We start from the raw sequence: 57,671 nt of genomic DNA, 5'->3' as shown, positions 1-57,671 counted from the left end.
GCGACGACGCCGATGCCGGTCACCGCCACCCGGCGGGTCATGACATCGCCCCCGCCGCTTCCGGCGGCCGGGCCGAGCCGACCCCGAAGTCCTTGCCGGCCTGCGCCGGCTCCTCGGTGTCCACGTGCCCGAGCTCCGGACGCGGCGCGAGCGGGCCGAGGTGGAAGACCATGCGGGCCTCGGTGCCGCCGACGTTGCGGAACCGGTGCCGCATGTCCTTGGGGATCATCAGGCCGTGGTCGGGGCGCAGCGGATACGCCGTGCCGTCCAGGTCGACCTCGAGCTCGCCGCACACCACGAAGACGAACTCCTCGGAGTACGGGTGGTAGTGCTCGGAGATCTTCTCGCCGGGCTGGATCAGCGCCAGGCCCATGAAGCCGCTGGTGGAGCCGACCACGCTGGGGGTGAGCATGGCCCGCAGATCACCACCGCGGCGCCGGTTGGGCGCGATGTCGTCCACGTGCACGATCCTGGGGGGCTGAGCGGTCATGACGGTGCCTCCTGGGGAACTCCTGGATAAGCCGCACCGGCCGGTGGGGACGACCGGCCGGCCCGCGCGGGCGGGATGCGGGAACGCGAGAACTCTGGGACGCGGGATTACGGGACGGACGATCAGGGCTGCTGCGCGTGGCGGTCGGTGATCTCCCGCATCGAGCAGCGGGCGAACAGCTCCTTGCGCCCCGGCCCGCGGGTCGGGTCGACGCCGGGCAGCTCCAGCACCCGGCCCAGCTCGGCGGCCAGGTCGCGGTCGGTGGTGCCCGTGGTCAGGGCCAGGTCCTGCTCCGGCGAGGCGGTCAGGTCCAGTACCCGCACCACCACGTCGTCGCGCTGGAAGACGGTGGAGCGCAGCAGCGAACCGGCCGGGTCGGCCACCGCCAGCTCGTCGGCGCGGGCCAGCACCCGGGCCGCCGCCGCGCCGCAGCCGGGCCGTACCGGGTAGCGCAGCGCGCAGCGCCGTACCGGACCGGACGGCTCGCGCTCGCTGACCGCCTCGTGGACCGCCGGCAGGCTCGCCCGGCTGAAGAACGCGCGGGCCGCCTCCGGGTCGTTCAGGTCGCGCTCCTCCTCCAGATACGGGTTGATGGCCTCCTCCACGGCCCGTACCTCCGGCTGCTGGGCCACGTGGCGCAGCGCCGCGGCCAGGTTGCCGGTGACCTCCACCGCCCGCACCACCCGGTTGCCGTCCATGTAGAGCGTGGTGCGGCACAGCCGGGTGGTGGCGTCCACCCGCGCCTGCGGCGGGTCGTAGTCCGCCAGGATCGCCGCGACCTTCTCCTCGCTGCCCGGCTGGACCGTGAAGGTGATCGCGTGCCGGATCCGGCCGTCACCGGCCCGCTCCGGGGCCGGCGGCATGTGCCCGAAGTGCCCGGCGGCCGACGTCTCGCGCAGGATGCTGTACCGCAGCGAGCGGGTGTCGTTGATGCAGTCGTGCATCGGCTTGACCATTTCGCGGTGCTCCGGGCTGTCCACCCACTTCAGGAACGGCTCCGCGCTCTCCCACTCGCTGGTGATCAGCCACTGCGAGGGGTCCTCGATGGACTGGCAGAGCTGGTCGCTGACGTGGCCGGGCACTTCGTGGACCTGGGTGCGCAGCAGCTCGTACGCCTCCAGGAACCGTTCCTGCGCGCCCTTCTTCATGTCCAGCATCAGCACCACCCGCAGGCGCGCCGGCTCCGAGCGCTGCCCACCGGCGGACCGCTGGGCCACTTCCGGCTGTTCCGACAGGGTCGTCATGGTCCCACTGCTCCTTCGATCCGAATGACCGGGCGATGGCCCTGAGCCCGATCGTGCGTCGATCCCACGGACGGCGCGAGATCTGCGGTCCATGCGGGCGAATGCGCGTCCCGCCGCCCTCCCGGCGCGCGCGACCGGGCAAAAGACCCGGCATGAAACCCGCGACGACACCGAACCCCGACGACCGGGTGCCGGTCCTCATCACCGGCGGCTCCCTGGTGGGGCTGTCCACATCCCTGTTCCTGGGCCGGCTCGGCATCCGCCACATGCTGGTCGAGAAGCACCCGGCCACCTCGCACCACCCGCGCGGGCGCGGCAACAACGTGCGGACCATGGAGCTGTACCGCATCGCCGGCGTGGAGCGGGCGATCCGCGAGGCCGCCTCCGTGCTGGCCGTCAACCACGGCATCCTGCAGGCCGAATCGCTCACCGGCGACAACCAGCGGTGGCTGTTCCGGGAGATCGACCCGGGCGGCGGGCTGGCCGCCTTCAGCCCCTCCGGCTGGTGCCTGTGCAGCCAGAACGACCTGGAACCGGTGCTGCTCAAGGAGGCCCGGCGGCTCGGCGGCGACATCCGGTTCTCGGTCGAGCTGGAGTCCTTCGAGCAGGACGCCGACGGGGTGACGGCGGTGGTCCGCAGCCGTGAGACCGGGCAGACCCGCACCGTGCGGGCGGACTACCTGGTCGCCGCGGACGGGCCGCGCAGCCCGGTCCGCGAGCGCCTGGGCATCGGCCTGACCGGCAAGGGCGAGCTGTTCCACAACGTCAGCGTCACCTTCACCGCCAAGCGGCTGGCCGAGGCGGTGGGCGACCGGCACTTCATCGCCTGCTACCTGACCAACCCCGAGGCCGACGGCGCCCTGCTGCCGGTGGACAACCAGGAGAAGTGGGTCTTCCACGTGCCCTGGCACCCCGAGCACGGCGAGCCGCTGGAGGCGTTCACCGACGAACGCTGCGCCGCGCACATCCGCACCGCGGTCGGCGTGCCCGACCTGGACGTGGAGATCACCGGAAAGGCCCCCTGGCACGCGGCCGAACGGGTAGCCGAGCGCTACCGCGAGGGCCGGGTGTTCCTGGCCGGCGACTCCGCCCACGAGATGTCGCCCACCGGCGCGTTCGGCTCCAACACCGGCATCCAGGACGGCCACAACCTGGCCTGGAAGCTCGCCGCGGTGCTCGGCGGCTGGGCCGGCCCGGGACTCTTCGACAGCTACGGCGCCGAACGCCGCCCGGTCGCGGTGGCCACCAGCGAACGCGCCTCGAGCCGCTCCGCCGAGCACAGCCACCCCGGCTACGCCACCGCCCCGGTGACCGGCCGGCAGAGCGGCGTCCTCACCGTCGCCCTCGGCTACCGCTACCCGGACGGCGCCCTGGTCGGTGTGCCACCCGGCCGCCCGGTGGTCCCGGACGGCCCGCCCCCGGGCAAGGGCCCGGGCGCCGCGGGCACGCAGGGACGGCCGGCGAGCGGCGCGGGCGGCCAGCAGGGACGGCCGGCGAGCGGCGGGGGCGCGCCCGGCGGCGCCGGACCCGACGGCCCGCGCCGGCCCGGCGGCCCGCCGCTGTGGACCGGAGCCCCCGGCACCCGGGCGCCGCACCTGTGGGTGGAGCGGGACGGGGACCGGATGTCCACTCTCGACCTCTACGAGAGGTCGATGGTCCTGCTCACCGGTGAACGCGGCGACGGCTGGCACACGGCGGCCGGCCGGGCCGCGGAACGGCTGGGAGTGCCGCTGGAGAGGTACCGGGTGGGCACCGGCCGGGAGGCCGACCTGGTGCTGCAGGACGGCGCGGACTGGGCGGCGGCCCACGGCAGCGGCCCGGACGGCGCCGTGCTGGTCCGCCCCGACGGCTTCGTCGCCTGGCGCGCCGAGGACTCCTCGGCCGAGCCGGAGGAGGAGATCACGCGGGTGCTGCGGAAGGTGCTGAGCCTGGCGTGAGCCCGGGCGGGCGCGGCCGGCCGGTCAGCGGGCCGCGCCCCGCCGGGGCAGTGTCGGCGTGGCGGCGTCCGCCGGCCGGGCCGCGCGCGGCCGCAGTTCCACCGGACGGGCCGGCTCCGGCACCGGCGCGGACCGTGGCCGTACCGGGGGATCACCGTCCCCGTCACCGGCGGCGGCACCCGGACCGTGCCCGGCGCCCTCGTCGCCGGGCAGCTCACCGGGCAGCTCACCGGGCAGCTCACCGGGCAGCTCACCGGACAGGCCGCCGGGCAGCCCGCCGGACAGGAAGAGCAGCCGGGTCCCGGTCAGCGTCAGCAGCCGGTCCACGGTCCGGCTGACCGCACTCACCGTCAGCACCCGGCCGGACTCGTGGGCCAGGCGGTGCAGGCGCAGCAGCGAGTTCAGGGCCGCGCAGTCGCAGAACGACACCGCCCCGAGGTCCAGCCGCAGCCCGCCGGGACTGCCGGCCAGGGCGTCGCGCAGCGCCCCCTCCATCAGATGGGCGCAGCCGTGGTCCACCTCGCCGGCCACCACCGCGCAGGCCCACCGCCCGCTGTCGGTGATCCGGACGGACAAGGTGCCGTGCAGGTCGCGGACCACCCGGGAGGGCGGCCCGCCGCCGGGCCCGTCGGATGTGCGGTTCTCGCCGGCGCCTGAGTGTTCCTGAGCGACCATGGCGCACTTCCCCTCGTACCCGTACCCGGGAACGCACTGGTCGTCCCAGGGTGGTACGTGGCCGCGCTCGCCGCAACCCCGGAGCGCGACCCCGTACCGGGCGGCCTGATGGCGGGGCCCCGACCGGGCGGGTCGGGCGGGGCCGGGCGATCAGGCCGGCAGCCCGGCCTCGATCGCGTCCCACAGGGCGACCCGGGCGCGCAGCGCCTCGCTCACCGTGCCGGCGCACTCGGCCCACTTGTCCTGGTCGTCGCCGCACAGGTCGATCAGCATCTGCATGGCCATCGGGGTGTGCTGCTCGCCGTCCACCTCGATGTGCCGGGCCAGGTAGTCCTTGAAGACACTCAGCCGGCCCTCGGCGTCGGGGATCCGCACCACCTGCTCGAACATCTCCGGGATCAGGTCCTCGCGGCCGAAGGCGAAGGCCGCCGCCTGGCAGTGCAGCGGCGCCGACTCGATGATCGACCAGGTCACCGCCATGAAGTCGGCCGCCGCACGGGGAATGCGGGCCCGGTCGGCCGCCTCGGCCACCGCGACGCCCTCGCCGAGCAGCGCGAGGAAGGCACGTACCGGACCGGTGTCCGCGCCGGTGCGCTCCATGCCGTCCAGGTACAGCTCGAAGTGGCTGATCCAGCCCTCGCCGAGCTCGTCGCTCTCCTCCACCAGCACGATCTCGTTGATCAGGCGCCGGCTGGCGGTCGGCCCGGACGGCACCCACGGCAGGCTCACCCGGGTCAGCCGGATCTGCAGCGACTTCAGCAGGGACATGAAGTCCCACACGGCGAACACATGGCTCTCCTGGAAGGCGCGCACCTGCGCCAGCGAGTCCAGGCGGTGGTAGACGCCGTGGCCGAGCACGTCCTTGCGGACCGGCTCCACCGCGGTGCGCAGGGACGTCAGGCCGGGATGCGTACGGTCCCAGTGGTAGCGGTCGACGGCAGGACTCATCGGAACTCCTCGTGGTGCGGCGGCCGGGGGCCGGGCGGAAGGGGGAGCGGGACCGTCACTTGACGACGGCCCGTACCGCGTCGCGCAGTTGATGGGGCTGCGGCTGGCTGGCGCGGTCGAGGTCGGGCGCGAACGGCAGCACCGCCCCGTCGGGGCGGGTGACCCTGCGCGGCGGGGCGAGCAGCGCGACCTCCTCGGCGGCCACGGCCACCACCTCGGCCGCCACCCCGCAGCCGCGGTTCGCGTCGTCGTACACCACCAGCCGCCGGGTGCGGCCCACCGACGCGCGCAGCGCGGCCCAGTCGAAGGGGTGCAGGGTGCGCGGGTCGAGCACCTCCACGGACACCTCGCCGTCGAGGTCGTCGGCCACCTGAAGGGCCTCCGCGACCAGGTGGCCGACCGCCACCACCGTCACGTCCTCGCCCGCCCGGCGCACCCGCGCCGAGCCCAGCGGCACCGGCGGCAGCTGCCCGGTGACGTCCTCGCGCGCGCCCATCGCCCCGGCCGGGGCGAACACCACCACCGGGTCGTCGTCCTCGACCGCCGCGCGCAGCAGCCCGTACGCGTCCGCGGGCGACGCCGGGACCACCGTCTTCACCCCGGCGTGCACGAACAGGGCGTACGGATGGTCGGAGTGCTGGCCGGCCCAGCCGAGCCGGGAGCCCGAACCGGGCACCAGGAACGTCAGCGGCACCCGCGCCTGGCCGCCGGTCATCAGCCGGAACTTGTGCGCCTGGTTGACGATCTGCTCGAACACCAGGAAGAGCAGCGAGGGGATCTGGAACTCCACCACCGGGCGCATCCCGGTCAGGGCCGCGCCCAGCGCGAAGGAGGTGAACGCCTGCTCCGACAGGGGCATGTCCAGCACCCGGTCGGTGCCGAACCTGGCCTGGAGCCCGAGCGTCGGCCCGGCCATCCCGGCGCCCACGTCCTCGCCGAGCACGCACACCGCCGGGTCCGCCGCCATGGCGTCGCCCAGCGCCCTGTTCAGCGCCTTGGTGTACGACAGCCACGTCATACCGGCACCCCCGGCCGCGGCGGGGGCCCGCCCGCGTACAGGTAGGCGCCGGCCTCCGCGGGATCGGGGCGCGGTTCGGACAGCGCCCAGGCGGCGGCCCGCTCCAGCAGCGCGGCCACCTCGGCGTCGATCTCGGCCGCGGGCACGGCCGGGCGCAGCCGCTCCAGCGGGTCGCGGGCCCGCCAGGCGGCCACTTCCTCGGGGCTGCGGTAGGTCAGCCGCATCCGCCGCTCCATGGTGTGGTGCCCCTCGTAGCGGTAGGTCAGGCACTCCACGAACCCCGGGCCGCCGCACGATCGGGCCCGGGCCACCGCCTCCTCGGCCGCCTCGCGCACCGCGTCGGCGTCCATGCCGTCCACCGTGACCGCGGGGATCCCGAAGGCGGCGGCCCGGCCGACCGCGCTGCCGCCGACGGCCGCCGCGACCGGCAGGGTGGTGGCGTAGCCGTTGTTCTCGCACACGAACACCACCGGGGCCCGGTGGATCGACGCCAGGTTCAGCGCCTCCAGCAGCACCCCCTGGTTGAGGGCGCCGTCACCGAAGAAGCTCGCCACCACCGTGTCCCGGCCGGACCGGCGGGCCGCCCAGGCGGCGCCGACCGCGATGGCCGCGCCGGCGCCGACGATGCCGTTGGCGCCGAGGATGCCCAGCGACAGGTCCGCGGCGTGCATGGAGCCGCCCCGGCCGCGGTTGAGCCCGCTCTCCCGGCCGGCCAGCTCGGCCAGCAGCCGGGCCGGGTCCGCGCCCCGGGCCAGTACGTGGCCGTGGCCGCGGTGAGTGCTGGTGATCCGGTCGCCGGGGCCGAGCGCCGCGCACACCCCGACGGCCACCGCCTCCTGCCCGATGTAGGGGTGGATGCCGCCGGGGATCTCCCCGGTGCGCACCCACTCCAGCGCGAGCGTGTCGAATTCCCGGATCAGCCGCATCATCCGGTACCTGTCGGCCGGGGTGCTCAAGTCGGCGGGCGTCGCCTCGCCGGCCGCCCGCCGCGCACCCGCCACCGGCGCCGCCGTACCCCGGTCCGTGCCGGCCGGTTCCGCGGTCACCGCTCCCGCCACAGGACCGGGCAGAAGTCCGGGTCCGCGTAGTCGGGCATGCCGTCGGCGGTGCGGCGCACCATCACGTCGTGGTTGTAGACCACTGGTTCGCCGTCCGCGCGCAGGTAACGGCGATAGCGGTTGGAGCCGTCCTGAAGGTGCAGCGACACCGCGCGGCGCGGCCGGTCCGACCGGTTGGGCCCGCTGCCGTGGTAGGTGCGGCAGTGGTGGAAGCTGACGTGGCCGCGCGGGATCTCCACCGGGACGGTGCGCATCTCGGCGCCGTTGAACTCCGCGTTCAGGCTGACCAGGTGCTCCAGCTCGGACCGGTCGCGGGCGGCGAAGTGCCGGGTGGAGTCGTCCCCGCCGGGCCGCTCCTCCCAGCGGTGGCTGCCGTCGACCATGGTGATGGTGCCCATCTCGACGGTGCAGTCGTGGAACGGGATGAACGCGGTCAGCATGTTCTGCGAGGTACTGGTCGACCAGTAGTGCTTGTCGAAGTGCCAGGGCACCAGGTTGCTGGGCTCGTCCGCGATCGGCGGCTTGTAGATCATCGTGGCCTGGAAGACCCGGATCTCCTCGGCCCGGGCCAGCCGCGCGGCCACCGCGCCCAGCAGCGGCTTGCGCAGGATCGCGCCGATCTCCTCGCTCTCGAAGTGCACGTAGTCGTTGTGCCGCTGGACCGGGCCGTCGGCCGCCGTCCAGGACGCCAGGGTGCGCGGCCGGGCGGGCAGTTCCCGGTCGCGGTGGCCGGCGTAGTAGCGGTCCGACGCCTCCTGGAGGGCGTCCAGTTCGGCGTCGGAGAAGATCCGCCCGGACAGGAACCAGCCGTGCTCGGCGTAGTGCAGCGCGTCCTCCGCGGTGGGCAGGACGCCGATCTCGGCCGCGGTCAGGGCGAAGGGCGCGGTGTCGGAAGCGGTGGTGACGGTCATCGGTCTTCCTTCCGGGGGCGGGTGTCGGCGCGGTTCGGTTGCCCGCCGGGCGGGTACGGCCGGCGGGGGCGGGTGGCCGGTCGAGGTCAGGCGCCGGCCGCGCGCTCGCGCTCCACCGCCTCGTACAGGGCCTTGATGTTCGCCGAGCCGAAGGTGCCGGCCCCCCGGCGCTCGATCAGCTCCTGGAAGTAGGTGTTCCTGGGGTGCGTGGAGCGGGTGAAGATCTGGAAGAGCTGGCCGCCGTGGTCCTGGTCCACCAGCAGGTTCAGCTCCCGCAGCACCTCCGCGGGTATCTGCGTGTCGCCCAGCCGCTCGGGCAGCGCGTCGTAGTAGGCGCCGGGCGTGGTCAGGAAGGCGACGCCCCGGGCGGCCAGGGTGCGTACGGCGGCGGCGACGTCCTCGGTACGGAAGGCCAGGTGCTGCACCCCGGCGCCGCCGTGGGCGTCGAGGAAGCGGTCGATCTGGCCGGGCTCGCGGGTGGTGTCGGGCTCGAGCAGGGTGAGCGTGACCCCGCCGCAGTCGCTCTGCACCACCTGGGAGTTCATCGCCTGCGCGCCGATCTCCAGGTACTCGCTGAAGATCATCGAGAAGCCCAGCGCCCGCTGGCTGAAGGCCACCGCCGGGCCGAGTTCGCCGGCCGGCACGCACACCGCCAGGTGGTCGATCTCCTCGAGCAGCGCCTCCGCGGCGGGTCCTTCCGCGGTCAGCAGCGGGTCCTGCGGCCAGGTCCAGCGCAGGGCGAGGTCGCCGAAGCCGGCCACCGTGGTGGCGTCCAGCGCGGTCGCCCCGCCGGCCACCGCCGCCCGGGCCTGCGCCAGCGCGTCCTGCTCGTCCTCGCACAGCATGGCCAGGACGGCGGCGCCGTCGCCGTGCCGGCGCACGAACGCGGCCACCGGGTCGTCGAGCGTGCTCGCCGAGGACAGCACCAGGACGATCCGTCCCTGCCGTGCCGTCAGCCGGGTCACCCCGGGCCGCACCGGCGCGGGCGGCTCGCCGATGACGAAGCCGTAGTCGTCACGCAGCCGGGCCGCGTACTTGTGCGCGTCCTCGCAGTGGAACTCCACGTACGCGATGCCGTGGACGGTCATGCGTGTCACTCCCTGGAAGATGGTGGCCTTGCGTTGTCGCCTCCGGCGGCCCCCCCGTCCCGCCGCTTGCCGCCCGCCGCGGAGGACCGGACCGCCGTGCGGGCGCTGTCCGCCCGCCGGGACCGGCCCCCCGCCCGGACTCAGCCCTCCGCCCGGGCCGCGTGCTGCTCGCGCAGCAGGACCTTGCGCACCTTGCCGGTCGGCCCGAACGGGATGTCGTCGTCGGAGACCACCAGCACGTCCCGCACGGTGGCCGCCACATGCGGCTGGAGCGCTCCCAGCACGCCGGCGGTCCGCTCGGCCGCGTCCGCCTCGGAGCCGGCGCCGTCGGTGAGCTGGAGCAGCACGTCGGTGACGACCTTGTCGCCGGTGCGCAGCGCGACGACCGTGCAGTCCAGGACGTCCGGGCGGGCGGCCAGCACCCGCTCCTCGGACAGCGCGGTGTGCAGCATCAGGCCGTCGCCGAGGTCGACCGAGTCCACCGCGCGGTCCACGTGGTAGTAGTAGCCCTCCTCGTCCCGGTACATCAGGTCGCCGGTGAGGAAGTAGCCGCGCACCCGGGTGCGGTAGGTGGTCGCCGAGTCGTTCCAGTAGCCGAGCGCCAGGGTGGGGGAGCGGGTGCCGAGTTCACCGACCGCCCCGGGCGGCAGCTCCTCGCCGTCCGGGCCGAGCACCGCGCAGTCCACGAAGGCGTGCGGGCGGCCCACACAGCGCCCGTAGCGCGTCGAGTCCGTCGAGTGGCTGATGAAGAAGTGGGAGTGGCCCATCTCGGTGGAGCCCAGGCCGTCCACGAACACCGAGCCGGGGGTGCGCACCCGGCCGTCGCGGGTGGCCTGCTCCCGCGAGCCCACCGCGATCAGCCGCCGGATGTGCGCCTCGTGCGCGCAGTCACCGGTGTTCCACCACAGCGCCACCGACTCCAGGTCGCGCGCGCCCAGGTCGTGCCGGGCCAGGTCGGTCCAGGTGGTGGCGAAGCCGTAGACGCTGCCGGGCCGCCAGCTCTCGATCGCGTCCAGCACCTGCGGGCCGGTCTGCCGGGACAGCAGCAGCAGTTCCGAACCGAAGCTCAGCGCCAGGTTCACCGCGATCAGGGTGGCCGCGTGCGGCGAGGGCAGCGCGCTGAGCATCCGGTGCGAGCCCTGCGGGCGGGGCAGCCCCAGCCGGTAGCGGATCGCCGCGTAGAGGCTGTCGTGCGAGTGGACCACCGCCTTGGGCAGCCCGGTGGTGCCCGAGGAGTGGGTGATCGCCACCGGGTCCCCGCCCCAGTGCCGGTACGGGGCCGGCGCGCGCTCCGGGTCGCCGCCAGCCAGCGCGTCCGCGGTGGCCAGCAACCTGTGCGGCCGCCCCTCCAGCGCTTCCAGGTGCGCGGCGTCGGTGACCAGCGGGACGTCGCCGAGCCGCTGCCGCAGATAGCTCGCGGTGCGCTCGCCGTCCAGCAGCGGGTTGATCAGCGCCGGGATCGCGCCGAGCCGGGCCAGTGCGAAGAACGTCAGGACCGTGTCGGCCGCGGTGGACGTCTGCACCGCCACCGGGTCGCGGCGGCGTACCCCCAGCTCGTGCAGCGCCGCGGCGCGGGCCCGGACCGCCAGGTCCAGCTCGCGCGGGGTCAGCGGCTGCCAGGCGGGCCGGCCGTCCACCGGAGTGTCGAAGGTCAGCGCGGGGGCGTCCGGATCGAGGTCGTGCTCGACCCGGGTGGTCAGGACATTGCCGGCGCCGACCGCCGGATCACCGGCCAGCGCGGCGCGCAGGGTGCGGATGGTCATCTCGGCCCGGTCTCCTCGATGTCGGTGCCCGGCGGGACAGCGGGCCGGCCGGTGGGTCCGGCGGCCCGGCGGTGCTGCGCCGCCCGGCGGCCCGGTGCGGATTCCGCTTGCGCGCGGTGCGCGGATTTCGGCACGGCGAGCCGTACGGGCCGCAAGGCGGCCGGCACGGGGGCGGGCGTCACGCCCTCGTCACCGGCTCGCCGCCGGCCGCCACCTTCGAGGCGACCTCGGCGGTGAACTCGTCGAGCGTCATCAGCGCGGTGTTCTCCATGTCGTCGAGCTCGAAGCGCACCCCGAACTCCTCCTCGACCTGGACGGACAGGTCCGCCAGGGCCAGCGACTCCAGGTCCAGGCCGGCCGGCCCCAGATCGGTCTCGCCGGTGACCTCCGAGACGTCGTAGTTCATCTCGGCGAGCGCCGAGAGGACGAAGGCGCGGATCTTCTCCTGCATGGCTGAACTCCTACGGGCGTACGGGATCGGAAGAGCGGTGCGGTGCGGTGGGGCGCACCCCGGTGGCCGTACGGCTGCGGGCGGCACGGGCGGTCCCGGCGGGCCGCCGGTCCGGCCGGTGTCTGGCCCGGCCGGGCACGAGCGGTGTACGGGACGCCCCGGGGTCAGCGGTGGGCGTCGGCGGCGGCGCGCAGCGTGTCGGCGCTGCGCTGCAGCTTGCCGGTGGTGGTGCGGGGCAGTGCGGGCAGGACGGACATCCGCCGGGGCAGCTTGTAGCCGGCCAGCCGTTCCGCGAGCAGCTCGCGCAGCCGCTCGGGACCGGCGGCGTGGCCGGCGACGTACGCCTCGATGGCTCCGTCGGCGAACAGGACGACCGCCTCGTCCACCCCGGGCAGGGCGGTCAGGGTCTGTTCGACCTCGGTGAGATCCACCTTGAGTCCGCCGATCGACACCTGGGAGTCGCGCCGGCCGTGGACGGCGACGCGGCCGGTGACGGGGTCGAGCGAGGCCGCGTCGCGGGTGTGCAGCAGCCCCTCGGACCAGCGAGTGGGATCGGGGTCCCCGAGATAGGGTGACTCGGGCACGCGCAGGTGCAACTCGCCCCCGGCGACGGACGGTTCCATGCCGTGGACGGGTTCGAGCCAGGGGTGCCCGGTGCCGGTCAGGTCCGTGGCGATCACCCCGGTCTCGGTCATGCCGTACATCGTGCCCAGGGGTATGCCGTACCGCTGCGTGAACAGCTCGCGCAGCCCCGGGCGGAGCATCTCGCCGGCCACGATCATCCGGCGCAGGTGGGGCAGTTTCGGCGGGTCGGTGCGGCCCGCCAGCAACTCGGCGTGGAAGGGCACGCCGATGACAGTGGTGGGCGCGTCGCGGCGGGCGACCGCGTCCAGGATTCCGAGGGGCGTCAGCCGGCTCGGCAGCACCAACTCCGCCCCCGCGTACAAGGCGTTGAGCAGGCCGCCGACCAGGCCGAGCACGTGCACCATCGAGGACAGCAGCACCACCCGCTCGCCGCGGCCCGGGAAGCCGGACACCATGGCGTAGGCGCGCAGTTCGCGTTCCAGGTCGGCCGCGGTGCGGGCGATCGCCTTGGGCCGGCCGGTCGAGCCGGAGCTGAGCTGGACCACCACGTGTCCGGTGGCCGACGGCCGGCCGCCGGGCAGCGGCACGGCGACGACCCCGCCGTCCTCGTCGGCCGGCGTCCGCGGCAGTTCCGCGAGGTCCGTGGGCACCAGGGCGGGCGTGGTGAGCAGGAACCGCGGGCGCAGCATGGTGACGGCCCGGCCGACCTCGGCGTCGGTGAGCCGGTGGTCGAGCAGCACCGCCTGTCCGCCGCAGCGCCACACCGCGAGCAGCACGGTGATCAGGCCGGGCGAGGGCGCCAGCCGCAGTGCCGCCGTGCCGCCTTCGCCAAGGCCCGCCGCGGTCAGCGCCCGCTGGGCCGCGGCGACCGACAACCGCAGCTCACCGCGGTTGACCGGGCGGCCCAGGTCCAGGCACGCCTCGTCGTCCGGACCGGACAGCAGTACCCGGTCCACCCAGGAAGGATCGCTGAACGCCAACGGGACTCCACGCGACTAAAGGCCGACGGGCGGTCGGCGGCAGGCCGGCAGAAGGCAATGACGGCAGACACAGTGGATGAAACTGCAAGAAAAGAGCAGGTGTGGTGACTTGACCACGTGTGGTGCATCCCCGAGCGCCGACAGTGGCACAGGCCCCAGCGGTCGTCAATGTCTGTACCATTTGCGCGGAAGGGCCCTAAGCTCCTGCCCCCGCAAGGCAGTTGACGGGAGCAATCAGAAGCCGGGAAGGGCCCCGACGTGCGCGCTGCCACCCCTTCCGACCTGCGTGGACGCGGATGCCGACCGAATCGCGCCCGCGCCGGTGACCGTGCCGGCCGCGGTGAGGTCTCCGCTTGCGCGCCGGTCGGCGCGAGTGTCCGGCACCGGCAGGGGCGCCGCGTCCCGGCGGACGGCCGCACAACCGCGCTGATGGCCGAAATCGCAGTTCGCCGCCCGTGCGCGCCCGTTCGGCACCGTTGTCACCGCCCCGGGTGGCAACCCTGCGCCGCACGCAGGGAGTTGCCGGTGCCTTGCTGCCCACCGGCATCTTCCCCGACCCGGCACCCTCCGGCAGCAATTCCGCGCCCGGCAGTCCGCCGACCGGCGGTCCCGTAGCCGGCGGCGCTGCGGCAAGCTCCGTACCCGGTGCCGTCCCCGCCCGCGTCCCCGGTCCGCCCGCCCGCACTTGTCCATGCACCGCTCAGGAGGAAACCGTGACGAGCACGTCCGCCGACCCGGCGTTCCCCGGCTGGGACTGGGAGGATCCCGGAGGACTGGACCGGCTGATGGCCCGGTTCACCGAGAACCTCGCCGCCTGCGACTCGCTGGAGACGGTCCGCGACAGCGTCCCCCGCACACACGACGACTTCCGCGAACTGGGCCTGACCGGGATCGAGTTCGCCGCCTTCCGGACCGCCCACCCGCAGGGGCTCGGCACGGACCTGCTGTCCCTGCACACCCCGCAGGAGTCCACCCGGCCCGGCCCGCTCTACCTGGTCGACGGCGCCCACCGGTTCACGCAACTGGACATCAGCGACCCGCTGCCGTTCGCCGACGCGGCCGTGGACTGGGTCTACGCCGAGCACTTGGTCGAGCACGTGCCGCTCGGCACGGTGATCGGCTGGCTGCGCGAGGTGCGCCGGGTGCTGCGCCCGGGCGGCGTGCTCCGGCTCACCACCCCGGACCTCGCCGCCTACGTCCACGGCTACCTCGACCAGCAGGGCGGCTTCTTCGCCCGGCACCGCCGCCGGCTGCGCACGCTTCGGGTCGGCCCGCCCATGCCGGACCGCCGTGCCTTCATGATCAACCAGATCTTCTACCACTTCGGCCACCGCTGGATCTACGACGAGGCCGAGCTCCGGTACGCGCTGGCCGCCGCCGGCTTCGACGACCGGGACGTGCGCCGCCGCGACTTCCGCGAGGGCGCCCGCGCCGACGTGGCGGCCCTGGACAGCAGCTTCCGCCGCGACGAGACGGTGTATGTGGAGGCGGTGGCGCCCGGCGCGCGGGAGTGACCGGGCGGGCCACGTACCGGCGCGCGGAGCACAGTAACGCGCAGCGAAGCGTGGCCGGCGGGCGGGGGACCGTAGCTCCCCGGCCTCCCGCCCGCCGCAAGGTCAGCGGATGCGGCGGGCGAAGAGCCGGGCGGACCAGGCGACGGCCAGCGCGGTGAGGCCGGCCATCAGGGCCAGGGCGCGCCAGACCGCGGGCGCGCCCGCGTCGCCGGCGAACAGGGCGCGCATACCCTCCACCGCCCAGTAGCAGGGGTTCCAGTCGGCGGCCGTGCGCAGCCAGTGCGGGGCCAGCGCGAGGGGCAGCAGGGTGCCGGAGAGCAGGGCCAGCGGCTGGGCGATGGTGTTGACCACCGGGCCGAGCGCCGCGTCGCCGCCCACCAGCAGCGCCAGCCCGTAGGAGACGCTGGAGGCCATCAGGGCGGTCAGGCCCAGCAGCAGGAAGGCCAGCAGCAGGTACAGCGGGCGCACGGTCAGCCCGAAGGGCAGCGCGAGCAGGGTCACCAGCAGCGCCTGGATCAGCAGGGCCACCACCTCGCGCAGCGCCCGGCCGAGCAGCAGCGCGACCCGGCTGACCGGGGTGACCCGGGAGCGCTCCACGATGCCCGCCCGCAGTTCGCCCAGCAGCGCGAAGCCGGTGAACAGGCCGCCCATCAGGGCCAGCGCGCTGAGCAGCCCGGGCACGTAGATCCGGTACGCGTCCGCGTAGGAGTGCGCGCCGGAGGTGGCGAGCGCCGACTTCAGCAGCGGTGCGAACAGCAGCAGGTAGCAAAGGGGTTGCAGGATGCCGACCGCGATCCACACCGGCGTTCTGATCATGATGAGCACCTGGCGCTGGAAGACCAGCCAGGTGTCGCGCAGCAGCTTCACGTCACGGTCCTCACGGCGGAAGGGGGGGTCGCGCGGGCCCGCGACGGGCTCCGCGGTCCTGCGGATCGGGGGGCGTACGTCAGAGGGGGTCGTACGAACCTGCGGATCAGGCGGTCAGTCCTGGTCCAGCGGGCGGCCGGTGCGGGCGAGGAAGACGTCGTCCAGGCTCGGCCGGCGCAACTGCACCAGGACCGGGTCCACACCCGCGGCCTGGAGGACCCGCAGGAGCTGCGGGAGCGCGGAGGGGGCGTCGTCCACGTAGAGCCGCAGCTCCGGCGGCTGCCCGTCGCCCTCGTTGCCATCGTCGGCGCCGTCCCCGCCGGCCGTCTCGACGCCGCTCACCCACTCCAGCGGGCGCAGCACCTCCTCGGCGCGGGGCCGGTCGCCGGGCCGCAGCACCAGACCCACCGCGTCGCCGGCGATCTCCTTCTTCAACTGCTCCGGCGTGCCCTCGGCGACCACCCGGCCGTGGTCCACGATCCCGATCCGGTCGCAGAGGCCGTCCGCCTCCTCCAGGTAGTGCGTGCTGACCAGCACGGTCATGCCGTCGGCGCGCAGCCGCCGGATCTGCTCCCACACCTGGGCGCGGCTCGGCGGGTCCAGGCCCACCGTGGGCTCGTCGAGGAACAGCAGCCGCGGCCGGTGGATGACGCCCAGCGCCAGGTCCACCCGGCGCCGCTGCCCGCCGGAGTACGTCCCGCAGGGCCGGTCGCCGAACTCGCCCAGGCCGAAGGCCTCCATCGCCTCCCCAGCGCGCGCGACCGCCTCGGCCTTGCCGATGCCGTACATCCGCGCCTGGAGCACGAGTTCCTCGCGGGCGGTGACCGCGTCGGCGGTGCCGCCGCCCTGGGCCACGTAACCGATTCGGCGGCGCACCGTGGCGGGCTCGGCCCGCAGGTCCGCGCCGGCCACCACCGCCTCGCCGCCGTCCGGCCGGACCAGCGTGGCCAGCATCCGCAACGTGGTGGTCTTGCCGGCGCCGTTGGGACCGAGGACGCCGAAGATCTCGCCCGGCCCCACGGTCAGGTCGATGCCGCGCACGGCGTCCACCGGTGTCCCGCGGCCCCCGCGGGTGGCGAAGGACTTGCGCAGCCCCTGGGTCACGATCAACCGAGTCTCCCGGTCGTGGTGAGGGTGGATCCGGGTGCGGGGAGGTGCCGCCGGGCACCGCGGCGCCCGGCGGGAAGCCGGCGCGGCGGAAGCGGATGCACGACGGGTACGGACGTACGGCGCGGTGGGTACGCGTCGACGGCCCCCCGCGCGGCGAGCGTCACCCTAGAGGAGGGCCGGCCGCCCGAACCATGGTGCTGGACCGCAATTGCCGGTAATGGGCCGTCGACTGCCGGACGGCCCGACCGTCGGTCAGCCCGCGCACTCCTCCAGCAGGTCCGCGGCCCGCCGTGCCCCGCCCAGGCCGGCCAGTCTGCGCGACATCAACTCGGCGGCCCGGCGCGGCTCGGTGCGGTCCAGCACGCTGACCAGGGCGTCACGGATCGCCGTGGCCGGCGCGGCGGTGAAGTCGACCTCGACGCCCGCGCCGAGCGCGGCCACCCGGGCCGCCGTGATCGGCTGGTCGTGCCGGATCGGCGCCACCACCAGCGGCACCCCGTGCGCCAGCGCCTCGACCACCGTGTTCATCCCGCCGTGGCACAGCACCGCGTCCACCACGCCGCGCCGCAGCAGGTCCAGCACCGGCACCTGCGGCAGCCCCACCACCCCGTCGGGCAGCTTGGAAAGCACCTGCTTGGGCGCCGCCACCACCGCCTGCACCCGGTCGGCCAGCGAGGTCAGCGCCTGCCCGGCGCGCAGCAGGAAGTCCCCGGCAACCGAGGCCGACAGGGTGCCCAGCGTCACCAGCACGTGCCGGCGGTCCGGGTCCAGCCGGTCGTACGGGAACTGCGCCGTCGACGGCCGGTCGGTCAGCAGCGGCCCGACCGCCTCGGTGTGCGGCGGCAGCGGCTCGCCGCCCGGCATTTCGAGGCCGTCCTGCGCGACCCCGAGCAGGGCCGGCGCGGTCGGCGCCAGGATCAGCCGGGCCGAGTAGCGCGGGTCGGTGTACTCGGCCGCCGGAAGTCCGGCCCGCCGCCACAGGCCCGTCAGCAACTCCTGCTGCCAGGCCGCCAGTTCCGGCGGCTGGAGCGGCGGCCGGCCCAGTTCCATCGCGGAGGGCGCGAAGCCGGCCCAGCGCACGCCCTGTTCGTGCGCGGCCAGCGCGCCCGCCGGGCTGTGCTGGTCCACCAGCACCAGGTCCGGGCTCCACTCCCGCACCGCCCGGCGTACCGCGGGCAGCGTGAACCGGGTGTAGGGCACCACGAAGTCCTGCCACAGGGTACGGATCGCCTCGGTGCCGCCCACCGCCTGCTCGCGGAACAGCCGCGAACCGGTCGGCAGGACCAGCGCCCCGGGACCCAGCACCGGCCGCAGCACCGGCTCGGGTCCGGCCCACGCCACCACGTGCCCGCGGCGGCCGAGTTCGGCCGCGAGGGCGAGCGCCGGATGCAGGTGACCGGTCAGCGGAGGCAGCACGAACATCAGCCGTAACGCACGGCGCGGACGCAACAGGACGGTCACGTGGGGCCCTTTCGGGAAATCTTGTGCGATGCGCGGGGGGTCGGAATACTAGCCCGCGTGACCGCACTCAAGGCAGTCGCAGTCCATCTGCCACCGGTCGCGGAACCGATCGAAACGGTCGGCGACCGACTGGGGCTGACGGCCCGTCAGCAAACCTTGCTGCGCCGGTTCCACGGCCTCGACCAGGTCCTCCTGGCACCGGACGGCGACCTGACGGACCTGCTCGCCGCGGCGGCGGCGGCGCTGCCGGAACTGCGCGGTCGCGAACACCTCGTCCGGTACGTGCTGCACGCGCGCGGCATGCCGGTCGGGGCGCCCTACCCGGTCAACCCGGTGCACGAACTGCTCGGCCGTCTGGGGCTGGAGCACGCTCGTGCGTTCACCGTCACCCACCACGCCTGCGCCACCTCGCTGCTGGCCGTGGACGTCGCCGGACGGCTGCTGGCGGCGGACCCGGACCCGCAGGCGCTCGCGCTGGTCCTGGCCGGTGAGAAGACGTTCACCCGGGACGCGCAACTGGTCCCGGAAACAGCGGTGTTCGCGGAGGCCGCGGCGGCCTGCCTGGTCGGCGCGCACGGCGAACGGGACCGCGTCCTGTCGTACGTGGCCGATCTGCGCGGGGAGTTCGACGGACGCCTCGCGGAGGACCGCGACCTGCTCGACCGCTACCAGCGCGCCTACCCGCAGGCCCTGATCGCCGTGATGGAGGCGGCACTCGAGCGGGCGGGCGAGAGCTGGCAGTCGCTGGCCCTGCTGCTGCCGCACAACGTCAACCAGATCTCCTGGCGGCGGGTGTGCAAGGCGGTCGGCTACCCGCTGGACAAGGTGGTCCTGGAGAACGTCCCCACCGTGGGCCACAGCTTCGCGGCGGACTTCTTCGTCAACCACCACACGGCCATCACCCGCGGCCTGCTCAACCCCCGCGACCGCTATCTGGTCGCCGCCGCCGGGCTCGGCGCGACCTTCGCCGCGATGGTGCTCCAGCACTGAGGCACTGAACCACCGACCCGGACGCGCCCGCGCCGCCCGGCGCGGGGTGCTCGCGTACCACTTCAGCTCTGTTCACCGCCCGCACCGGCCGCGTGCCGGGCGGGCCCCAGACAGGAACGGAACCATGACCGATTTCGCCACGCAGTCCCTGCCCGCCGACGCTGCCGCCGGCTCTCCCGCGGGCGCCCCTGCCGCCGACGCCGGCCTGCGGGCCCGCGCCGAGGAGGCCATCCGCCTCCTGCTGCCCCGGGTGCTCAAGCAGGAGAGCGACGAGTCCATCGCCCCCGACGCGGCCCTCGTCGACGACCTCGGCCTGACCTCCGGCGCCACCCTGGAGCTCATCCTCGAACTCGAGGACCACCTCGACGTCCAGGTCGACGTGGAGACCATCGAGCCGGACGACCTGCGGTCCGTGACGGGCCTGGCGGCGTTCATCGCGGCCCACGTGGTCGACGAGGGCTGAGCCCCGGTGCGTACCGTCACCGCCGCGGCCGGCCCCGCCACCGCGCCCGCCGGACCCCCGCCGGGCGCGCCGCGGCTCACCGGCGCCGTCAGCCTCTCCTTCGCCGCCGGCTCCGTCACCGCCCGCGACCCCGACCTGCGGGTCTACGCCCGGGACCTCGCCCTGCCGTACGGGCTGCCGCTCGCCGAGGACCGGCTCGCCGCCGGGACCGGCCAGTCGTACGCCGAAATGGGCGAGGCGGTGATCGACGCCCTGCTGCCGGCCGGGCAGCCGGCCGACCTGCTCGTGGAGGTGTTCGCGTCCCCCGACGTGCAGCCGGGCCGGGCCGCCTCGGTCCACCTGAGCAGCTACTGCCCCGGCCGGCCGTTCGCCTTCGCGCTGGCCGAGCAGGGCACGGCCGGTGCCTTCAGCGCCCTCGCGCTCACCGCCTCGTACCTCCACGGCGACGGCTTCGAGCGCGCCCTGGTGCTGGTCCTGGAGCAGGCCGCGCTGCCCTGGCAGCCCCCCGACGGCACCCCCGTGCCCGACCGTCACACCGCGGTCGGGCTGCTGTGGGAACGCTCCGGCGGCCCCGCCCTCACCCTGCTCGGCGGCGGCCCACGGCTGTCGCCGGACCGGGCCCGCGCCCGGGTCACGGCCGCACTCGCCGCCGAGACGCAGGGCGGCAGCCCCCTCCCGCTGCTGCTGCTCGGCCCGGGCCTGGCCGACTGGGAACCGCCGCCCGGCACCGAGGCGCTGCGGGCCCGCGCGGGCAGCCCGTACACCGGCCTGTGGACTCTGCTGGCCGAGCACCGGCACCGGATCGGCGGCGAAGGGCGCCCCGCGCTGCTCGCCGAGTACGACCCGCTGCTCGGCCATCTGGACCTGGCCCGGCTGGCACCGGACCGATCCTCTCGTACGTAGGCGCGGTCAGCGGCAGCCGGTGGCCAGCGCGTCCGTCACCACCGTGTCCTCGATGCCGCGCAGGAACGCCTCCATGTCCGCGCGCGGCATCAGCGAGCTGTCCGCGGTCATCAGCAGCTCCACCGCGCCGGGCGCGTCGTAGACGTCCATGGCGAAGGTGAGGTTGTGGCGCGGCGGGAACTCCACCGGCCAGGTCAGCGTGGTCTGCTCGCGGGCGCGGGACAGCGGCACCGGACTGCCGGCCGGCGCCGGGGGCCGGAACAGCGCGGGCTCACGCGTGTCGTTGAAGAAGCACGAGTGGTCGGCCAGGTCCGGCAGTTCGCCGCGCAGTTCCTCGATGTCCCGGTCCAGCAGCCGCTTGTCGTACGAGGCATGCCGGTACGTGCCCAGCGCCCCGGCGTGCACCCGCCCCACCAGTGCCCCGAAGTCCTGCTCCACCGACCGCAGGTGGAACAGCCCCTCCTGGGCCAGCGTGGTCACCGTCTGCGCCATCCCCGGCAGGAAACGGTTGTTCACCACCACCTGGAGCAGCACGTCCGGCGCTCCGGACAGCCGGCCGATCTGCTGCGTCGCCGCGGCCAGCAGCACCGACGAACCGCTCACCCCGCGGGCCGCCGCCACATGGTCCACCGAGCGCAGCAGCGCGGGCGAGCGCAGGCAGGCGTTCGGGAACAGCGCCTGCGGATCGCGCGGGACGCGCGGCGCGAACAGGGCACGCGGGCCGTCGCCGAGCCTGCTCCGCCAGTGCCGGCGCGCGGCCTCGTCCCGGCGCCGCCCCCGCTCCGAGACCTGGTACGCGGCCAGGTCCAGCGGCTGGGTCGCCGGGGGCAGGCCGGCGTTCCCGGTACCCGCCGCCAGCAGCATCACCACGTCCCGGGCCAGCCGGCGCAGGCCCCCGCCGTCGGCCGCCGTGTGGGACAGCACCATCGCGTAGTGCCTGACCAGCCCGTCCGCCTCCACCAGCCCGATCCGCAGCGGCCACTGCTCCGCGCAGTCGAACGCCTGGCTCGCCAGCTCCGCCAGCAGCGCGTCGCCCACCGTCGCGCTCTCCTCGGCGGCGCACCGGCGGATCACCACCGGAAAGTGCCCCGAGGCGTCCAGCACCTGTGTCAGCTCGCCGTCCGCCCCCGGCACCATCCGGGTGCGCAGCGCCTCGTGGTGCCCCGCCGCCCGGGCCAGCGCCGCCAGGACCGCCGCCCGCGGATACGCCGGGTCCAGCGGGAATCCCACCGACACGTTGTAGCGGGGGGCGTCCTCGCCGAGTACCGACACCGCGTCCCAGATCGCCTGCTGCCCCCAGGTCGCCGGGCCCCGCCCGGCGCGCCCGGCGGAGACCGGCAGGTCCAGCAGATCCAGCTCGTGCGACTCGCTCATCGGCAACTCCTCGCGTGGAACCGGGACTTCGCGCCCCGCCTGCCCGAGGCGGTGACCGGAAGTATGCCGTCCCCCCACCGCGCGGGTCGCCCCTGCCGAGGCCGAGTACGCCGGACGACGGTGGCCGCGCTCGCCCGCCCGTAGCACCGGCCCCCCGACCGCCGCGGCCGGGCGCGTAAGGGCGGCGCCGACCCCGTACTACGCCCGTCCCCTCCGTCGGCGAGTGGCGGCAGCCGTCAAAGGACCGTTAACCTGCAGATGGTGAGCCGGGAAGTCTGGTCGGCACGGGGGACGGATCGCTGCGACCCGCAGCGGCGCTCCCGAGACGACTGGGGACTCGATGCGTGCGGTGGGGACCGTTCTCCTCCTGGTGATACTGGCCACGGCAGTCGCGGCGTTCGCCCGCAACCGCCGCATCCCCGCACCCTCGCTGCTGGTCCTCGCCGGAGTGGCGGCCGCCGCGATCCCGGGCACCCCCGCGATCCGCATCCCCCCGCAGACCATCGCCCTGGTGGTGCTGCCCCCACTGCTGTACGCCTCCGCCGAGGAGCTCTCGCCGCGCGACCTGCGGACCGTATGGCGCCCGGTCACCGTCCTCGCCCTCGGCCTGGTCCTCGCCTCCGCCGCCGCGGTCGGCGTGCTCGCGGCGGCGGTCACCCCCCTGTCCGGCGCCATGGCGTTCGTTCTGGGCGCGGTGCTGGCCAGCACCGATCCCGTCGCGGTCTCCGCGCTCGGCCGCCGGCTGGCGCTGCCCGGCCGCGTACAGGTGCTGATCCAGGCCGAGAGCCTGTTCAACGACGCGACCTCACTCGTACTGTTCAAGGTCGCGATCGCCGCCGCGGTGGCCGGCGGCACGGTCGGCGTGGGCCACGCGGCCGGCGAGTTCGCGCTGCTGGCCGGCGGCGGCACCGCGCTGGGCGCCGCGGTCGCCGGCCTCGTCGCCCTGATCCGGCGGCGCACCACCGATCCCGTCCTGGAGACCGTGATCGCGCTGGTCACCCCCTACGCCGCCTACGTCCTCGCCGAATCGGCGCACACCTCCGGGGTGACCGCGGTGGTCGTCGCCGGCGTCGTCCTCGGCACCTCCGGCCACCGGCTCACCGACGCCCGCATCCGGCTCCAGCTCTCCGCGGTTTACGCGGTGGTCGTCTTCCTGCTGGAGAGCGTGGTCTTCGCGATCGTCGGGCTGGAACTGCCCACCCTGGTCCGCGACCTTCCCCCCGGCACCGGGAACTGGCCGCTCCAGGCCCTCGCCGTGGCCGCCGCCCTGATCGCCCTGCGCATCGCCTGGATGCTGCCCCTGTCGGCCGCCGTCCGCCCCGCCGAAGGTCCCGCCTCCTGGCGCGCGGCCGGCGTGATCACCTGGGCCGGCACCCGCGGCGTCATGCCGCTCGCCGCCGCCCTGTCCATCCCCCTGACCACCCACGGCGGCACCCCCCTGCCCGGCCGCGAGCTCGTCCTCGTCCTCACCACCGCCGTCGTCGTCCTCACCCTCGTCGTCCAGGGCCTCACTCTGTCCCCCCTGGTCAACCGGTCCGGCCTCGCCCTCGAACCCGAGCACACCGCCCGCGAGGAATCCACCGCCCGCACCGCCCTCACCCGCGCCGCCCTCGCCCACGTCGACCTCCTCACCACCCTCGAAACCCACCCCCGCCCCGCCCTCGACCGCCTCCGCCACACCCTCACCGCCCGCCTCGACAGCACCCCCGACGACCCCCTCACCCCCACCTACCGCGACCTCCGCCGCGAGGTCATCGCCATCCAGACCACCGAACTGCGCCGCCTCTACGACACCCACGCGATCAGCGACACCACCCGCCGCCGCCTCCAGCACGACCTGGACAGGGAGGAAGCGGGGCTGGGGGACGGGTGAGGGTTCGCCGTCCGGGGGGTGAGTCCTGCCGGGGCGGGGGAGGGGCGAGGGTTCGCCGTCCGGCGGGGTTCGGCGGCTCGGAAGGCGGCCGGAAAAGGGTGGGGGCGGGGGAGATCCGGGATTACGATCCGAGGGTGGAACGTGACCCGATTGCCGAGGGCCGCAGTGCCGCGGTCGTGCCGGAACCCGGGGTACCGGGGCTGCTGGCCGGGCTGTGCGACGACGCGGCGCTGTTCCCGCCCGGCAACGCGGCCGTGAAGGACGCCGTGCCGGCCCACCGGCTGCACCGGGCCGCCTGGTACGCCCCGCTGGTCGGGCCGTTCCTGGTCGGCGCGGACAAGCTGGCCGACGTGGGAGCGGCCGCCACCGACCGGCTCGACATCGTCCTGGTCGTACGGGAGGGACCGGACGCGCTCGGCCCCGCCCTGGCCGAGTTGGCCGCCTGGCCCGCCCTGCGGCTGGCCGGCGTCGAACTGGGCCCCGGCCCGGCCGCCACCCCCGCCGAAGCGGCCGAGCACAGCTGCGCCGCCCTCGACCGGGAACTGCCCGACGACGTACCCGGCGTGGTCGAAATCCGCCGGGGCCCCGGCCTCGACGCCGCCCTGGACACGGTGGCCGCCACGCCGTACCGGGCCAAGTACCGCACCGGCGGCCTCGACGCACAAGCCTTCCCCGACGTCCCCGAGCTCGCCGCCTTCCTCACCGGCTGCGCCACCCGCACCCTCCCCTTCAAGTGCACCGCCGGCCTCCACCACGCCGTCCGCCACACCGACCCCACCACCGGCTTCACCCACCACGGCTTCCTCAACATCCTCGCCGCCACGGCCGCCGCCTGCGGCTTCACCACCACCGACCCGGCCACCCTCCTCGCCACCCACTCCGGCACCCCCCTCACCACCGCCCTCCACGCCCTCACCCCCACCCGTACCACCCACCTCCGCACCCTCTTCACCGCCTACGGCACCTGCAGCATCTCCGAACCCCTGGAAGACCTCGCCACCCTCGGTCTCCTGGCAGCCCCCGAGCTCTGACAGGGGCCGTTTCTTCCCGGCGTTTCCGTCTGTTCACATGTGCTCCTGGTCGTGGGAAGGCCGCGCGGCGCAGTCGGCGCGTACAGCGTTGGCCGAGCGCGGCCGTCAGGCCCGGGGCCGACGGCGCGCGGCCGTTTCATGGGGCCGGCAGCGAAGGACCCATGTGCGTGCCCTTGCCGCCGCGGCGAGGTGGGACGGCTGCTCGCTTCGGCGGGGACGGGTTCCCCGCGAGGTAGCCGCGGACGCTGCGAGCGAGCCGCTCGGCCTGCGCATGCAGCACTTGGCCGGTCGGGTGCTGCTCGCCGACGGCCGCGTCGATGGCGTACACCAGCGGATCGGTGCGGGACCGGCGGGTCGCGGGATCGACGCGCACCGGCCCGAGGCCGTCGACCGGGCCGCCGCAGCGGGTCACGTACCCGGCCCCCTTGCTGCCGGCGCCGTCCGCCGCGGACGGCGTGCCGGTGGCGACCACCAGGACGTCGTACGGGACGGTCGTGCCGTCGCGCAGGCACACCTCGGCGCGGGCGAGGTCGACGGCGGCGACCTCGACGTGCCGGACGTCGATGCCGTCGCGCAGGTACAGGTGCTCCGGGAGTCGCAGTGCCTGCGGCCCGTACCGGTCGGCGGCGGCCAGCGGTACGGTCCCCGGGGTGCGCGTGCCGTCGACGATCAGGACGGAGACGTCCGGGCTGTCGCAGTAGCAGCGCAGGCGTTTGGCCGCCAGGGTGCCGGCGGCTCCGCCGCCGAGGACGACGATGTGCCTGTCCATGAGGTCACTCTCCAGCGGGCTGCGGCGTCACGCCGGTGGGCGGGACGGGCGCCGACGCGCCGGGTGCGGCGCCGTAGTACGCGGCGCGCATCAACTCGCGCATGTCGTCGAGCATCGGCATGCGGGGGTTGGCGGGCGCGCACTGGTCGTCGAAGGCGCTCAGGGCCTGCTCGGGGAGGGCGGCGAGGAATGCCTGCTCGTCGACGCCGGCCGCCTTGAACGACCCTTCGATGTGAACCGCGTCCCGCAGCCGTTCGACGGCGGCGGCGTAGGAGGCGACGCCTTCCGCGGGCGTGGCGGCGGGCAGCCCCAGCATGCGGGCGAGGTCCTGGAACCGCTCGGGCGCCCGGTAGGTCTCGTACTTGGGCCAGCCGGTGAGCTTGGCCGGCACGGTGCCGTTGTAGCGGATGACGTGCGGCAGCAGGATGGCGTTGGTACGCCCGTGCGCGAGGTGGAAGGTGGCGCCCAGGGTGTGGGCCATGGCGTGGACGATGCCGAGGAAGGAGTTGCCGAACGCCATGCCGGCGATCGTCGCGGCGTTGTGCACCTTCTCGCGGGCGACGGGGCTGGCCTCGCGGTCGTTGACGGCCGCTTCGAGGTTGTCGAAGATCAGCTTGACGGCGTGCCGGGCGAGTCCGTCGGTGAAGTCGTTGGCGTAGACCGACACGTACGCCTCGGTGGCGTGGGTGAGGGCGTCGAAGCCGCTGTCGGCGGCGATGGCCGGCGGCAGGTCCGCGGTCAGCAGCGGGTCCACGATGGCCACGCTGGGCGTCAGCGCGTAGTCGGCGAGCGGGTACTTCCTGCCGGTCGCCGGGTCGGAGATGACGGCGAACGGAGTGACCTCCGCGCCGGTGCCCGACGTGGTGGGGACGCACACCAGCCGGGCCCGCTCGCCCAGCGCCGGGAACCGGAAGGCGCGTTTGCGGATGTCGGAGAATTTCTGCCGCATGTCGCCGAAGTCGATGCCGGGCTGTTCGTACAGCAGCCACATCACCTTGGCGGCGTCCATCGGGGAGCCGCCGCCGACGGCGATGATCGTGTCGGGCCGGAAGTCACGCATGAGAGCCGCGCCGCGCCGTACCGCGTCGATGGCGGGCTCGGGCTGTACGTCGTCGATGATCTGGACGGTGACGGGATCGGGGCGGCGGCGCAGGACGCGGGTGATCCTGTCGATGTAGCCGAGCCGGGTCATGGTGGCGTCCGTGACGACGGTGACGCGGTGGACGTCCGGCATGCTGGCCAGGTAGCGGATGGCCTGCGGTTCGAAGTAGATCTTCGGCGGGACCTTGAACCACTGGAGGTTGTTCTGGCGGGTGGTGACCCGCTTGATGTTCAGCAACTGCGCGGTGGAGACGTTGTCGGACACCGAGGTGTGGCCCCAGGAGCCGCAGCCCAGGGTCAGTGACGGCACGAGGTGGTTGTAGATGCCGCCGATGGCGCCCTGGGAGGAGGGCGCGTTGACGATGACGCGCACGGTCTGCATGCGCTTGCCGTACGCTTCGGCCACCTGTCGGTCGCCGGTGTGGATGACGGCGGTGTGCCCCTGGCCGTGGAAGGCGACCATCTCGGTGGCGAGGTCGAAGCCCTGCTCGGTGGTGTCCGCCCGCAGTACGGCCAGGACGGGGCACAGCTTTTCGCGGGTCAGCGGCTCGGTACGGCCGACGCGGTCGGCTTCGGCGAGGATGACCGAGGTCCCGGCCGGCACGGTGAACCCGGCCTGCCGGGCGATCCACGCCGGGCTGCGGCCGACCGCGGCCGGGTTGACCCTTCCACCGGGAGTGCCGTCCGCGGCGGGCGGGAAGAGGTAGGCCTCCAGCTTTCGCTTCTCCGCCGGCGTGGCCCGGTGGGCGTGCAGGTGGCCGAACAGCGCCAGCGCCTCCTCGTACACGGCCCCGTCCAGGATGACGGCCTGCTCCGAGGCGCAGATCATGCCGTTGTCGAACGACTTGGACAGCACCAGGTCGTGGACGGCGCGACGCAGGTCGGCGCTGCGGTGCACGTACGCCGGCACATTGCCGGCACCGACTCCGACCGCGGGCTTGCCGGTCGAGTAAGCGGCCTTGACCATGGCGTTGCCGCCGGTCGCGAGAATCAGGGCGACCCCGGGGTGGTGCATCAGGGCTGACGTGGCCGCGAGTGAGGGGTGCTCGATCCACTGCACACAGTCCGCGGGGGCACCGGCCGCGACGGCCGCGTCCCGCACGATTCGGGCGGCTTCGGCGCTGCACCGCTGAGCGGCCGGATGGAAGGCGAAGATCACGGGGTTGCGGGTCTTGAGCGCCAGCAGCGCCTTGAAGACGGTGGTGGACGTCGGGTTGGTGACCGGGGTGATCGCGGCGACCACGCCCACGGGTTCGGCGATCTCCACGACGTCGTCGATGTCGTCGCGTGCGATGACGCCCACCGTCCGCACCTTGGACATGCTGTGGGCGACGTGCTCGCAGGCGAACATGTTCTTCGCGGCCTTGTCCTCGAAGACCCCGCGGCCGGTCTCCTCGACGGCGAGGCGGGCCAGCTCGCTGTGCCGGTCGAGCGCGGCGACCGACGCCTTGGCCACGATGTGGTCGACCTGCTCCTGGGTGAGGTCGGCGTACGCCGCCAGCGCCCGGGCGGCGCCTGCCACCAGCGGGTCGATGGCGTCGGCGAGATCGGAGGTGCCGGCGGCCGCGACCTGCGGCGCACCGGCCCCTGCCGCAGCGCCGGCACCGCCTGCGGCACGAGCGGATACCAACTGGGTCATGACGATCCCTTCGTCCGGGGGCACGCGAGTACGTCACCGTGCGCGGCGCACGTGCGGCAGGTCCGCCGAGCCTTGGCCCGGACCGCCTCATGGCCGCCTGCGCACAACGGTGCCCGCACCCGGCCGGGAAGCCCGAGTGCCGAACGGCCCTTCCCTGTGGGCGATACAGCCCCTTCCACCGCGCTTCGGCGCCCCGGCGGCAGGACCGCCGCCCGAGTCCGTTCGCCCTGGGACGTGGGCCGTTGGGCCGACGGCGCCGCCACAGTCCAACGGGCCCTCGCAGAGGGGCCGTTCGGCCTCCCGGCCGGGGTCATCGGCCCGCAGCGCCGATCCGCGCCCGCCCGGGACAGTGAAGCGGCAACGAAGACACGTCGTCCTGATCTCCTCTCGGACCGCCTAACAACTTACGGAGGCCGCCATGGCCGTTCACCAGGAATCCCGCCGAAGCGCCCACATGATGGAGATCTCGGCCGTGGAGGCCGCCGAGACCGCACCCCGGCACGGTGCCGTCATGACTCCGCTCGCCGCGCGGGCGGTCGCCGTCGTGCGGATCACGCTCGGCTTCGTCTTCCTCTGGGCGTTCCTCGACAAGGCCTTCGGGCTGCACTACGCCACCGGCTCGGGCAAGGGCTGGATCGACGGCGGCTCGCCCACCAAGGGCTTCCTGTCCGGCGTGCAGGCCGGCCCGCTGCGGTCCTTCTTCCACGCCATCGCGGGCACCGGCTGGGCCGACACACTGTTCATGCTCGGCCTGCTCGGCATCGGACTCGCCCTGATCAGCGGGGTCGCCCTGCGGGTCACCGCCGTCGCCGGCACCGCCCTGATGGCCATGATGTGGGCCGCCGAATGGCCGCTCGCCCAGCACCTGACCACCGGCGCCCCCACCGGCTCCAGCAACCCGCTCATCGACTACCACGTCCTCTACGCCCTGGCGATGATCCTCTTCGCCGCCTCCTACGCCGGCAACACCTGGGGCCTGGGCCGGATCTGGGCCCGCCTCCCCTTCGTCCGCGACAACCGCTGGCTGCTCCAGTAGCGCTTCGAGCCGACAGCCGACAGCCGACAGCCGACAGCCGACAGGCGCCGGACGTCTGAGGCCAGAGGCCGGACGCCGGAGTCCGGCACCGGCCGAGGACCCCGGACGCGCCCCGGCCGGGAGGGGCCGGAGGGGTGGGGTTCCGAAATGCTGACTTATATTTGTGGGCCGCCAGGCCCGTAAATATGAGATTTCGGAGCCCCACCCCGGAGGCACCGACCCCCACACGGAAGCCCCACACGGCAGCCCCGCACCGAACCGCGAGCCACCCCCACCCGTCACCCGAACGACGCACACCGCTCGGGCGTAGGATGCCGGAATGTCGTACGGGTCGACCACGCTGCTCCCCGTGACACCACCCGGCCGCCGGCCGCGACGAGCGGGGACGATCACCCAGCCATGAGCACTGCCGAGACCCCGCCGCGGCCCGGTCCGGCCTGGCAGCGCAGCGCATTGCGGCGCCTCCCCTGGCGGACGATCATCTGCCTGGTCCCCCTGGCCGGCGTCGCGATATGGGCGTTCGGCCACTGGCCGACCATCACCTCCGGCGGCCACGACCTGTGGGCGGCCAACCGCTACTGGCTGTTCGCGGCCCTGCTCGCGACAGCGTTCGGCTGGGTGGCCAACGCCGTGGCCCGCCAGGGCACGATCCTCGAACCCCTGCCGCCCTGCCGCCTGCTCGCCACCCAGTTCGCGGCCACCGCGGCGAGCCAGTTGGCCCCGGCCGGAGTGGGCGCGGGCGCGGTCAACCTCCGCTTCCTGCGCGGCTGCGGAGTCCCATTGCTGCGCACCTCGGCCGCGATAGCCCTGTACTCGATAGCCGAGTCCGTCGGCCGCGTCACCCTCCTCGCGGTGCTGCTGATCGCCTTCCCGCACGCCCTGCACCTGCACGGCATCGCCCCCGGCCGTACCACCCTCCTCTTCCTGGCCGCCGCCACGGCGATCGCCCTCGTCGCCGCTGTCCTCACCCTCGCCCTGGTACGACCCCTGCGCCGGATCATCCGCGACTTCCTGGCCGCCGCCCGCACCGACGTGCGCTCACTGCACATGCGGCCGGCCCGAGCCCTCGCCCTGTGGGGCGGCTCACTGGCGTTCCCGGCGACCCAGGCGGCCGGCCTGATCGCGGTGAGCCGCGCACTGTCGCTGCCGGTGCCGGCCGGGCACGTGGCGGTGGCGTATCTCGCCGCCACCTGTGTCGCGGCCGGCATCCCGGCCCCGGGCGGCGTCGGCTCCGTGGACGCGGCCCTCGGCCTCGCCCTGGTCGCGGCCGGCGCGCCCGCCACCACGGCCACCTCCGCGGTCCTCGGCTTCCGCATCATCAGCGCCTGGCTGCCCCTGCTCCCCGCGGCCCTGGTGCTGGCCGCGCTCGTGCGCCGCAAGGTCGTCTGACCGCCCGCCCCCGACCCGCGGCCCAGCCCTTCAACCCCCGGCTCAGCCCGCCGACCCCGCCCGAACCCTTCCCACCTCATGAGTTGTGTTTCCCAACCCGCTCTGCCTACAGTGACGGAAAGAGTTCCGGCCAAGGCGCGGAGGTTCCGGTGATGCGTGACGCGGTGATCGTCGAGGCCGTACGGACCCCGATCGGCAAGGGCAAGCCGGGCGGCGCGCTGTCCGGCGTCCACCCGGTGGACCTGCTCGCCCACACGCTGCGGGCGCTGATCGAGCGCAGTGGAGTGGACCCCGCGCAGGTGGACGACGTGATCGGCGGCTGCGTGGACCAAGTCGCGGAGCAGGCGATGAACACCACCCGTTACGCCTGGCTCGCTGCCGGCTTCCCGGACACGGTCCCGGCGGTGACCGTGGACCGGCAGTGCGGCTCCTCCCAGCAGGCCGTGCACTTCGCCGCGCAGGGCGTGATCGCGGGCGCGTACGACCTGGTGGTGGCCTGCGGTGTGGAATCGATGAGCCGGGTGCCGATGTGGTCCAACGTGCCGCCCGGCGCCGACCCGTTCGGTCCGGGGGTCGCCGCCCGCTTCCCGGACGGCCTGGTCCCGCAGGGCGTCAGTGCCGAACTCATCGCGGCCAAGTACTCGCTCGGCCGCGAGGCGATGGACCTGTTCGCGGTCGGCTCGCACGCCAAGGCCGTCGCGGCCCGCCAGGCCGGCGCCTTCGACGCCGAGACCGCGCCCGTACGGACGGAGGGCGGCACGGTACGCCTGGACGAGTCGGTGCGTCCGGCCACCACCCCCGAGGCGCTGGCCGGGCTGCGGCCCGCCTTCGAGGACCCCGGCTTCGCCGCCCGCTTCCCGCAGATCGAGTGGTCGGTCACGGCCGGCAACTCCAGCCCGGTCAACGACGGCGCCTCCGCCGTACTGATCACGAGCAGCGAGACCGCCGCCCGGCTGGGGCTGCGCCCGCTGGCCCGGCTGCACAGCTTCGCCGCCACCGGCAGCGACCCGCTCCTGATGCTCACCGGGATCGTCCCGGCCACCGAGAAGGTGCTGCGCCGGGCCGGTCTCGGCCTCGCCGACATCGACCTCTTCGAGGTCAACGAGGCGTTCGCCGCCGTCGTGCTCGCCTGGCTCCAGGAGACCGGCGCCGACCCCGAGCGGGTCAACGTCAACGGCGGCGCGATCGCCCTCGGTCACCCGCTGGGCGCCAGCGGCACCCGCCTGATGACCACCCTCGTCCACGCCATGCGGCAGCGCGGCGCCCGCTGGGCCCTGCAGACCATGTGCGAGGCGGGCGGCCTGGCCAACGCGACGATTCTGGAAGCCCTCTGATTGGTCCAGACCTATTGACGCGTCATCGGGGCCGCGCTTCCATCGACCCAACCGGGCCATGTGGTCATGAGTTGTCATGACCACCCCCACAGGCTCGGGGACCGAGAAGGGAGCACCACCTATGACCGGTCGTAGGTCAGCTCGTACGATCGCCCGCGGGTTACGGCTGCTCGGAGCCGGACTGGCCCTCGCCTTCCTCGCGCAGATCCCGTTCACCTCGGCCGCCCACGCGGACACCACCTGCGCGCTCAAATCCCGGCCTGCCGGCAAGGTCCTCCAGGGCTACTGGGAGAACTGGGACGGCGCGGCCAACGGCGTCCACCCCGGGCTCGGCTGGATCCCGATCACCGACAGCCGTATCGCCGCCCACGGCTACAACGTCATCAATGCCGCCTTCCCCGTGATCCTCTCCGACGGCACCGTCGAGTGGCAGGACGGCATGGACACCGGCGTGAAGGTCGCCACGCCCACCGAGATGTGCCAGGCCAAGGCGGCCGGCGCCACCGTCCTGATGTCCATCGGCGGCGCCGCGGCCGGCATCGACCTGAGCTCCAGCGCCGTCGCCGACCGCTTCGTCGCCACCATCGTGCCGATCCTCAAGCGGTACAACTTCGACGGCATCGACATCGACATCGAGACCGGCCTGGTCGGCAGCGGCAACATCAACACGCTGTCCACCTCGCAGGCCAACCTGGAACGCATCATCGACGGCGTCCTGTCCCAGATGCCCGCCGGCTTCGGTCTGACCATGGCCCCGGAGACCGCCTACGTCACCGGCGGCAGCATCACCTACGGCTCCATCTGGGGTGCCTACCTGCCGATCGTGAAGAAGTACGCCGACAACGGCCGCCTGTGGTGGCTCGACATGCAGTACTACAACGGCAGCATGTACGGCTGCTCCGGCGACTCCTACCAGGCCGGCACCGTGGCCGGCTTCACCGCGCAGACCGACTGCCTCAACAAGGGCCTGGTCGTGCAGGGCACCACCGTGAAGGTCCCGTACGACAAGCAGGTCCCGGGCCTGCCCGCGCAGCCCGGCGCCGGCGGCGGCTACATGTCGACCGGCCTGGTCGGCCAGGCCTGGAACACCTACCACGGCTCCCTCAAGGGCCTGATGACCTGGTCCCTCAACTGGGACGGCTCGAAGAACTGGACCTTCGGCGACAACGTCAGAGCCCTCCAGGGCCGCTGAACCGTTCCTCCGCCGTCTCCGGTCCGGCTTCCCGGTGACGCCGCGGCATGACCCGAGAGATGCTGGAAAGGGAGACCCGTGCGGGGACGAACCGTACGGAACGCCCATCCGAGAACCACACCGAGGACGGCGGCGAACCACACGACATCACACACAAGCAGGTAGGCACGGAAGCACACGGAGACCCGCACGGACGGATTGCGGGGACCAACCCTCAGGGCGCGCCCCGGGGAGCACGAGCCGGGGCGCACCCGCCGGGAGCAAGGAAACACAAGGAAGGGGGCCAGCCGTCATGACGCAGCAGAACGCCACGGCGCCCGCCCGTACCAAGACGTGGACCCTGAGACTGGACATCGTCGAGGAGGACCTGGACTCCACCGGGGTGGACGCCACCCTCGACACCGGAGCCACGACCCTCGTCTGCCACACCAGCGCGCACCGCAACCCGCACGACCCGCCGGCCCCCGACATCGGCGACGAGTACGCCGCCGGGCGCGCCCTGCTGGATCTCGGCAAGCAGCTCCTGCGCGCCGGTACGACCGACGCCGCCGCCAACGCGAAGGACGCCGAATTCTAGGCACGGCTCCGGGCCCGTCCGCGGAGTGAACAGCGGGCATCGGCCCGGCCCGTCATCGGCCGCCGCACCCCTGCCCGGGGTACGGCGGCCGCGTCGTGCCCCCGCCGTCCCCCAGTGGCTCCGGGACCCCGGCACCCCGGGAACGGCCGCCCGCGGTAGGCGAAATCGCGACAAGATACGGCCCGGCCCGCCGCTGCCCCTCCACGCACCGCCGCCCCGCATTCCGCTTGCGTCCCCGCGTCACTTCTTGCGGGCCCGGGGCCCGTGCCTCGGCCGACGCGCCCGGCCGCCCGTACCGCACCCGCGCACCGCCGCGTCCCGGGAGTCGCACCAGGCGTCCGAAACCCCACCGCCCACCCGCCGTGGCGGCCGGAATTCGCCGTAATTCCCTGTGGATACCATCGGTTGCTTCTTCCGGCTCAAACCGAGCGCTGATACAGTGCACGACTGCGACTCTGCAATTCCTGCACATCTTTCCGCACCTGCCGGATCACGATCTGTTCGGACGAGCGGTTGCTGCCGCAGGTTAATTCCGGGTGGATTTTGTGGTCCCCGCGTGACTTTCAGGAACTCATCCTCATCCGAAAGCCCGTCACGGAAGGCAGCGCAATGACCAATCGAACCCCCGACAGAATTGTCGACGCCTGGCTCTCCGGCGCGTCGGCCTCCGCCGGAATCGACAATCCGGCCGGCCCCCTCTTCACCGGCCCCACCTTCGCCGACTCGCCCGCGGTCACGGATTTCCTCGTCACCACGGAACGGCTTTCGGATTCCCTCGTCACGACCGAGGCGCTGTCCGACGCCTTTGTGACGACCGAGGCCGCACGCGACTCCCTGGTGACCACCGAGGCCGTCCGTGACGGGCTCGTGACGACCGAGGCGGTGCGCGACTCCTTCGTCACCACGGAGGCCGTGCGCGACGCGCTCGTGACGACCGAGGCGGTGCGCGACGCCTACGTCACCACCGAGGCCGTCGCCGACGCCATGGTCACCACCGAGGCCGTCCGCGACAGCCTGGTGACGACCGAGGCGCTGTCCGACGCCTTTGTGACGACCGAGGCCGTCCGCGACTCCCTGGTCACCACCGAGGCGCTCGCCGACACCTTCGTGACCACCGAAGCTCTGGCGGACTCCTTCGTGACCACCGAGGCGCTGGCCGACTCCTTTGTGACGACCGAGGCCCTGGCGGACTCCTTCGTGACCACGGAAGCCGTCGCCGACACCATGGTCACGACCGAAGCGCTGCGGGACACTTTGGTGACGACGGAGGCGCTGTCCGACGCCTTTGTCACCACGGAGGCCATGCGCGACTCCTTGGTGACGACCGAGGCGCTGGTCGACACCTTTGTGACGACCGAAGCCCTGGTGGACACCATGGTCACCACCGAGGCCGTGCGGGACCTGGTCGGGCGCTGAGACAAGGCGAGGGGAGCCGCGGGCGGTGCAGGGGGAGGAGGGGCTGTTCCGGGGGCCCGTCGAGGGGATGAGCCGGGAGTGGGAGCGCCGGCTCGAGGACCGGGTCAACGGGGTCACCGGGCTCGGGGAGCAGGACGCCGCGGTGATCGCCGAGCGCGGTTGGCGGCATCTGGTGACAGTGGTGGAGTCCCGGCTGAGCCGGATGTTCCTGCTGGAACTGCATGCCGCCTCCCGTGGGGGCGAACTGGCCGGGCTGGACCCGGCGGACCGGTGGCAGGCCTTCGTGGACCTGGCCTCCGGCGCGGAGTTCCGGCGCAGGCTGGAACTGCGCTACCCGACCCTGCGGGCCCGGCTGGAGACGGGTGCCCGCCATCACGTGGCGGCGGTCGGCGCGCTGGCCGAACGGCTGGCCGCCGACCGGCCGGCCCTCGACGCCCTGCTCGGCGGACCCGCCGGGCCGCTGCGGGACCTGGCCCTCGGCCGCGGCGATCCGCACCGCGGCGGCCACACCGTGGCCCGGCTCGACTTCGCCGGCGGCACCGTGATGTACAAGCCGCGGCCGATGGAGATCGACGCCGCGCTCGACGCGGTCCTGGCCGCGCTGCTGCCCGGGCCGGACCGCATCCGTACGCCCGCGGTGGCGATCGGCGACGGCTACGGCTGGACCTCCTTCGTCACCCACCGGTACTGCGCCGACGACGCCGAACTCGCCGCCTTCTACCGCAACCTGGGCCACTGGCTGGCCGTGATGCGCCTGGTCGGCGGCACCGACCTGCACGGCGGCAACATCGTCGCCGACGGCCCGGTGCCCGTGGTGGTGGACGCCGAGACGATGTTCTCCGGGTTCGCCGGGTTCTCCGGCACCCCCGCGGCCGCGGAACCGTATCCCGGCCGCACCGCCGCCGCGGAAGCCGAACGGATCATGCGCCGCGCGGTGCCGCGGGTCGGCATCCTGCCGATGCGGGTGGGCCTGCTGTCGGGCGTGGACCTGTCGGCCGCCGGCCGGCTGCCGGACGAACAGCCGCGGGTACGCGTGCCCGTGGTCGCGGGCCGCGGCACCGACGGCGCCCGCCTGGAGGAGCGCGAGGGCCGGCTGCCGCTGTCCGGCAACCACCCCAGCGCCGCCCCCGAACCCGAGCGGTTCTGGGAGCACATCGCCGCCGGCTTCGCCGATCTCAGCGCCCACCTGCGCGCCCTGGACGCCGAAGGGGGCCTGACGCCCCTGCTCAAGCCGTTCCTGGGCGCCGAGATCCGCCAGGTGCGCCGCTCCACCCAGGTGTACGGCGACGTCGGCCACATGCTCTGGCACCCCGCCGCGCTGCACGACGAACCGTCCGCCGTCGGCCACGCCCGCGCCGCCCTGCTGCGGCACGCCCGCGCCAATCCCATCGCCCCGGCCGACGCCGCCACCATCGACGCGGAGATCGCCGAACTCCTCACCGGCGACACCCCCGTCTACACCGGCCTGCTCACCCCCGACCGGCTGACCGCCGCCGTCGCCGACTGGCGCGCCGCCGACCTGAACCGCGAGGCCGGCTTCATCCGCTGGGCCCTCCCCGGCGTCTACGCCGACCCGCACGCCCACCGCGCGCCCGACACCGCGCCGCTCGCACCCGTACGGGCTGCCGGGACGGCCGCTGTACCGGCCCCTGCCGACCCGCACGCCCACCGCGCGCCGGGCGCCACGCGGCCTGTACCTGTACGCCCTGCCGGGACTGCAGCCGTGCCGTCCACCGCTGCCCCGCACCCCCACGGCGCGCCGGGCGCCACGCCGCCTGTGCCCCTGCGCCCTGCCGGGACTGCGGCCGTAACGTCTCCGGCTGCCCCGGACCCCCACGGCGCGCCGGGCGCCACGCCGCCTGTGCCCCTGCGCCCTGCCGGGACCGCGGCCGTAACGCCTTCCGCCGACCCGCACCCCCACGGCGCACGGGGCGCCACGCCGCCTGTGCCCCTACGCCCGGCCGGCACTGCGGCCGTGCCGCCTCCCGCCGACCCGCATGCTCACCCCGCGCCGAGTGCTGCGCCGCCTGTGCCCCTGCGCCCTGCCGGGACCGCGGCCGTAACGCCTCCCGCTGCCCCGCACCCGCACGGCGCGCCGGGCGCCACGCGGCCCGTGCCCCTACGCCCGGCCGGGAACGCGGCCGTGCCGCCCCCCGCCGGGCCGCCCGTTTCCCGCGCGCCGCACCTGGCCCTGGCACCGTCACTGCCGGGCTCCGCCGAACAGCCGGTCCTGGCGCCGCGCGACGAGGCACGGCGGCGGGCGCTCGCCGCCACTGCCGTACGGGCGCTGCTGGACGCGGCGGTCAGGGGGGCGGACGGGTCCGTCACCTGGCTCGGGCCGGTGCTGACGGAGGCCGGCTGGTCGGTCGGGCCGCTGGGCGCCGACGCCTACACCGGGCAGGCAGGAGTCGTGGTGGGCCTGGCCGGATACGCTGCCGAGGCGCGCGCCGGGCGGGCCGATCCGGTGCCCGGCCTGGACGAGACCCTGCGGGGGGCGCTGACCGCGCTGCGGCGGCTCGACGCGCGACCGGCCCGCCGACCGGGCGGCCTGCGCGGGCTCGGCGGGCGGGTCTGGGCCTGGCTCGCGCTCGCCGGGACGGCCGGGACCAGTCCGGCCGACCGCGATGCGTATCTGGAGCGGGCCGCGACGGCCGCGGCCGGGCTGCGCGGCGCCTTCGGCCAGCGGCCCGCCGATCCGGACGGCACGTCAGGGCTGGACGGCTGGGCCGGCGTCGTGGTGCCCCTGCTGGAACTGAGCGAGGCAGCCGGCGACCCCGCCTGGGCCGCGCTCGCGGCGGACATCGGCCGCACCCTGGCCGACCGGCCCGGCGCGGCCCCGGACGGCGGCCTGCCCGCGACCGCCTGGGCCCGCTACCGGTTGGCCCTGTCCGGCGCGGCGGGCGCGGACGCCGATCCCTGGCGGCAGGCCGCCCGTACCGCCTTCGCCGAGGCCGCCGACGCCCCTTCGCCCGGTGCCGGCTGGTGCCGCGGCCGGACCGGCACCGCACTGGCCGCCGCCGACCTCTACGGGCGCACCGGTGACCCCGTGCTGGCGGCCGTGGTCCGGGCGGCCCTCGACGACCTGCCCGCGACCGGCCGTACCCTGTGCCACGGCGCCCCCGGGATGTGGGAACTCGGCGCCGCCGCCCGCCGGACCGGCCTCGACGGCCCACCCGAGGACCGGGACACCCGCCTTCTCGACCTCCTGGCCGCCGCGCCGCGCCCCGGCCTCGACACAGTGGCCGCCACCGCCCCCGGCCTGATGAACGGCCTGGCCGGGACGGTGACGACCCTGCTGCGCATGCACCCGGCCCACCGCGTGCCAGCCCCCCTGCTGCTGGCACCGGCCCCCTGACGCACCCGCACCCCGACCCGCCGCCAAAACCCGTACCCATGGACGCGTCCGGATTGGCGCGCCCATGGACGCGGGTTGCGAGTGCGGCGCCCAGGAGCAGCCGCCCGCCCGCGCCGTGACCCATGGCCCGGCTCGCTCGACACGACGAGCGAGGAGGACATCGAGCAGCAGTCCGCGGTGAACTCCGGGCTACCCAAGTGCCCCCCGGCGCCCTCGATGTGACGGCCGGACCATCGGCCACCGCGGACCGCATGACCGGCCGACTCCCCTCCGACGCCGGTCACGCTCCGCAGGGGTCGGCATCGAGCACGACCGTTACCGGCCGCCATGGCGGCCGCGCGCTGGGCCGCGATGACGGCCGAGGCCGAAACCCCCACCCATGGGCGCGCCCGCATCGGCGCGCCCATGGACACGGGTCCGCACAAGCCGCAGCAGGGATCAGCCGCCCGCGCGCCGGGCGGCCAGCTCCAGAGCACTGTCCCGTAGCGCACCCGTGAACTCGGCGACGCCCTGCGGGGTCAGGGTCAGCGCGGGGGTCAGCCGCAGCCAGCTCTGGTCGTGGGCGGCGGATTCCAGCAGCACGCCCCGGCGGACCAGGAGGTCCACGCAGGCCGCGGCGCCGTCGGGGGCGTCGGGGTCGGTCAGCCCCGCGATCCGTACGGCCAGCAGCAGCCCACGGCCGCGTACCGCGCGCACCCCGATGTCCTCGGCGACCAGCTTCTCCAGCTCCGCCCGCAGCAGTGCGCCGATGTCGCGGGTGTGCTCCAGCAGCCCCTCCTCCTGGATCACGTCGAGCACGGTCAGCCCGGCGGTCATGCCCAGCAGGTGGCCCTCGAAGGTGGAGTTGTGGATGTAGGCGCGGCCCGGCGAGGAGTACACCGCGCGGTGCACCGCCTCGGTCATCAGCAGCGCGGCCACCGGCACCATCCCGCCGCTCAGCCCCTTGGAGACGGTCACCATGTCGGGGGCGACACCGGACTCCTGGAAGCCGAACCAGTCGCCGGTGCGGCCGATCCCGGTCAGGATCTCGTCGGCCACCAGCAGGGTGCCGTGCGCGGCGCAGACCCTGCCGACCGCGGCCAGCGCCTCCGGCTCCCAGGCGCGGGCGCCGCCGAGCCCCTGCACCGGCTCCACGAACACCGCCGCCACATCGTTGGCGGCCAGCGCCGCCTCCAAGGCGGCCACATCGCCGAACGGCACCTGGCGGTAGTCGCCGTGCGTCCACTCGGCACCGGCCAGCGGCAGCCGCCAGTAGTCGTGCCCGGCCATCGGCAGCGGCCCCGGAGTGAAACCGTGGAAGCCCCGCCCGAAGGAGACGAACCCCTGCCGCCCGGTGGCCGCCATGGCGAACTTCATGGCGTTCTCCACCGCCTCGCTGCCGCCGGTGCAGAAGTAGACCCGCTCCAGCGCCGCACCGGCAAGCTCGCACAGCCGCACCGCCAGCGGACCGGCAGCACCCGGCAGGCCGAGCGGCACGATGAACGGACTGCCGCCCGCGATGACCTCGCTGAGCGCCGCCACCACCCGCGGATGCCGGTGGCCCAGCAGCGCCCCGCCGTTCTGCGCGATCATGTCCAGGTAGCGCCGCCCGTCGGCGTCGGTCAGATACGTACCGGTGGCCTCGCGGAACAGCTCGGGCCACCCCCGGCCGGCGATCACGTCGGCCCGGAACGGATTCACTGCCTGCCGGTACGCCGCGACGGGATCGATCGTCTGGATATCCATACCCTGCCTTTCTGGCGGGTTGCCGGAAGCGGCCGGCAAATTGCCGGTCACCGAAGCCGGTCACAGAACCTGTGCCCGGAAAACCGGCCCGGAACGCGAGCGCGCCGGGCATCGCGGACGGCCGCGCGAGGGCGTGCGGAAATCGTTCCGCCAAGGCCGGTCACCGGAACCGGCCACCGACGCTAGCCGAGCGCACAACCGCCGTCCATCCCGTCGCGCACTGCCGGAATGCACTCTTTTCCGGTGCCGGGCCGCCGTGCCATACTCCCAATCCGGTTCGCTCGGGCACCCGGCCGTCTCCGCGGGAAGGCAGGCATGTTCCGTCATGACAGAAGGCGACCCCGAAACCGCGGTTTCCGGGAAATCCCCGCCGCCGCTCGGCCGTAACCGGGATTTCGCCCTTCTGTGGTCCGGGCAGGCGATATCCGCGCTCGGCAACGAACTGTCCGAGCTGGCCTATCCACTGCTGGTGCTGGCCGTGACCGGCTCGGCCGCCCGGGCCGGCCTGGTGGGCAGCGCCGAGCTGATCGCGATGCTGGCCGCGCTGCTGCCCGCGGGCACCGCCGCCGACCGGCTGCCGCGCCGCCGGGTGATGGTGGCCGCTTCCCTGACGCAGCTGGTCGCCCTGGGCAGTGTCGCCCTCGCGGTGGCCGCCGGGCAGATCCACCTCGTCCACCTGGTCGCGGCCGGCGCCCTCGAAGGGGCCGCCTCGGCGTTCTACATCGGCGCCTCCCGCGGCGCGGTACGGCGGGTCGTGCCGGCCCCGCAGCTGTCCCAGGCGCTGGCCCGTACCCAGGCCCGCGACCAGGCGGCGGCGGTGGTCGGACCGCCGGCCGGGGGAGCGCTCTACACGGTCGCCCGTACTCTCCCCTTCGCCCTGGACGCGCTGTCCTTCGGTGTCGCCGCCCTCGCCGCGGCCCTGGTACGCGGCCCCGTCGACCCCGAACCCGCGGCCGGCCGCCCCGCGCCGGCTCCTGGCGAGGGGCGCCGCCGGCTGACCGCGGGCCTGCGCTTCGTCAGCGGCGACCGCTACCTGCGGGTGGTGGCCGGCTGGGCGGCGGTGATCAACGCGATCGCGACCGGCATGATGCTGCTGGTCGTCGTCCTCGCCCGGCACCGGGGCGCCGGCCCGTCCGCGATCGGCACCATCACCGCCACCTTCTCCGTCGGCGGCCTGCTGGGCGCGCTCACCGCCCCCCGGATCATCGAGCGCTGGTCCGGGCGCCGGCTGGTGCTGTTCGCGTCCTGGCTGATGGTGCCCTGCCCGGTGGCGATGGTGCTGGCCCCCACCCCACTGCTGATCGGCGTGGCCGGCGCGGTGTCGGTGTGCGCCATCGTCCCGGTCAACGTCGTCCTGCTCACCCGGGCCTACGAACTGACGCCCCATCACCTCCAGGGCCAGGCCGGCAACGCCATGCTGCTGCTCGGCTCCGGCCTGAAGTGGACCGCCCCGGCCGTCTTCGGCCTGCTCGCCGACCGCCTGGGCCCGGTCACCCCGCTCGTCATCGGTTCCGTCCTGTACGGGATCACCGCCGTGTGGCTGCAGGGCCGTTCCGCGTTGCGCCGGCTCGACGCGCCCGCCGTACCGCGGCCGGCCGGCGTCCCCGTATGACCCGACCGACCCCACCCGACCGCACCCCCGTCCCCACCCCGCAACCGATCCACCCCCACCCCGCGACAGGGACCGCGCCCCGGCCGAGCCACAGGGCCCCGGCCCAGGCCCCGGTCCCGCAACAGGGAGGCGCAGTGACCGAGCACAGCGTGCCCGCCGCCGACTCCTCGGCGGCATCCGACCTGGTCAAGCAGTTGTTCACCTCCGAGGAGGCCAGGGCCGACCCCTACCCGCTCTACCGCGCGCTGCGCGAGACCGCCCCCGTACACCGGGCCGAGGGCGGCCGGGTGTTCCTCACCCGGTACGCCGACTGCGCCGCGCTGACCCGCAACCCCGCCCTGCTCGCGCAGAGCGAGTCCTGGATGGACAAGGCGTCCCCCGGCTGGCGCCAGCACCCGGCGGTGGTGCAGAACATCGAGACCATCCTGTTCAAGGACCCGCCGGAGCACTCCCGGCTGCGCCGCCTGGTCAACCGGTCCTTCACCCCGCGCCGGGTGGCCCTGATGCGCGAGGACATCGGCCGCCTGGTGGACCGGGCGCTGGACCGGCTGGCCGACGAGGCCGCGGACGGCACGGCCGTGAACGCCTACGCCCTGCTCGCCGAGACCCTGCCGATCGCGGTCGTCGGCACCCTGATCGGCATACCGGAGCAGGACTGGAAGGTGCTGCACGACCCGGTCTCCGAGGTGATGCAGGTCGTCGAGGTAGGCGTCGGGCAGGACAAGCTCGCCCGCGCCGACGACGGGGCCCGGCAGCTCAACGCCTACTTCGAGGACCTGATCGCCCAGCGCCGGCGGGAGCCGCGCGCGGACATCATCTCCGACCTGATCGCCACCGCGGACGCGGCCGGCGACCCCGGCCAGGGCGGCTCGGGCATGACCGAGACCGAACTGCTGCGGATGATCATCCTGCTGTTCGGCGCCGGCGTCGACACCACCGTCGGCCTGCTCTCCAACGGCCTGCTCGCCTTCCTCGACCACCCCGAGCAGGCGGATCTGCTGCGCGCCGACCCCTCGCTCGCCGAGGGCGCGGTCAGCGAGGTGCTGCGGTACGACTCGCCGACCCACGTCATCGTGCGGATCGCGGGTGACGGCGCCGAGGTGGGCGGCGAGCCGGTGCCGCAGTGGAGCACGGTCTTCGCGCTGACCGGCGCGGCCCACCGCGACCCCGAGCAGTTCCCCGACCCCGACGTCTTCGACATCACCCGCGAGGGCACCTCGGTCCTGTCCTTCAGCGGCGGCGCCCACTACTGCGTCGGCGCCCCCCTGGCCCGCCTGGAGGCCGAGTTGTTCTTCCCCGCGCTCCTGAGCCGCTTCCCCCGCCTCGCCCTGGCCGGCCCCCCGGTCCGCCGGGGTTTCGTGGTCCGCGGTTACGAGGACCTGCCGGTGACGGTTTCCTGATCCGCCGTCGGGCCGTACGGGCCGTGGCCGCTCCTGTGCCGCGGCCCGTACGGACGCGCGTGTGACGGTGGTTCCGGAGGTACGGGCGACGGCCTATCCGGCGGCCACCGGGACGGCCTCGATGGCGCGTTCGGCGTGGGCGCCGCGCAGCGGGGCGGTGTGCACGGCCCGGACCGCGAAGCCGGCCGCCGCGAGCAGCTTCTCGTACTGCTCCAGCGTGCGGTCGTAGCCCTCGACCATGACCAGCATCAGCAGGTCGATCAGCTTGGCGCGGGCCTCGGCGGCGCCCGGCCGCGCGGTGGGCGACCCGCCCGGCGGCCCGTCGTCCTCCAGCCGCTCCAGCACCAGCAGCCTGCCGTCCGGCCCGATCGCCTGCCGGATCACCCGCAGCAGCGCCCCCGCGCGCTCGTCGTCCCAGTTGTGCAGCACCCGGGAGAGCGTGTAGACGTCCGCGCCCGCCGGCACCGCGCCCGGCTCGAAGAAGCTGCCCGGGGCGAAGTCCACCCGGTCCGCGCACCCCGCGGCGGTCAGCCGCGCCCGGGCCGGCCCGATGCTCTGCGGCAGCTCCACCAGCGTCCCGCGCGCCTCGGGATGCCGGGCCAGCACCGCGGCCAGCAGCGCCCCGTCACCGCCTCCCACGTCCACCAGGCTGCGCACGCCCGCCAGATCGCACAGCGCGAGCGCGGCCGGCACCGCGGCCGTACCCATCGCCGCCTGGAAGGTCGCGGCGGCCTGCGGGTGGTCGCCGAGGTAGTCGTAGAAGGAGGCGCCGGCCAGCTCGGGGAAGGCGGGTCGCCCGGTGCGCAGGGTGTGCCGGATCCCGCCGAACGCCCCGTGCACCTCCTCGCCGAACATCAGCGCGGTGTCCCGGGCCGAGCGCGGCGTGTCCGAGCACAACAGCCGCGTCACCGGCGTCAGCGCGTACGCGCGCGGGCCCGTACGGCGCAGCAGCCCGGCGGCGGCCAGCGCCCCGAGCGTACGGTGCAGCGCCCGGGCGTCCGCCCCGCAGGCGGCCGCCAGCTCGTCGGCATCGCGCGGCCCCGCGGCCAACAAGTCCGGCACGCCCAGCTCGGTGATCGCGTAACACGCCTGGGCCAGCCAGCCGCCGGTCAGCACCGAGAACAGCGCGGCTCGGTCGGCGAGTCCTGGTTGGTGTTTGTCGGCGTGGTCGTCGGGGGTGTCGGGTGCCGCGGGTTCCGGGGCTGCCCCGGAGGCCGTTACGGCGGCTCGGTCGGCGAGTCCTGGTTGGCGTTTGTCGGCGTGGTCGTGGGGGGTGTCGGGTGCCGCGGGTTCCCGGGCTGCCCTGGAAGCCGTCACTGCGGTCCGGTCGGCGAGTCCTGGTTGGCGTTTGTCGGCGTGGTCGTGGGGGGTGTCGGGTGCCGCGGGTTCCGGGGCTGCCCTGGAAGCCGTTTCTGCGGCTCGGTCGGCGAGTCCGGGCTGTCGCTCGTCCGCGTGGTTGTCGGGGGTGTCGGATGCCGCGGGTTCCGCGGCCGGCCCGGAGGCCGTTTCTGCGGCTCGGTCGGCGAGTCCGGGCTGTCGCTCGTCCGCGTGATCGTCAGAGGTGTCGGATGCCGCGGGTTCCGGGGCCGGCCCGGAGGCCGTCACTGCGGTCCGGTCGGCGAGTCCCGGCTGCCGCTCGTCGGCGCGGCCTTCGGGAGCGTCGGACGCGCCGGGGTCCCCGGCCGGCCCGGAAGGCATCATTGCGGTCGCCGGGGCGCGTCGTCCCCGGGGGGCCGGCGCAGCCACGCGCCCAGGGTGCGGACCGTCTCAGCGGCGGCGATGGCGTGCGAACGGCGGGTGCCGTGTCGGCCGTCCGCCGCGTACATGTCCGCGTCGGGCGTGGCGGGATGCCCGAGGAGCTCCACGTGCACGGTGTCGAGCCGCGCCGCCACCTCGCGGGTGCGCTCGGCGAGGTCCAGCAGCCGCGGTCGCAGCAGCTCGCGGAACTCCTGGGGCAGCACCGGGTTGTGCGTGCCGTCAAACATGCTCACCGTGATCACCTGCGCGCCCGCCTCCCGCAGCGCGCCCGCGATCGCCAGCAGGTCGGCCCGCACGGCCTGCGGGTCGTAGCCGCGGTGCAGCGCGTTGAAGCCGCCGCAGGCCACCAGCGCCAGGTCCGGCCGCAGCTCGAGCGCCCGCGGGAGCTGCTCGGCGCGCACCCGCTCGCTCGGCGTGTCCCGCAGGCCCAGGTTGTGGTACGCGAAGTCCGGCCGTCCGTCGGCCAGTTCGTCCGCGACCCGCTGGGTCCATGGCTGGTCCGGATAGCCCTCGGCGGGCTCGCCCAGGCCCTCGGCGATGCTGTCGCCCAGCACCGCGAACCGCCGCCAGGGGTGCCCGGCCAGCAGCGCCGCCGCCTCGCCCTCCCGCAGGCAGTACGGGTCGGCGGCCTCGCCCGGCATCAGGGTTGTCGGCATGGCGCTATCCATGCCCCGCCCCGCCGGACCCGCACGCCCCGGCGGTCCGGCAATTCCCCGCCGCGGCCCCGGGCAAGTTGCCGCCGCCGGCGCCCGGAAGTGCCGCCTCCGGTCACCGTAGGGGCCCTTGTGCTCCCCGCCCGCGTGCCTGAGGGTGAGTCGCACCCCGGCCGCGGTGCGCCGAGGGTGCCACCGGACCGCCGAGGAAGGGACCCGTCATGCCGGACACCGCCCCGCCGTCAGCCAGCCGGTACCTCGTGGTGGGCTGCGGCCTCGGCCTGCTCGGCGAGCTGGACAAGATCCTGTCGGCCGGGTCGGTCACCGTGGTCGACGAGACCGACCTGCTCGACGCAGGTGACCTGCGGACCAAGGCCATGACGCACCCCTGCGTCGCCGAGGTGATCGACGGCCCCGCGCAGCGCCACGACGGCCTGCTGCCGCTGCCGGCCGACGCGCTGGCCGGCACGGTCGCGGTCATCCCGAGCTGGGAGTACACCGTGGTCACCGCCGCCGCCTGCGCCGAGGCCGCGGGCGTGCCCGGTGCGGGCCTCAAGGCCGCCCGTACCCTGCGCGACAAGGTGCGGCTGCGCGAGGCGGGCGCCGCGGCCGGCCTGCCCCAGCCGCGCTTCGCCGAGGTCGCGGGGGTCGCCGACATCCGCGCCTTCGCCGCCGCCCACGACGGCGACCTGGTCCTCAAGCCCGCCGACCGCCAAGCCGGGGTGGGCGTACGGCTGCTCGCGCCCGGCGACGACCCGGCGGCGGCCTGGGAACGCACCCGCGCCGCCGACGACGCCAAGCTGCGCAGCGCGGGCTTCACCCCCGGCCGTTTCCTGGTCGAGGAACGCCTGCACGGCCCCGAGATCAGCGCCGAGGTACTGGTCGCCGACGGCGAGGTGCGCTGGCTGAACGTCACCGACAAGTCGGTGTGGCCCGGCCCCTTCCCGGTCGAGGCCGGCCACACGCTGCCCTCCCCGCGGACCGCCGCGCTCTGGGACCGCGTCGCCGAGGCCAACCGGGCGCTGGTCGAGGCCGTGGGCTTCCGCACCGGCGTACTGCACAGCGAATGGATCCTGGCCGACGGCACCGACCCGCACCTCGTCGAGTGCGCCGGACGACTGCCGGGTGACGCCATCGTCCCGCTGATCGACCTCGCCTACGGGGGCAGCCTCGTCGAGGACTTCGTCCGCGTCCTGCGCGGCGAGCACCCGGACCGCCCGGCCCGCGCCGCCCGGGCCGCCGCCGTCCGCTTCGTCTCCGCCGCCCCCGGCCGGGTCCGCACGGTCCGCGGCGCCGACGAGGCCGGCGCGGCCGACGCCGTCTTCGCCGCGGCCGCCACCGTCGCCGAGGGCGCCCTGGTCGGTGAACTCACCAGCTCCTGGGACCGCGTCGGCCACGTCCTCACGGTCGCCGACGACGCCCCCTCGGCCGAAGCCGCCGCCGTCGCGGCCGCATCCCTGATCACGGTCGAGACGGAGCCGGTCACGGAGTAGGAGCGGGCGTACGGTGCCGGGTGGTTGACGGGCGAAGGCGTGCGGTTCGCCCGTCGGGGAGGGGCCGGCGGGACTCGCGCAGGCCCCGCCGGAGAGGCCCTCACGACTGACAACTGCGGGAGTCCAAGCCGTGGGGGAGTGCGTGCACGGCGCCGCGGGACGGGCGGGATCCGTCAGACAGGGCGGCGCCCAGGAGCGGGCGCTTTCCGGGCTTGGCCCGGGCGGTGTCGCCGCGCGAACCCCTGCGGGAGTCCCTGCCCGGGCGTCCCGGTGCAGACGGGTTTCAGCGACGGGCCTACCCTTGCCAGGTCGGCGGAGCGGCTTGAAATGGCGGGACGCAAGGGATTCGGCGCTTCCCGGGCTTGGCCTCGGCGGTGGCGCCGTGCGAAGCCGTGCGGGAGCGCGAGCGTGGGCGTGCCGGATCAGGCGGGATTCAGCAGACGGGCCCTACCCCCGCCAATTCGGCGAGCGGCCCGACAAAGTCAGCACCCGGTCCAGTACGGACGCCCCGTCATGCGTCGGCAGCACCGGGCCGAAGGCCGCGCCCGGGGCGGTACGGGACGCGCCCTGGGGGACCTGTTCGGCGACCGACAGGGCCGCGGCCAGGACTTGGGGGTCCAGGTCGACCGTCGTGCCGATCGAGACGGCGACGTCCCAGGCGTGGACCACGTAGTCCAGCAGGTGGAAGCCGATCGCGGTCGGGGCCGGGAAACGCAGGGCCGGGTGGATCTCCGGGAGCAGCACGGTGCGTTCCTGGGTGCCCGGGGCGGCGAAGGCGGCGAGCACGTCGTCGGCGATCGCGGCGTAACCGGCGGCCGGGTCGTCGCCCAGCGGCAGCGGGGCGAAGGCGGCGAGCCCGGCGTCCTCGCCGCGCAGGGCCGCGGCGAACCCGGCGTGCTGGCCCGCCATGTGCGCCAGCAGCTCCCCGAGGTTCCAGTCCGGGCAGGGCGTCGGCAGCTCCCACTGCCCCGGCTTCACCGCGCCCGCCACCCGTACGCTCTCGGCCACCGCACGTGCGTCGAGCTCCACCACACCGGTCATACGATCCCCTCCGCGGGCGCGGTGTGCCGGGCCCGCAGCGCCTTCTTGTCGACCTTGCCCATGCCGGTGACCGGCAGCTCCGCGGTGAACTCCACCACCGAGGGCGCCGCGTAGGCCCGCAGCTGCTCGGTGACCAGCGCCTGCAGCTCCTCCGCGGTGACCTCCGCGCCAGGCACCGGGACCACGTACGCGTACACCGCCTCGCCCTGCGCCGGGTCCGGCACGCCGATCACGGCGGCCGAACGTACGGCGGGGTGCGAGGTCAGCACGTCCTCCACGGTACGGCTGAACACATTGGCGGCGCCGCGCCCGGTGACGATCATGTCCTTGAGCCGGTCCACCAGGTACAGCCAGCCGTCGTCGGAAAGGAAGCCGAGGTCGCCGGTGCGCAGCCAGCCGTCCACCAGGGTCCGACCGGTCAGCTCCGGCTCGTCCCAGTAGCCGCTCATCACCAGCGAACCGGCCACCCACACCTCGCCGGTCTCCCCGGCCGGGAGCGGCGCACCCCGCTCGTCGCGGATCTCCACCCGCGAGTCGGCGAACGGCACGCCGCAGGAGGCCAGCCGCTCCGGATGCGCCGGGTCCACCGTCACGCCCCGGTACTCGGTGACGAAGGCGGCCTCGCTCAGCCCGTACACCAGCCGCACCACCGGCCCGAGCCGCTCGGCCGCCTCGCGCAACCGGCCGGGGAAGACCGGGCCGCCACCGATGTTGAGCAGCAGCAGACTGCTCAGGTCGGCGCTGTCCAGCGCCGGGTGGTCCAGCGCCTCGTAGAGCTGCACGGGGGTCAGCAGGGTGCTGCTCACCCGCTCCTTGGCGGTCAGCTCCAGCAGCCCCGGGACGTCGAGGCCCTCGCCCAGCACCAGGGTGCTGCCGGTGAACAGCATCAGCAGATTCGTCATCTGCCCGCTGACGTGCCCGAACCCGGTCTGCGCCAGGTGCTTCAGGGTGGGCGCGCCGCTCGCCAGCCAGGCCTGGCCGATCGCGAGCAGGGCCAGGAAGAAGCGGTGCTCGTGGTGCACCAGCTTGGCCCGGCCGGTGGTGCCGCTGGTGGCGAAGAGCGACGCGGGCGGCGGCCCGGCCACGTCCTGCGGCACCGCGAACGGCCGCTCGGCCACCGGCGGTCCCAGCAGGTCCGGGCCCCGCCCGCCCGGGCCCAGGCACAGCACGGCGCCGCGCCAGCCGCCGTCCGCCAGCACCTCGCCGGCCAGCATCTCGTGCCGGGCGGTGTCGTACACCAGCACGTCGGCGCCGGAGCGGGCCAGGAAGTCGGCCTGCTCCCGGACCGGGGTGTAGGAGGCGAGCCACACCGTGCGGCAGCCGAGCAGGTGGGCCGCCAGTTGCAGGACCATCGCCTCGGGCCGGTTGCCGGACAGCACCGCCACCGACGAGCCCGGCGCGACCCCGTGCGCCCGCAGCTCGGCCGCCAGCGCCGGCACGTCCCGGCACAGATCGGCGTACGTCAGCCGGTGCTGCCCGGTGACGACCGCCTCGCGTTCGCCGTACTCGGCGAATCGGTTCAGTGCACTGACCACGTAATGCGCGACCACGTCGCCCGGCTCGTCCACGGGCGCATTGAACCAGAGCCGCGGCGGCTTCCGACAGGACGCCGGACGGCGCCGGTTGACGGGCAGCCGGCCGCCGACCGGCAGCCTCGCAGGTGCCGCTCGGAGAACCTTGACCGGCCCTGTGGGGTGTGCGAGCCTCCTGCCGCCGGACTCCCCGCGAGGGCGCGGGACCGGCGCCGCAGCACACAGCTCGCACCGGTTCCGGGCACATGGCCGTCTCACGCATCACAGCGAGGAGAGCCGATGCACGACGAGATCCGCGCGTTCGTGGTCAACGCGGTCCGTGACATGAACTACGACGTCAGCGAGGTCACCGGGGACACCGACCTGGGCCCGGCCGGCCTGGACCTGGAATCCCTGGCGCTGGCCGAACTCGCCGTCCTGGTCGAGGACGAGTTCGGGGTGACCTTCGGCACCGACGACATGGAGTCGACCGCCCTGATGACCCTGGACCAGTTCGTGGCCGAGGTCGTCCGGCAGGTCGACGGGGCCGCCGCCCACGCCGCGTCCGCCGCCGGCGGGCCGGCCGAGTCGCCCGCGGCGGATCCCGCGTGAGCGGCGGCCCCGGACCGGGCTCCGCCCCCGGACTCGGTGAGGACGACGTGATCCGCATGCTCGCGGCCTTCGGCGACCGCGCGCCGAATCAGGTCGACGACGTCGTCGGCTCGCTCGAACTCACCTGGCTGCTCGCGGAGATCGAGCAGCGCTACGGCGTGGTCGTCGACCTCGACGCCGACGACATGGGCGCGATCCAGACCGTGGCCGACGCGACGCGGGTCCTCGGCCGGGCGGTTGCCGCCGCCGAACCCGAAGCCGGGGGTACGGTCGGCGCGGTCGCCGGAGCCGACGAAGGGCCCGCCCCGGCATGACCGCCGCCGTACCGCAGCGGCGCGTCCCCGTGGTGGTCACCGGCCTCGGTGTGCTGTCGGCGCTGGGCCGCGGCCCGGAGCCACTGCTCGCCGCGGCCGCGGCCGGCGACGCCGCGTTCGGCGCGGTCGGCCGCTTCGACGTCGCCGCCCGCCGCACCCGCCGCGCCGCCCACCTGCCCGGCCCCGCGCCGCGGCTCGCGGAGGCGCTGCTCGACGCCATCGGCGACGCGCTCGGGCAGTCCGATTCCGGCACCCCGCCCGGCGGACTGCTGCTCGCCCTGCACAGCGACACCCTGACCGGCGCGGTGGTCCAGGAAGTGACCGCCCGGGCCCGCGACCGGCACGGGATCGACGGCACGGTCCGTACGTACACCGGCGCGTGCGTGGCCTCCAGCAGCGCGCTCGCAGACGCCGCCGCGGCCATCGCCTTCGGCCGCGCCGAACGCCTCGTCGTCGCGGCCGGCTACCTCGTCGAGCCCGACACCTTCGCCGTCTTCGACGCGGGCGGCGCGCTGTCCCGCGACGGCGAGGTGCGGCCCTTCAGCCGGGACCGGCGCGGCCTGCTGCTCGGCGACGGCGTGGCCGCCGCGGTCCTGGAAAGCGCCGACAGCGCCCACCTGCGCGGCGCCACCCCGCTGGCCACGCTCGCCGGCTGGGGCCGCAGCGGCGACGGCCACCACGTCTCCCGGCCCGACCCCGAGGGCACCGGCCTGGCCCGCGCCGTGACCGCCGCCCTGACCCGCGCCGGCCTGCGCCCCGACGACATCGGCTACGTCAACGCCAACGCCCCCGGCTCCGTCCTCGGCGACGTCTCCGAAGCCCGCGCCCTGCGCACCGTCTTCGGCGACCGCCTCGCCGACCTCCCGGTCAGCTCCACCAAATCCGTCCACGGCCACGCCCTCGAAGCTTCCGCCCTGCTCGAGTTCGTCCTCACCGTCCACGCCCTGCGCTCCGGCCGTCTCCCCGTCAACGCCGGCTACCTCGCCCCCGACGCCGAATGCCCCCTCAACCTCGTCCTCACCCCCACCACCGTCCACCCCCCCTCCCACGCCCTCACCCTCAACGCCGCCTTCGGCGGCGCGAACACGGCCCTCCTGATCGGAGCGGCATGAACAGGGCACCGGAGCAGTACGACTCGAACGCGGAAGTGCCCTTCGCCCCGGCCCGGGCCGCGGATCCGGGCGCGGCCCGCCCGATGCCGCCGGGAAGTGAGCGGGCGGAGGTGATGGGTCCGAGGGACGGTTCGCGGCTGGCCGCCGCCGGTGCCGTGCCTTCGGCCGAGGGGCCGGACGCCGCGGTACCCGGCGTCCCGGGCGCTGGCGACGCGACGGCGGCCCGCCGAACCGAGGTCGCTTCAACTGCCGGCTCCCGCGCCGGCCGTACTCCAGCCGACCCCACCGGCGAAGCCCCTTCCGTACCTGCCGGCCTGCGCGTCCTCGGGCACGGAGAGTGGACCGGGGCCGCGGGGGAAACGTTGCCGCAGGTGGCTGGATTCATTGGGTCGGCGTACAACCCGTTGGTCGTGGAGGCGGCTGAGCGGTGTCTGCGGGGGGTGTACGGGGGGCCGGAGGCGGCGGATCCGGGGCGGACCGGGGGGACCGCGGTGGTGGTCGGGAGCTGGAGCGGGGATCTGGGGACCGCGCATGCGCTGCATGAGGCGGTCAGGACCGGGCGGCGGGTGCAGCCGCTGCTGTTTTTTCAGTCGAACCCGAATGCCGTGGTCGGGTACGTGGCCGGGCGGTGGGCGCTGCGCGGGCCGGTGGTGTGCCTGCGGACCGCCGGGCCCGGTCCGGCCGCGCTGGCCGAGGCGCTCGACGCGGCCGAACTGCTGCTGCTGGACGGCGACTGCGACGAGGCGCTGGTGATCGCCGCGGACACCGGCCGTACCCCCGACGACCCGGGCAGCGCGATCGCCGTCCTGGTGACCGCCGACGACCCCGCGACAGGACGAGGAGCCCCGTGACCGACATGCACCGCGCAGGACTGGCCCGACCGGGGGAGCCGCGGTGAGCGGCGTCACGATCACCGGGGTGGGCCTGGTCACCCCGCTCGGCCGCAAGCCCGACGACTTCTTCGAGGGCCTGCTGGCCGGCCGCACCGGAGTGGCCGCGCCGCCGCCCGGGCACGCGGCACACGGCTGGCTGGCGGCGGCCGGCCTCGCCCCCGCGATCGACCCGATGGAAGTGCTGCCGCCCAAGGAAGTACGCGGGGTCGACCGGTTCGTGCTGATGGCGCTGGCCGCCGCCGACGACGCGCTGGCCGACGCCGGGCTGGTGGTGGGCCGCGACGCGGACCCGTACCGGACCGCGGTGGCCGTCTCGACCGGCGGCGCCGGCCTGGAGAGCTTCGAGCAGCAGTCCCACCGGCGGCTCGAGCGCGGCCGGGCCGGCGTCAGCCCGTACCTGCTGCCCGGCATGCTCGCCAACATGGGCAGCGCCCGCATCGCCATCAAGCACGGCATCAGGGGCTACAGTTCGGCGATCGCGACCGCCTGCGCGGCCGGCGCCCAGGGCATCGTGGAGGCGATCCGGCTGATCAGCGCGGGCGACGCGGACGTCGTGGTGTGCGGGGGGTCGGAATCGCCGCTGCACCCGACGATCGCCTCGGCCTTCAGCAACGCCCGCGCCCTGGCCGAGGGGTGGGCGGACCCGGCCGAGGCCAGCCGCCCCTTCGACGCGCGCCGCAACGGCTTCGTGCTGGGCGAGGGCAGCGCCGTCCTGGTGCTGGAACGCACCGAGCACGCCGACGCCCGCGGCGCGGCCGGCTACGCCGACCTGATCGGCTGGGGCGCCACCACCGACGCGCACCACCCGACCGCCCCGCGCGCCGACGGTGAGGGCGCCGCCGCCTGCATGCGCGGCGCGCTGACCCGGGCCGGGCTCACCCCGCGCGACATCGGGTACGTCAACGCGCACGGCACCGGCACCAAGCTCGGCGACGCCGCCGAGACCCGGGCCCTGCACACCGTGTTCGGCGCCGCCGACGGCCCGGCGGTCAGCTCCGTCAAGGGCGCCACCGGCCACCTGCTCGGCGCCTCCGGCGCGGTCGAGGCGGTCGCGACCGCGCTCTCCGTGGCCCGCGGGGTGCTGCCGCCCACCGTCAACCTCGACACGCCCGGCCCCGGCTGCGAACTGGACCACGTCCACGGCGCCCCCCGTCAAGCTGCCGTCCAGGCCGCGCTGTCCAACTCCTTCGCCTTCGGCGGCCACAACATCAGCCTGCTGTTCGCGCCCACCTCGGCCGCCACGGCCCGGTTCGCCACCGCCACTACCGTGAACTGACCGCCGCCCGGCGCCGACCTTGCCGAAGAAGCCATCGGAAACCGGGGAATCCGTCCGAGACCCCACGGGAGACAGACCCGACCGGAGAAGGAGGTCCGGCCTTGCCGCTGGATCCGCAGTTCCAGGCGGTACGCGACGCCCGCGCCGCCGAGGGCACGCCCCCGCTGTACACCCTGACCCTGGAGCAGGCCCGCGCCGCCGACCTCGCCGACATCAGGGCCGGCGCGGGCGGCGGGCAGCGCGTGCACGAGGTGACGGAGGAACACGTGCCCGGGCCCGGCGGGACCCTCACCGTGCGCGTCCACCGCCCCGACGCCACCCCGGGCCGCCCGGTCCTCCTCTACTTCTACGGCGGCGGCTGGACCCTGGGCTCCCTGGACACCTGCGACGCCGTGTGCCGCTTCCTGGCCAACGCGGCCGGCTGCGTCACGGTCTCGGCCGGCTACCGGCTCGCCCCGGAACACCCCTTCCCGGCCGCGGTGGAGGACTGCTGGGCCGCCCTGTGCTGGACCGCGGCCAACGCGCAACGGTTCGGCGGCGACCCCACCCGTATCGCGGTGGCCGGCGACAGCGCCGGCGGCAACCTCGCCGCGGTGACCGCGCAGACCGCGCGCGACCGCGGCGGCCCGGCCCTGGCCCACCAGGTCCTGGTCTACCCGAACACCGACTACCGGCCGCCGCCCGAGCGCCCGCACGCGGCCGCGGCCGCGGACCCGTACCTGTTCAACGAGCGGTCCGTGGACTGGTACTGGAGCCACTACCTGGCCCGGCGCGAGGACGGCGCCGACCCGCGGGCCTCGCCGCTGCGCGCCCGCGACCTCACCGGCCTCGCCCCGGCCACCGTCGTCACCGCCGAGTACGACCCGCTGTGCGCGGAAGGCCAGGCGTACGCGGCGCGGCTGCGGGAGGCCGGCGTGCCGGTGGAACTGCGCCGCTGGGACGGCATGGCGCACGGCTTCTTCACCATGACCGGTGTCCTGCCGCAGGCCCGCGAGGCGCAGGAGTTCGTCGCCGCCCGGCTGCGCGCGGCGCTGGCCGGCCCGGCCGTCGCCCGGTCCGCACATTCCCGTACGTCCGCGGATTCCCGTACGGAGGCCCGCCCGTGACCCCGCTCCCGCTCGACTCCCTGCACGGCTCCCTGTCCGACCCGCTGCTCGACACGATGACCCTGCTCAACGAGGTGACCGCCCGCTACCCCGAGGCGATCTCCTTCGCGCCGGGCCGCCCGTACGAGGACTGGTTCGACGTCGAATCCGTGCACACCTACCTCGACGCCTACCTCGCCCACCTGGCCAAGGACCGCGGATTCGGGCCGGAGGAGGTGCGGACCACCCTCTTCCAGTACGGCAGGACCAAGGGCATCATCCACGACCTGGTGGCGCGCACCCTCGCCAACGACGAGGACCTGCACGTCGACCCCGAGGCCCTGGTGCTCACCGTCGGCGCCCAGGAGGGCATGCTGCTGGCGCTGCGCGCGCTGATCGCCGACCGCGAGGACGTACTGCTGGTCAGCGCGCCCTGCTACGTGGGCGTCACCGGCGCCGCCCGGCTGCTGGACATCGCGATCGAGCTGGTCCCCGAAGGCGCGCACGGCCCCGACCCCGCCCGGCTCGCCGAGGTCGCCGAGCGGGTACGGGCCGCCGGCCGCCGCCCGCGCGCCTTCTACGTGGTGCCCGACTTCGCCAACCCCTCCGGCGTCAGCATGACCGTGCCCGCCCGCGAGGAGATGCTGCGCGTCGCGGCCGAGCAGGACCTGCTGATCATCGAGGACAACCCCTACGGCTTCTTCGCCCACGACCAGGTCGCCCGGCCCACCCTGAAGTCCCTGGACCGCGCCGGGCGGGTGATCTACCTCGGCTCCTTCGCCAAGACCTGCTTCCCCGGCGCCAGGCTGGGCTACGTCGTCGCCGACCAGGAGGTGCACGGCCCCGGCGGCCGGCGCGGCCTGCTCGCCGACGAGCTGGCGAAGATCAAGAGCATGACCACCGTCAACACCCCGTCGCTGAGCCAGGCCGTGATCGGCGGCATGCTGGTCCACCACGACTACCGGCTGCGCCCCGCCAACGCCGGGACCACCGCCTTCTACACCCGCAGCATGTCCGCGCTGCTCGCCGCGCTGGAGGACGCCTTCCCACCGGCCGAGCGCGCCCGGCTCGCGGTCGGCTGGAACGTCCCCGAGGGCGGCTTCTTCCTGGTGGTCCGGGTGCCGTTCACCGCCGACGAGGCCGCCCTGGAGCGCTGCGCCCGCGACTACGGCGTGCTGTGGACGCCGATGCACGGCTTCCACCCCGGTGGCGGGGGCGAGCGCGAACTGCGCCTGTCGTGCAGTTACGTGCCTCCGGACGCGGTGGCCGAAGGGGTACGGCGGCTCGCCGCGTTCGTGCGCGATGCCGCCCGGTAGCGCCGGGCCGGCCCCGGCGCCCGGCACCCCCGGCGGGCCGCTGACCGTGGCCGACGTCGAGACGGCCGCCCGCGGCCGACTGCCCGCCGACGTATGGGACTTCATCGAGGGCGGCAGCCGCACCGAGTGGACCCTGGCCGCCAACCGGGCCCAGTTCGGGCACTGGGCGCTGCGCCCGCGCGTCCTCGTCGACGTCTCCGACCCCGACCCGTCCGTCGAGCTGTTCGGCGACCGGCTCGCCGCGCCGCTCGCGGTCGCGCCCATGGCGTACCACGAACTCGCCCACGAGGAGGGGGAGCTGGCCACCGCGCGGGCCGCCGCCGCGGAGGGCGTACCGCTGGTGGTCGCCGCCTTCGCCGGGCGCGGCCTGGAGGAGATCGCCACGGCGGCCGGCGGCGGGGCCCCGCTGTGGCTCCAGCTGTACTGGCTGGGTCGCAAGGTCGTCGACGAACTGGCCGACCGGGCCGCCGTGGCCGGATACCGGGCGCTGGTGGTCACCGCCGACGCCCCGCGGGTCGCCCGCCGGCTGCGGGACGTACGCAATTCCTTCGCCCCGCCGCCCCACATCCGCGCGGTGAACGTCGACGGCGCGGTCCCCCCGGTCACCGCCTACCGCGCCGCCGGCGCCTCCGCGATCGAGGCCCAGTCCCGGGACCGGTTCGACCCCTCGGTCACCTGGGCCGACCTGGCCCGGCTGCGTGAACGCACCCGACTGCCCGTGGTCCTCAAGGGCGTGCTCACCGCCGAGGACGCCCGCCTCGCCGTCGAGCACGGCTGCGCCGCGGTCATCGTCTCCAACCACGGCGGCCGCCAACTCGACGGCGCCCTCCCCAGCCTTGCCGCCCTCCCCGAGGTCGCCGAAGCGGTGGCCGGCCGTATCCCCGTCCTGCTCGACGGCGGCATCCGCCACGGCTCCGACATCGCCAAGGCCCTCGCCCTCGGCGCCCAGGCCGTCCTGGTCGGCCGCCCCGTCCTCTGGGGCCTCGCCTGCGCCGGCGCCCCCGGCGCCGCGGGCGTCCTGCGCCTGCTGCGCGAAGAATTCGAAGAGGCCATGACCCTCGCCGGCCGCCCCCGCGCAACGGACTTCACCCGCACGGCGGTGACCCCATGGCCGCCGCCGACCTGGAGCGGGGCCCCGGGGTTCGGAGAAGCGATTCCGGAAGGCAGTTGAGCTGCACCCGCCGGGCGGGTGTGGCATCCTCCCGGTGGCCCGGTGGCCCGGTGGCCCGGTGGCCCGGTGGCCCGGTGGCCCGGTGGCCCGGTGGCCCGGTGGCCCGGTGGCCCGGTGGCCCGGTGGCCCGGTGGCCCGGTGGCCCGGTGGCCCGGTG

Annotated in this window: 48 protein-coding genes (1 of these 48 running past the window's edge); 25 read left to right on the top strand and 23 right to left on the bottom strand. The window is 74.8% G+C overall.

The window, feature by feature from the left end; translation table 11 throughout:
- From ITX44_RS36065 to ITX44_RS36055, 3 genes are all read right to left on the bottom strand, one after another.
- Nucleotides 1-41: the beginning of a beta-ketoacyl-[acyl-carrier-protein] synthase family protein gene (locus tag ITX44_RS36065; protein ID WP_205363408.1), read on the bottom strand. The gene continues 1,228 nt to the left of window position 1, outside the view; only the first 41 of its 1,269 coding nucleotides appear in the window; its start codon is at nt 39-41; its stop codon lies off the left edge, out of view.
- Entirely contained in the window at nt 38-490 is a 453-nt protein-coding gene (locus ITX44_RS36060) for a cupin domain-containing protein (RefSeq protein ID WP_205363406.1), read from the bottom strand. Before ITX44_RS36060 ends, ITX44_RS36065 begins: the two co-directional genes overlap by 4 nt.
- A gap of 122 nt (nt 491-612) precedes the next feature.
- Nucleotides 613-1,734: a SchA/CurD-like domain-containing protein gene (locus ITX44_RS36055; protein WP_205363404.1), complete on the bottom strand. Its 1,122-nt coding sequence runs from the start codon at nt 1,732-1,734 to the stop codon at nt 613-615.
- 152 nt (nt 1,735-1,886) lie between these two features.
- Between ITX44_RS36055 and ITX44_RS36050 the strand changes: the two genes are divergently transcribed.
- Complete coding sequence (locus ITX44_RS36050; protein ID WP_205363402.1) at nt 1,887-3,671, top strand: FAD-dependent oxidoreductase; 1,785 nt, start codon at nt 1,887-1,889, stop codon at nt 3,669-3,671.
- Between the two features lie 24 nt (nt 3,672-3,695).
- Here ITX44_RS36050 and ITX44_RS36045 read toward each other — a convergent pair whose 3' ends face one another.
- From ITX44_RS36045 to ITX44_RS36005, 9 genes are all read right to left on the bottom strand, one after another.
- On the bottom strand, nt 3,696-4,346 hold the full coding sequence (locus tag ITX44_RS36045) for an STAS domain-containing protein (protein ID WP_205363400.1): 651 nt from the start codon (nt 4,344-4,346) through the stop codon (nt 3,696-3,698).
- Between the two features lie 150 nt (nt 4,347-4,496).
- Complete coding sequence (locus ITX44_RS36040) at nt 4,497-5,294, bottom strand: DUF3050 domain-containing protein (protein ID WP_205363397.1); 798 nt, start codon at nt 5,292-5,294, stop codon at nt 4,497-4,499.
- A gap of 55 nt (nt 5,295-5,349) precedes the next feature.
- On the bottom strand, nt 5,350-6,312 hold the full coding sequence (locus tag ITX44_RS36035; RefSeq protein WP_205363395.1) for an alpha-ketoacid dehydrogenase subunit beta: 963 nt from the start codon (nt 6,310-6,312) through the stop codon (nt 5,350-5,352).
- Complete coding sequence (locus ITX44_RS36030) at nt 6,309-7,358, bottom strand: thiamine pyrophosphate-dependent dehydrogenase E1 component subunit alpha (RefSeq protein WP_307795646.1); 1,050 nt, start codon at nt 7,356-7,358, stop codon at nt 6,309-6,311. Before ITX44_RS36030 ends, ITX44_RS36035 begins: the two co-directional genes overlap by 4 nt.
- Nucleotides 7,355-8,281, bottom strand: a complete 927-nt coding sequence (locus ITX44_RS36025; protein ID WP_205363393.1) for a phytanoyl-CoA dioxygenase family protein — start codon at nt 8,279-8,281, stop codon at nt 7,355-7,357. The genes ITX44_RS36030 and ITX44_RS36025 overlap by 4 nt, the downstream gene beginning before the upstream one ends.
- An 86-nt stretch (nt 8,282-8,367) precedes the next feature.
- Nucleotides 8,368-9,369 carry a VOC family protein gene (locus ITX44_RS36020; protein WP_205363385.1) on the bottom strand — a complete coding sequence of 334 codons (1,002 nt, stop codon included), beginning with the start codon at nt 9,367-9,369 and terminating at the stop codon, nt 8,368-8,370.
- A 140-nt stretch (nt 9,370-9,509) separates the two neighbouring features.
- A complete protein-coding gene (locus tag ITX44_RS36015; RefSeq protein WP_205363384.1) occupies nt 9,510-11,132 on the bottom strand; it encodes a class I adenylate-forming enzyme family protein in 1,623 nt (540 codons plus the stop codon).
- A 178-nt stretch (nt 11,133-11,310) separates the two neighbouring features.
- Entirely contained in the window at nt 11,311-11,583 is a 273-nt protein-coding gene (locus tag ITX44_RS36010) for an acyl carrier protein (protein WP_205363383.1), read from the bottom strand.
- 164 nt (nt 11,584-11,747) lie between these two features.
- Nucleotides 11,748-13,124, bottom strand: a complete 1,377-nt coding sequence (locus tag ITX44_RS36005) for a class I adenylate-forming enzyme family protein (RefSeq protein WP_307795645.1) — start codon at nt 13,122-13,124, stop codon at nt 11,748-11,750.
- Between the two features lie 737 nt (nt 13,125-13,861).
- Here ITX44_RS36005 and ITX44_RS36000 point away from each other — a divergent pair.
- Nucleotides 13,862-14,662 (top strand): class I SAM-dependent methyltransferase, encoded by an 801-nt coding sequence (locus ITX44_RS36000; RefSeq protein WP_307795644.1) that lies wholly within the window; start codon nt 13,862-13,864, stop codon nt 14,660-14,662.
- A 102-nt stretch (nt 14,663-14,764) separates the two neighbouring features.
- Here ITX44_RS36000 and ITX44_RS35995 read toward each other — a convergent pair whose 3' ends face one another.
- From ITX44_RS35995 to ITX44_RS35985, 3 genes are all read right to left on the bottom strand, one after another.
- On the bottom strand, nt 14,765-15,529 hold the full coding sequence (locus ITX44_RS35995) for an ABC transporter permease (protein WP_205363380.1): 765 nt from the start codon (nt 15,527-15,529) through the stop codon (nt 14,765-14,767).
- A gap of 114 nt (nt 15,530-15,643) precedes the next feature.
- Nucleotides 15,644-16,633: an ATP-binding cassette domain-containing protein gene (locus tag ITX44_RS35990; RefSeq protein WP_307795650.1), complete on the bottom strand. Its 990-nt coding sequence runs from the start codon at nt 16,631-16,633 to the stop codon at nt 15,644-15,646.
- Between the two features lie 258 nt (nt 16,634-16,891).
- Nucleotides 16,892-18,061 carry a glycosyltransferase gene (locus ITX44_RS35985; protein ID WP_205363378.1) on the bottom strand — a complete coding sequence of 390 codons (1,170 nt, stop codon included), beginning with the start codon at nt 18,059-18,061 and terminating at the stop codon, nt 16,892-16,894.
- A gap of 96 nt (nt 18,062-18,157) precedes the next feature.
- Between ITX44_RS35985 and ITX44_RS35980 the strand changes: the two genes are divergently transcribed.
- The 3 genes from ITX44_RS35980 to ITX44_RS35970 all read left to right on the top strand — a co-directional run bounded on the left by ITX44_RS35980 (nt 18,158) and on the right by ITX44_RS35970 (nt 20,456).
- Nucleotides 18,158-19,090, top strand: coding sequence for a 3-oxoacyl-[acyl-carrier-protein] synthase III C-terminal domain-containing protein (locus ITX44_RS35980; protein ID WP_205363377.1), 933 nt, complete (start codon nt 18,158-18,160; stop codon nt 19,088-19,090).
- 124 nt (nt 19,091-19,214) lie between these two features.
- Nucleotides 19,215-19,553 (top strand): acyl carrier protein, encoded by a 339-nt coding sequence (locus ITX44_RS35975; protein ID WP_205363376.1) that lies wholly within the window; start codon nt 19,215-19,217, stop codon nt 19,551-19,553.
- A gap of 6 nt (nt 19,554-19,559) precedes the next feature.
- Nucleotides 19,560-20,456, top strand: coding sequence for a hypothetical protein (locus ITX44_RS35970; RefSeq protein WP_205363375.1), 897 nt, complete (start codon nt 19,560-19,562; stop codon nt 20,454-20,456).
- 6 nt (nt 20,457-20,462) lie between these two features.
- On the opposite strand, the gene ITX44_RS35965 is transcribed toward ITX44_RS35970, so the two are convergent.
- Entirely contained in the window at nt 20,463-21,830 is a 1,368-nt protein-coding gene (locus ITX44_RS35965; RefSeq protein ID WP_205363373.1) for a condensation domain-containing protein, read from the bottom strand.
- 340 nt (nt 21,831-22,170) lie between these two features.
- Between ITX44_RS35965 and ITX44_RS35960 the strand changes: the two genes are divergently transcribed.
- Nucleotides 22,171-23,703, top strand: coding sequence for a Na+/H+ antiporter (locus tag ITX44_RS35960; RefSeq protein WP_205363371.1), 1,533 nt, complete (start codon nt 22,171-22,173; stop codon nt 23,701-23,703).
- 134 nt (nt 23,704-23,837) lie between these two features.
- A complete protein-coding gene (locus ITX44_RS35955; RefSeq protein WP_205363369.1) occupies nt 23,838-24,734 on the top strand; it encodes a hypothetical protein in 897 nt (298 codons plus the stop codon).
- Between the two features lie 136 nt (nt 24,735-24,870).
- Here ITX44_RS35955 and ITX44_RS35950 read toward each other — a convergent pair whose 3' ends face one another.
- Nucleotides 24,871-25,503 carry an FAD-dependent oxidoreductase gene (locus tag ITX44_RS35950; protein ID WP_205363367.1) on the bottom strand — a complete coding sequence of 211 codons (633 nt, stop codon included), beginning with the start codon at nt 25,501-25,503 and terminating at the stop codon, nt 24,871-24,873.
- A 4-nt stretch (nt 25,504-25,507) separates the two neighbouring features.
- Complete coding sequence (gene adhE, locus ITX44_RS35945) at nt 25,508-28,243, bottom strand: bifunctional acetaldehyde-CoA/alcohol dehydrogenase (RefSeq protein WP_205363364.1); 2,736 nt, start codon at nt 28,241-28,243, stop codon at nt 25,508-25,510.
- A gap of 418 nt (nt 28,244-28,661) precedes the next feature.
- Between adhE and ITX44_RS35940 the strand changes: the two genes are divergently transcribed.
- The 7 genes from ITX44_RS35940 to ITX44_RS35910 all read left to right on the top strand — a co-directional run bounded on the left by ITX44_RS35940 (nt 28,662) and on the right by ITX44_RS35910 (nt 38,542).
- Nucleotides 28,662-29,279 (top strand): hypothetical protein, encoded by a 618-nt coding sequence (locus ITX44_RS35940; RefSeq protein WP_205363362.1) that lies wholly within the window; start codon nt 28,662-28,664, stop codon nt 29,277-29,279.
- A gap of 399 nt (nt 29,280-29,678) precedes the next feature.
- On the top strand, nt 29,679-30,668 hold the full coding sequence (locus tag ITX44_RS35935; RefSeq protein ID WP_205363360.1) for a lysylphosphatidylglycerol synthase transmembrane domain-containing protein: 990 nt from the start codon (nt 29,679-29,681) through the stop codon (nt 30,666-30,668).
- A 152-nt stretch (nt 30,669-30,820) separates the two neighbouring features.
- Nucleotides 30,821-32,002 (top strand): thiolase family protein, encoded by a 1,182-nt coding sequence (locus ITX44_RS35930; protein WP_205363358.1) that lies wholly within the window; start codon nt 30,821-30,823, stop codon nt 32,000-32,002.
- Between the two features lie 148 nt (nt 32,003-32,150).
- Nucleotides 32,151-33,194: a chitinase gene (locus ITX44_RS35925; RefSeq protein ID WP_372441082.1), complete on the top strand. Its 1,044-nt coding sequence runs from the start codon at nt 32,151-32,153 to the stop codon at nt 33,192-33,194.
- Nucleotides 33,195-33,486: 292 nt separating this feature from the next.
- The gene (locus ITX44_RS35920; RefSeq protein WP_205363353.1) at nt 33,487-33,771 is read left to right on the top strand and encodes a dsRBD fold-containing protein; all 285 of its coding nucleotides are present in this window, start codon (nt 33,487-33,489) and stop codon (nt 33,769-33,771) included.
- A 609-nt stretch (nt 33,772-34,380) separates the two neighbouring features.
- Nucleotides 34,381-35,187, top strand: a complete 807-nt coding sequence (locus ITX44_RS35915) for a DUF6229 family protein (protein ID WP_205363351.1) — start codon at nt 34,381-34,383, stop codon at nt 35,185-35,187.
- Between the two features lie 25 nt (nt 35,188-35,212).
- Complete coding sequence (locus tag ITX44_RS35910; RefSeq protein ID WP_205363350.1) at nt 35,213-38,542, top strand: DUF4135 domain-containing protein; 3,330 nt, start codon at nt 35,213-35,215, stop codon at nt 38,540-38,542.
- A gap of 438 nt (nt 38,543-38,980) precedes the next feature.
- Here the strand turns inward: ITX44_RS35910 and ITX44_RS35905 are convergent, their stop codons facing one another.
- Nucleotides 38,981-40,267, bottom strand: coding sequence for a class-III pyridoxal-phosphate-dependent aminotransferase (locus ITX44_RS35905; RefSeq protein WP_205363349.1), 1,287 nt, complete (start codon nt 40,265-40,267; stop codon nt 38,981-38,983).
- Between the two features lie 325 nt (nt 40,268-40,592).
- On the opposite strand from ITX44_RS35905, the gene ITX44_RS35900 reads away from it, so the two are divergent.
- Both ITX44_RS35900 and ITX44_RS35895 read left to right on the top strand, forming a co-directional pair.
- Nucleotides 40,593-41,879 (top strand): MFS transporter, encoded by a 1,287-nt coding sequence (locus ITX44_RS35900; protein WP_205363348.1) that lies wholly within the window; start codon nt 40,593-40,595, stop codon nt 41,877-41,879.
- A gap of 134 nt (nt 41,880-42,013) precedes the next feature.
- A complete protein-coding gene (locus tag ITX44_RS35895) occupies nt 42,014-43,279 on the top strand; it encodes a cytochrome P450 (protein ID WP_205363347.1) in 1,266 nt (421 codons plus the stop codon).
- Nucleotides 43,280-43,372: 93 nt separating this feature from the next.
- On the opposite strand, the gene ITX44_RS35890 is transcribed toward ITX44_RS35895, so the two are convergent.
- A complete protein-coding gene (locus ITX44_RS35890) occupies nt 43,373-44,596 on the bottom strand; it encodes a methyltransferase (protein ID WP_205363346.1) in 1,224 nt (407 codons plus the stop codon).
- A 380-nt stretch (nt 44,597-44,976) separates the two neighbouring features.
- Complete coding sequence (locus ITX44_RS35885) at nt 44,977-45,693, bottom strand: SGNH/GDSL hydrolase family protein (protein WP_205363345.1); 717 nt, start codon at nt 45,691-45,693, stop codon at nt 44,977-44,979.
- Nucleotides 45,694-45,911: 218 nt separating this feature from the next.
- Here ITX44_RS35885 and ITX44_RS35880 point away from each other — a divergent pair, with 218 nt between their 5' ends.
- Entirely contained in the window at nt 45,912-47,183 is a 1,272-nt protein-coding gene (locus tag ITX44_RS35880; protein WP_236062304.1) for an ATP-grasp domain-containing protein, read from the top strand.
- 447 nt (nt 47,184-47,630) lie between these two features.
- On the opposite strand, the gene ITX44_RS35875 is transcribed toward ITX44_RS35880, so the two are convergent.
- Nucleotides 47,631-48,224, bottom strand: a complete 594-nt coding sequence (locus ITX44_RS35875; protein WP_205363343.1) for a TIGR03086 family metal-binding protein — start codon at nt 48,222-48,224, stop codon at nt 47,631-47,633.
- Entirely contained in the window at nt 48,221-49,792 is a 1,572-nt protein-coding gene (locus tag ITX44_RS35870; protein ID WP_205363342.1) for an AMP-binding protein, read from the bottom strand. Before ITX44_RS35870 ends, ITX44_RS35875 begins: the two co-directional genes overlap by 4 nt.
- A 243-nt stretch (nt 49,793-50,035) precedes the next feature.
- Here ITX44_RS35870 and ITX44_RS35865 point away from each other — a divergent pair, with 243 nt between their 5' ends.
- From ITX44_RS35865 to ITX44_RS35830, 8 genes are all read left to right on the top strand, one after another.
- Nucleotides 50,036-50,347: an acyl carrier protein gene (locus ITX44_RS35865; RefSeq protein ID WP_205363340.1), complete on the top strand. Its 312-nt coding sequence runs from the start codon at nt 50,036-50,038 to the stop codon at nt 50,345-50,347.
- The gene (locus tag ITX44_RS35860; protein ID WP_307795643.1) at nt 50,344-50,661 is read left to right on the top strand and encodes an acyl carrier protein; all 318 of its coding nucleotides are present in this window, start codon (nt 50,344-50,346) and stop codon (nt 50,659-50,661) included. Before ITX44_RS35865 ends, ITX44_RS35860 begins: the two co-directional genes overlap by 4 nt.
- Nucleotides 50,658-51,773 carry a beta-ketoacyl-[acyl-carrier-protein] synthase family protein gene (locus ITX44_RS35855; RefSeq protein WP_205363338.1) on the top strand — a complete coding sequence of 372 codons (1,116 nt, stop codon included), beginning with the start codon at nt 50,658-50,660 and terminating at the stop codon, nt 51,771-51,773. Before ITX44_RS35860 ends, ITX44_RS35855 begins: the two co-directional genes overlap by 4 nt.
- Before the next feature lie 371 nt (nt 51,774-52,144).
- Entirely contained in the window at nt 52,145-52,624 is a 480-nt protein-coding gene (locus ITX44_RS35850) for a beta-ketoacyl synthase N-terminal-like domain-containing protein (RefSeq protein WP_205363336.1), read from the top strand.
- A 43-nt stretch (nt 52,625-52,667) separates the two neighbouring features.
- Entirely contained in the window at nt 52,668-53,942 is a 1,275-nt protein-coding gene (locus tag ITX44_RS35845; RefSeq protein WP_205363334.1) for a beta-ketoacyl-[acyl-carrier-protein] synthase family protein, read from the top strand.
- 101 nt (nt 53,943-54,043) lie between these two features.
- Nucleotides 54,044-55,048: a LipP1 family hormone-sensitive lipase gene (lipP1, locus tag ITX44_RS35840; RefSeq protein WP_205363333.1), complete on the top strand. Its 1,005-nt coding sequence runs from the start codon at nt 54,044-54,046 to the stop codon at nt 55,046-55,048.
- Nucleotides 55,045-56,343 (top strand): aminotransferase-like domain-containing protein, encoded by a 1,299-nt coding sequence (locus ITX44_RS35835; protein WP_307795642.1) that lies wholly within the window; start codon nt 55,045-55,047, stop codon nt 56,341-56,343. Before lipP1 ends, ITX44_RS35835 begins: the two co-directional genes overlap by 4 nt.
- On the top strand, nt 56,330-57,514 hold the full coding sequence (locus tag ITX44_RS35830) for an alpha-hydroxy acid oxidase (protein ID WP_205363332.1): 1,185 nt from the start codon (nt 56,330-56,332) through the stop codon (nt 57,512-57,514). The genes ITX44_RS35835 and ITX44_RS35830 overlap by 14 nt, the downstream gene beginning before the upstream one ends.
- Nucleotides 57,515-57,671: the final 157 nt, after the last annotated feature.

The organism is Actinacidiphila acididurans, from assembly GCF_016918855.1.
Taxonomy (GTDB): domain Bacteria; phylum Actinomycetota; class Actinomycetes; order Streptomycetales; family Streptomycetaceae; genus Actinacidiphila; species Actinacidiphila acididurans.
The sequence above is the reverse complement of the archived record's forward strand: the minus strand, read 5'-3'. Positions and strand labels throughout refer to the sequence as shown.

Coding starts and splice junctions, on each gene's coding strand:
- ITX44_RS36040 (WP_205363397.1), bottom strand. CDS start 5,294: ATGAGTCCTGCCGTCGACCGCTACCACTGGGACCGTACGCATCCCGGC.
- ITX44_RS35875 (WP_205363343.1), bottom strand. CDS start 48,224: ATGACCGGTGTGGTGGAGCTCGACGCACGTGCGGTGGCCGAGAGCGTA.
- ITX44_RS35935 (WP_205363360.1), top strand. CDS start 29,679: ATGAGCACTGCCGAGACCCCGCCGCGGCCCGGTCCGGCCTGGCAGCGC.
- ITX44_RS35830 (WP_205363332.1), top strand. CDS start 56,330: ATGCCGCCCGGTAGCGCCGGGCCGGCCCCGGCGCCCGGCACCCCCGGC.
- ITX44_RS35960 (WP_205363371.1), top strand. CDS start 22,171: ATGCGTGCGGTGGGGACCGTTCTCCTCCTGGTGATACTGGCCACGGCA.
- ITX44_RS35950 (WP_205363367.1), bottom strand. CDS start 25,503: ATGGACAGGCACATCGTCGTCCTCGGCGGCGGAGCCGCCGGCACCCTG.
- adhE (WP_205363364.1), bottom strand. CDS start 28,243: ATGACCCAGTTGGTATCCGCTCGTGCCGCAGGCGGTGCCGGCGCTGCG.
- ITX44_RS35920 (WP_205363353.1), top strand. CDS start 33,487: ATGACGCAGCAGAACGCCACGGCGCCCGCCCGTACCAAGACGTGGACC.
- ITX44_RS36060 (WP_205363406.1), bottom strand. CDS start 490: ATGACCGCTCAGCCCCCCAGGATCGTGCACGTGGACGACATCGCGCCC.
- ITX44_RS36010 (WP_205363383.1), bottom strand. CDS start 11,583: ATGCAGGAGAAGATCCGCGCCTTCGTCCTCTCGGCGCTCGCCGAGATG.
- ITX44_RS35975 (WP_205363376.1), top strand. CDS start 19,215: ATGACCGATTTCGCCACGCAGTCCCTGCCCGCCGACGCTGCCGCCGGC.
- ITX44_RS36015 (WP_205363384.1), bottom strand. CDS start 11,132: ATGACCATCCGCACCCTGCGCGCCGCGCTGGCCGGTGATCCGGCGGTC.
- ITX44_RS35880 (WP_236062304.1), top strand. CDS start 45,912: ATGCCGGACACCGCCCCGCCGTCAGCCAGCCGGTACCTCGTGGTGGGC.
- ITX44_RS36020 (WP_205363385.1), bottom strand. CDS start 9,369: ATGACCGTCCACGGCATCGCGTACGTGGAGTTCCACTGCGAGGACGCG.
- ITX44_RS35905 (WP_205363349.1), bottom strand. CDS start 40,267: ATGGATATCCAGACGATCGATCCCGTCGCGGCGTACCGGCAGGCAGTG.
- ITX44_RS36055 (WP_205363404.1), bottom strand. CDS start 1,734: ATGACGACCCTGTCGGAACAGCCGGAAGTGGCCCAGCGGTCCGCCGGT.
- ITX44_RS35930 (WP_205363358.1), top strand. CDS start 30,821: ATGCGTGACGCGGTGATCGTCGAGGCCGTACGGACCCCGATCGGCAAG.
- ITX44_RS35915 (WP_205363351.1), top strand. CDS start 34,381: ATGACCAATCGAACCCCCGACAGAATTGTCGACGCCTGGCTCTCCGGC.
- ITX44_RS35940 (WP_205363362.1), top strand. CDS start 28,662: ATGGCCGTTCACCAGGAATCCCGCCGAAGCGCCCACATGATGGAGATC.
- ITX44_RS35985 (WP_205363378.1), bottom strand. CDS start 18,061: ATGTTCGTGCTGCCTCCGCTGACCGGTCACCTGCATCCGGCGCTCGCC.
- ITX44_RS35865 (WP_205363340.1), top strand. CDS start 50,036: ATGCACGACGAGATCCGCGCGTTCGTGGTCAACGCGGTCCGTGACATG.
- ITX44_RS35885 (WP_205363345.1), bottom strand. CDS start 45,693: ATGCCGACAACCCTGATGCCGGGCGAGGCCGCCGACCCGTACTGCCTG.
- ITX44_RS36045 (WP_205363400.1), bottom strand. CDS start 4,346: ATGGTCGCTCAGGAACACTCAGGCGCCGGCGAGAACCGCACATCCGAC.
- ITX44_RS35965 (WP_205363373.1), bottom strand. CDS start 21,830: ATGAGCGAGTCGCACGAGCTGGATCTGCTGGACCTGCCGGTCTCCGCC.
- ITX44_RS36050 (WP_205363402.1), top strand. CDS start 1,887: ATGAAACCCGCGACGACACCGAACCCCGACGACCGGGTGCCGGTCCTC.
- ITX44_RS35900 (WP_205363348.1), top strand. CDS start 40,593: ATGACAGAAGGCGACCCCGAAACCGCGGTTTCCGGGAAATCCCCGCCG.
- ITX44_RS36035 (WP_205363395.1), bottom strand. CDS start 6,312: ATGACGTGGCTGTCGTACACCAAGGCGCTGAACAGGGCGCTGGGCGAC.
- ITX44_RS35855 (WP_205363338.1), top strand. CDS start 50,658: ATGACCGCCGCCGTACCGCAGCGGCGCGTCCCCGTGGTGGTCACCGGC.
- ITX44_RS36025 (WP_205363393.1), bottom strand. CDS start 8,281: ATGACCGTCACCACCGCTTCCGACACCGCGCCCTTCGCCCTGACCGCG.